General features: G+C 62.2%; 50 protein-coding genes and 1 tRNA gene (2 of these 51 cut by a window edge). 24 read left to right on the top strand and 27 right to left on the bottom strand.

Going from position 1 to position 57,671, the window contains the following annotated elements; genetic code table 11:
• Positions 1-531: the 5' portion of a serine/threonine-protein kinase gene (locus tag AC1DZU_RS03235; protein WP_477281658.1), read on the bottom strand. Its footprint begins 954 nt before the window's first position; the window shows 531 of its 1,485 coding nt (coding positions 1-531); its start codon is at positions 529-531; the stop codon falls past the left edge of the window.
• 634 nt (positions 532-1,165) lie between these two features.
• Here AC1DZU_RS03235 and AC1DZU_RS03230 point away from each other — a divergent pair.
• A complete protein-coding gene (locus AC1DZU_RS03230) occupies positions 1,166-1,513 on the top strand; it encodes a hypothetical protein (RefSeq protein ID WP_477281656.1) in 348 nt (115 codons plus the stop codon).
• A 168-nt stretch (positions 1,514-1,681) separates the two neighbouring features.
• On the opposite strand, the gene AC1DZU_RS03225 is transcribed toward AC1DZU_RS03230, so the two are convergent.
• From AC1DZU_RS03225 to AC1DZU_RS03210, 4 genes are all read right to left on the bottom strand, one after another.
• Positions 1,682-1,804 carry a hypothetical protein gene (locus tag AC1DZU_RS03225; RefSeq protein WP_477281654.1) on the bottom strand — a complete coding sequence of 41 codons (123 nt, stop codon included), beginning with the start codon at positions 1,802-1,804 and terminating at the stop codon, positions 1,682-1,684.
• 449 nt (positions 1,805-2,253) lie between these two features.
• Complete coding sequence (locus AC1DZU_RS03220; RefSeq protein ID WP_477281652.1) at positions 2,254-2,775, bottom strand: hypothetical protein; 522 nt, start codon at positions 2,773-2,775, stop codon at positions 2,254-2,256.
• Entirely contained in the window at positions 2,772-4,454 is a 1,683-nt protein-coding gene (locus AC1DZU_RS03215; protein ID WP_477281650.1) for a DEAD/DEAH box helicase family protein, read from the bottom strand. Before AC1DZU_RS03215 ends, AC1DZU_RS03220 begins: the two co-directional genes overlap by 4 nt.
• Positions 4,451-6,811 carry an ATP-binding protein gene (locus AC1DZU_RS03210; RefSeq protein WP_477281648.1) on the bottom strand — a complete coding sequence of 787 codons (2,361 nt, stop codon included), beginning with the start codon at positions 6,809-6,811 and terminating at the stop codon, positions 4,451-4,453. The genes AC1DZU_RS03215 and AC1DZU_RS03210 overlap by 4 nt, the downstream gene beginning before the upstream one ends.
• A gap of 75 nt (positions 6,812-6,886) precedes the next feature.
• Here AC1DZU_RS03210 and AC1DZU_RS03205 point away from each other — a divergent pair, with 75 nt between their 5' ends.
• Positions 6,887-7,579 (top strand): hypothetical protein, encoded by a 693-nt coding sequence (locus AC1DZU_RS03205; protein WP_477281646.1) that lies wholly within the window; start codon positions 6,887-6,889, stop codon positions 7,577-7,579.
• Between the two features lie 15 nt (positions 7,580-7,594).
• Here AC1DZU_RS03205 and AC1DZU_RS03200 read toward each other — a convergent pair whose 3' ends face one another.
• The 5 genes from AC1DZU_RS03200 to AC1DZU_RS03180 form a co-directional block, all read right to left on the bottom strand.
• Positions 7,595-8,122, bottom strand: a complete 528-nt coding sequence (locus tag AC1DZU_RS03200) for an SAM-dependent methyltransferase (protein ID WP_477281644.1) — start codon at positions 8,120-8,122, stop codon at positions 7,595-7,597.
• A gap of 397 nt (positions 8,123-8,519) precedes the next feature.
• The gene (locus AC1DZU_RS03195; RefSeq protein WP_477281642.1) at positions 8,520-9,704 is read right to left on the bottom strand and encodes a DNA cytosine methyltransferase; all 1,185 of its coding nucleotides are present in this window, start codon (positions 9,702-9,704) and stop codon (positions 8,520-8,522) included.
• The gene (locus tag AC1DZU_RS03190; protein ID WP_436257684.1) at positions 9,691-10,122 is read right to left on the bottom strand and encodes a very short patch repair endonuclease; all 432 of its coding nucleotides are present in this window, start codon (positions 10,120-10,122) and stop codon (positions 9,691-9,693) included. Before AC1DZU_RS03190 ends, AC1DZU_RS03195 begins: the two co-directional genes overlap by 14 nt.
• Positions 10,123-10,420: 298 nt before the next feature.
• A tRNA-Ala gene (locus AC1DZU_RS03185) sits at positions 10,421-10,496 on the bottom strand.
• 172 nt (positions 10,497-10,668) lie between these two features.
• Entirely contained in the window at positions 10,669-11,058 is a 390-nt protein-coding gene (locus tag AC1DZU_RS03180) for a TIGR02300 family protein (protein ID WP_091581070.1), read from the bottom strand.
• 218 nt (positions 11,059-11,276) lie between these two features.
• Here AC1DZU_RS03180 and aroA point away from each other — a divergent pair, with 218 nt between their 5' ends.
• The 5 genes from aroA to AC1DZU_RS03155 all read left to right on the top strand — a co-directional run bounded on the left by aroA (position 11,277) and on the right by AC1DZU_RS03155 (position 17,701).
• Positions 11,277-12,635, top strand: coding sequence for a 3-phosphoshikimate 1-carboxyvinyltransferase (aroA, locus tag AC1DZU_RS03175; protein WP_477281639.1), 1,359 nt, complete (start codon positions 11,277-11,279; stop codon positions 12,633-12,635).
• An 86-nt stretch (positions 12,636-12,721) separates the two neighbouring features.
• Entirely contained in the window at positions 12,722-13,084 is a 363-nt protein-coding gene (locus AC1DZU_RS03170) for a hypothetical protein (RefSeq protein WP_477281637.1), read from the top strand.
• A gap of 65 nt (positions 13,085-13,149) precedes the next feature.
• Positions 13,150-13,800 (top strand): (d)CMP kinase, encoded by a 651-nt coding sequence (gene cmk / locus AC1DZU_RS03165; protein WP_477281635.1) that lies wholly within the window; start codon positions 13,150-13,152, stop codon positions 13,798-13,800.
• A 207-nt stretch (positions 13,801-14,007) separates the two neighbouring features.
• Positions 14,008-15,705 carry a 30S ribosomal protein S1 gene (gene rpsA, locus AC1DZU_RS03160; protein WP_013528183.1) on the top strand — a complete coding sequence of 566 codons (1,698 nt, stop codon included), beginning with the start codon at positions 14,008-14,010 and terminating at the stop codon, positions 15,703-15,705.
• Positions 15,706-15,934: 229 nt separating this feature from the next.
• On the top strand, positions 15,935-17,701 hold the full coding sequence (locus AC1DZU_RS03155) for a hypothetical protein (RefSeq protein WP_477281633.1): 1,767 nt from the start codon (positions 15,935-15,937) through the stop codon (positions 17,699-17,701).
• Here AC1DZU_RS03155 and AC1DZU_RS03150 read toward each other — a convergent pair.
• From AC1DZU_RS03150 to AC1DZU_RS03140, 3 genes are all read right to left on the bottom strand, one after another.
• Complete coding sequence (locus AC1DZU_RS03150) at positions 17,686-18,393, bottom strand: SDR family NAD(P)-dependent oxidoreductase (protein ID WP_477281631.1); 708 nt, start codon at positions 18,391-18,393, stop codon at positions 17,686-17,688. The genes AC1DZU_RS03155 and AC1DZU_RS03150 overlap by 16 nt on opposite strands.
• 191 nt (positions 18,394-18,584) lie before the next feature.
• A complete protein-coding gene (locus tag AC1DZU_RS03145) occupies positions 18,585-20,198 on the bottom strand; it encodes a 5-guanidino-2-oxopentanoate decarboxylase (protein WP_477281629.1) in 1,614 nt (537 codons plus the stop codon).
• Positions 20,195-21,043, bottom strand: a complete 849-nt coding sequence (locus AC1DZU_RS03140; protein ID WP_477282214.1) for a dimethylarginine dimethylaminohydrolase family protein — start codon at positions 21,041-21,043, stop codon at positions 20,195-20,197. The genes AC1DZU_RS03145 and AC1DZU_RS03140 overlap by 4 nt, the downstream gene beginning before the upstream one ends.
• Before the next feature lie 217 nt (positions 21,044-21,260).
• On the opposite strand from AC1DZU_RS03140, the gene AC1DZU_RS03135 reads away from it, so the two are divergent.
• From AC1DZU_RS03135 to AC1DZU_RS03100, 8 genes are all read left to right on the top strand, one after another.
• Positions 21,261-22,076, top strand: a complete 816-nt coding sequence (locus tag AC1DZU_RS03135) for an ABC transporter ATP-binding protein (RefSeq protein ID WP_477281627.1) — start codon at positions 21,261-21,263, stop codon at positions 22,074-22,076.
• 55 nt (positions 22,077-22,131) lie between these two features.
• Complete coding sequence (locus AC1DZU_RS03130) at positions 22,132-22,926, top strand: transporter substrate-binding domain-containing protein (protein WP_477281625.1); 795 nt, start codon at positions 22,132-22,134, stop codon at positions 22,924-22,926.
• Positions 22,927-23,068: 142 nt separating this feature from the next.
• Positions 23,069-23,782 carry an ABC transporter permease gene (locus AC1DZU_RS03125; RefSeq protein ID WP_477282212.1) on the top strand — a complete coding sequence of 238 codons (714 nt, stop codon included), beginning with the start codon at positions 23,069-23,071 and terminating at the stop codon, positions 23,780-23,782.
• Positions 23,782-24,591, top strand: a complete 810-nt coding sequence (locus AC1DZU_RS03120; protein WP_477281623.1) for an ABC transporter permease — start codon at positions 23,782-23,784, stop codon at positions 24,589-24,591. The genes AC1DZU_RS03125 and AC1DZU_RS03120 overlap by 1 nt, the downstream gene beginning before the upstream one ends.
• Before the next feature lie 91 nt (positions 24,592-24,682).
• Positions 24,683-25,684, top strand: a complete 1,002-nt coding sequence (locus AC1DZU_RS03115; RefSeq protein ID WP_477282210.1) for an Ldh family oxidoreductase — start codon at positions 24,683-24,685, stop codon at positions 25,682-25,684.
• A 36-nt stretch (positions 25,685-25,720) separates the two neighbouring features.
• Positions 25,721-26,062 (top strand): Imm45 family immunity protein, encoded by a 342-nt coding sequence (gene imm45 / locus AC1DZU_RS03110; RefSeq protein ID WP_477281621.1) that lies wholly within the window; start codon positions 25,721-25,723, stop codon positions 26,060-26,062.
• Between the two features lie 314 nt (positions 26,063-26,376).
• On the top strand, positions 26,377-26,829 hold the full coding sequence (locus tag AC1DZU_RS03105) for a DoxX family protein (protein WP_477281619.1): 453 nt from the start codon (positions 26,377-26,379) through the stop codon (positions 26,827-26,829).
• Between the two features lie 162 nt (positions 26,830-26,991).
• Positions 26,992-27,969 (top strand): complex I NDUFA9 subunit family protein, encoded by a 978-nt coding sequence (locus tag AC1DZU_RS03100; RefSeq protein WP_477281617.1) that lies wholly within the window; start codon positions 26,992-26,994, stop codon positions 27,967-27,969.
• Between the two features lie 148 nt (positions 27,970-28,117).
• Here AC1DZU_RS03100 and AC1DZU_RS03095 read toward each other — a convergent pair whose 3' ends face one another.
• Positions 28,118-29,485: a cytochrome P450 gene (locus tag AC1DZU_RS03095; protein ID WP_477281614.1), complete on the bottom strand. Its 1,368-nt coding sequence runs from the start codon at positions 29,483-29,485 to the stop codon at positions 28,118-28,120.
• A 197-nt stretch (positions 29,486-29,682) separates the two neighbouring features.
• Here AC1DZU_RS03095 and AC1DZU_RS03090 point away from each other — a divergent pair, with 197 nt between their 5' ends.
• The 4 genes from AC1DZU_RS03090 to AC1DZU_RS03075 all read left to right on the top strand — a co-directional run bounded on the left by AC1DZU_RS03090 (position 29,683) and on the right by AC1DZU_RS03075 (position 36,742).
• Positions 29,683-30,252 (top strand): NADPH-dependent FMN reductase, encoded by a 570-nt coding sequence (locus AC1DZU_RS03090; protein WP_477281612.1) that lies wholly within the window; start codon positions 29,683-29,685, stop codon positions 30,250-30,252.
• A gap of 91 nt (positions 30,253-30,343) precedes the next feature.
• Positions 30,344-32,974 (top strand): caspase family protein, encoded by a 2,631-nt coding sequence (locus AC1DZU_RS03085; RefSeq protein WP_477281610.1) that lies wholly within the window; start codon positions 30,344-30,346, stop codon positions 32,972-32,974.
• A gap of 145 nt (positions 32,975-33,119) precedes the next feature.
• On the top strand, positions 33,120-35,591 hold the full coding sequence (gene gyrB, locus AC1DZU_RS03080; RefSeq protein WP_477281608.1) for a DNA topoisomerase (ATP-hydrolyzing) subunit B: 2,472 nt from the start codon (positions 33,120-33,122) through the stop codon (positions 35,589-35,591).
• 239 nt (positions 35,592-35,830) lie between these two features.
• Positions 35,831-36,742 carry a hypothetical protein gene (locus AC1DZU_RS03075; protein ID WP_477281606.1) on the top strand — a complete coding sequence of 304 codons (912 nt, stop codon included), beginning with the start codon at positions 35,831-35,833 and terminating at the stop codon, positions 36,740-36,742.
• A 94-nt stretch (positions 36,743-36,836) separates the two neighbouring features.
• Here AC1DZU_RS03075 and AC1DZU_RS03070 read toward each other — a convergent pair whose 3' ends face one another.
• From AC1DZU_RS03070 to AC1DZU_RS03020, 11 genes are all read right to left on the bottom strand, one after another.
• Positions 36,837-38,312: a hypothetical protein gene (locus tag AC1DZU_RS03070; RefSeq protein WP_477281604.1), complete on the bottom strand. Its 1,476-nt coding sequence runs from the start codon at positions 38,310-38,312 to the stop codon at positions 36,837-36,839.
• Positions 38,313-38,448: 136 nt separating this feature from the next.
• Positions 38,449-39,846, bottom strand: a complete 1,398-nt coding sequence (locus AC1DZU_RS03065) for an NAD(P)(+) transhydrogenase (Re/Si-specific) subunit beta (RefSeq protein ID WP_477281602.1) — start codon at positions 39,844-39,846, stop codon at positions 38,449-38,451.
• Between the two features lie 6 nt (positions 39,847-39,852).
• Positions 39,853-40,278 carry a proton-translocating transhydrogenase family protein gene (locus AC1DZU_RS03060; RefSeq protein WP_091581083.1) on the bottom strand — a complete coding sequence of 142 codons (426 nt, stop codon included), beginning with the start codon at positions 40,276-40,278 and terminating at the stop codon, positions 39,853-39,855.
• Complete coding sequence (locus tag AC1DZU_RS03055) at positions 40,278-41,558, bottom strand: Re/Si-specific NAD(P)(+) transhydrogenase subunit alpha (RefSeq protein ID WP_457152755.1); 1,281 nt, start codon at positions 41,556-41,558, stop codon at positions 40,278-40,280. The genes AC1DZU_RS03060 and AC1DZU_RS03055 overlap by 1 nt, the downstream gene beginning before the upstream one ends.
• An 85-nt stretch (positions 41,559-41,643) precedes the next feature.
• Positions 41,644-41,868 (bottom strand): aa3-type cytochrome c oxidase subunit IV, encoded by a 225-nt coding sequence (locus AC1DZU_RS03050; protein WP_477281599.1) that lies wholly within the window; start codon positions 41,866-41,868, stop codon positions 41,644-41,646.
• Between the two features lie 276 nt (positions 41,869-42,144).
• Entirely contained in the window at positions 42,145-42,294 is a 150-nt protein-coding gene (locus AC1DZU_RS03045; protein ID WP_019862764.1) for a DUF3096 domain-containing protein, read from the bottom strand.
• A gap of 116 nt (positions 42,295-42,410) precedes the next feature.
• Positions 42,411-43,118 (bottom strand): N-acyl amino acid synthase FeeM domain-containing protein, encoded by a 708-nt coding sequence (locus AC1DZU_RS03040; RefSeq protein WP_477225572.1) that lies wholly within the window; start codon positions 43,116-43,118, stop codon positions 42,411-42,413.
• A gap of 248 nt (positions 43,119-43,366) precedes the next feature.
• Entirely contained in the window at positions 43,367-45,682 is a 2,316-nt protein-coding gene (locus AC1DZU_RS03035; protein WP_477281596.1) for a putative bifunctional diguanylate cyclase/phosphodiesterase, read from the bottom strand.
• Positions 45,683-45,823: 141 nt separating this feature from the next.
• Positions 45,824-49,303, bottom strand: coding sequence for an indolepyruvate ferredoxin oxidoreductase family protein (locus AC1DZU_RS03030; RefSeq protein WP_477281594.1), 3,480 nt, complete (start codon positions 49,301-49,303; stop codon positions 45,824-45,826).
• Positions 49,304-49,503: 200 nt separating this feature from the next.
• Positions 49,504-50,040, bottom strand: a complete 537-nt coding sequence (locus AC1DZU_RS03025) for a hypothetical protein (RefSeq protein WP_095082973.1) — start codon at positions 50,038-50,040, stop codon at positions 49,504-49,506.
• Positions 50,033-50,644: a CGNR zinc finger domain-containing protein gene (locus AC1DZU_RS03020; RefSeq protein WP_477281592.1), complete on the bottom strand. Its 612-nt coding sequence runs from the start codon at positions 50,642-50,644 to the stop codon at positions 50,033-50,035. The genes AC1DZU_RS03025 and AC1DZU_RS03020 overlap by 8 nt, the downstream gene beginning before the upstream one ends.
• Positions 50,645-50,786: 142 nt before the next feature.
• Between AC1DZU_RS03020 and AC1DZU_RS03015 the strand changes: the two genes are divergently transcribed.
• From AC1DZU_RS03015 to AC1DZU_RS03000, 4 genes are all read left to right on the top strand, one after another.
• Complete coding sequence (locus AC1DZU_RS03015; RefSeq protein WP_477281590.1) at positions 50,787-51,692, top strand: branched-chain amino acid ABC transporter permease; 906 nt, start codon at positions 50,787-50,789, stop codon at positions 51,690-51,692.
• A 186-nt stretch (positions 51,693-51,878) separates the two neighbouring features.
• Positions 51,879-52,463 (top strand): TRAP transporter small permease subunit, encoded by a 585-nt coding sequence (locus AC1DZU_RS03010; RefSeq protein WP_477281588.1) that lies wholly within the window; start codon positions 51,879-51,881, stop codon positions 52,461-52,463.
• A complete protein-coding gene (locus AC1DZU_RS03005) occupies positions 52,460-54,235 on the top strand; it encodes a TRAP transporter large permease (RefSeq protein WP_477281586.1) in 1,776 nt (591 codons plus the stop codon). The genes AC1DZU_RS03010 and AC1DZU_RS03005 overlap by 4 nt, the downstream gene beginning before the upstream one ends.
• A gap of 20 nt (positions 54,236-54,255) precedes the next feature.
• Positions 54,256-55,284: a zinc-dependent alcohol dehydrogenase family protein gene (locus AC1DZU_RS03000; RefSeq protein ID WP_477281584.1), complete on the top strand. Its 1,029-nt coding sequence runs from the start codon at positions 54,256-54,258 to the stop codon at positions 55,282-55,284.
• Between the two features lie 102 nt (positions 55,285-55,386).
• Here AC1DZU_RS03000 and AC1DZU_RS02995 read toward each other — a convergent pair whose 3' ends face one another.
• A complete protein-coding gene (locus AC1DZU_RS02995) occupies positions 55,387-56,496 on the bottom strand; it encodes a TRAP transporter substrate-binding protein (protein ID WP_477281582.1) in 1,110 nt (369 codons plus the stop codon).
• 262 nt (positions 56,497-56,758) lie between these two features.
• On the opposite strand from AC1DZU_RS02995, the gene AC1DZU_RS02990 reads away from it, so the two are divergent.
• On the top strand, positions 56,759-57,532 hold the full coding sequence (locus AC1DZU_RS02990) for a gamma-glutamyl-gamma-aminobutyrate hydrolase family protein (RefSeq protein ID WP_477281580.1): 774 nt from the start codon (positions 56,759-56,761) through the stop codon (positions 57,530-57,532).
• On the opposite strand, the gene AC1DZU_RS02985 is transcribed toward AC1DZU_RS02990, so the two are convergent.
• Positions 57,533-57,671, bottom strand: partial view of a hypothetical protein gene (locus tag AC1DZU_RS02985; RefSeq protein WP_477281578.1) — the final stretch only. 260 nt of this gene lie beyond the right edge of the window; the window shows 139 of its 399 coding nt (coding positions 261-399); the start codon falls outside the window, past its right edge — the gene reads right to left on this strand; its stop codon occupies positions 57,533-57,535.

Genomic DNA, 57,671 nt, shown 5'->3' with positions numbered 1-57,671 from the left:
TTGCTCCGGCGCGCCGTACCACGCAGTTAGACTGTCCCGGAGGGTATTGTCGGACGTACTGTCCTCAACGAATTTCGCGATTCCAAAATCGGCAATTCGCCACCTGGCTTCGTACCAGAGCACATTGCCGGGCTTGAGGTCGCGGTGAACGAGGTCTCCGACCTCCATGAGCCCCGCGATTATATCCAGCGTCGCGGTCTTGGCCTCTTGCCAGTCCAACTTACCTTTCTGATTTAGATCGTCTTGCAAGCTGCGGTCGCAAACCGGCATCACCAGGTAGTAGCGGTCTGAATCGGCATCTTTCCCGAAATCTAAGACAGGTACGACATGCTCCAAAGTCCGAGATGCCAACACCTTGCCAATGTTCATCTCGCGATGAGCGGCAGCGCTGGCGTTAATCTTGAGCCGCTTGATGGCAACGTCGCCGTTCTTTCCGCTCCCACGAAAGACCTCGCCAAAGCCACCTGCAGGGCCGAGCGGCTTGCTCTCATCGATCTGCCAAACACCGCGTTCAAGCTTGATTTCCGACATACACCCCGCCTCCCGACTCTGCACCTCCGCAAAGCCTTATTAGAATAGGTGTTGTGGGACTGCGCTTAAAGTTGGTATTGTCTCAATTTAGATCTGAGACCCTAAAATCGCCTCCATTGACGCATAGTCAATTATCCGTGAATGTGTGCGTCTAGGTTCCGCTCCAACGCACGTGCTAAATGACCCAGAATGAAACGCCTGGTCAAGATAAGGCGGAGCCCCCCAAATGGGTAGTAGTTCGAGCCAAATGCAAAACTGGGTGGGCCATTCTAGGGACTGCCTCTACAAAGCTTGGCGTTTGGCTACTCAGCGTGCTCGCACTGATAGGGGCTCCGTGCCTGCCGTTGATAATAGAATTACTCAAGACGGGCTCGATGAGAAGCGATAGCATTTACATAACAGCATCTGTTATGTGCATAGGTTTTGTTTTTATGGCCGAGAATATGCTCATACGTGTTGTTTATATGTCGCTGTTCGCATTGACGCTTATATTTGATATCGTCAGCGGGCCGTTTTCTGAGGAACTTAATTCCTACGCGGGCCTTATATTAATCGGCGTATGTGTGCTCCATGCGTCTGAACGTTTCTACTGGCACATCGGACTGGACCGGCCTTTCCCTGAAAGGATTTCGTGATGGATGCAATGAATGCCGCTGCCGTCATCATATCGCTGCTTGCAGGAGTGATCGCCGGAAGCGCTAGCATCATAACGTGGGTAAAAACCGCGCATGCGCTAAGAGCGAAGCACCGCGTGAAGTACCTTCTTAGAAAAGAGGCCATGCGCGATTCGGACGTCAGTGCTCTCTTGGACGAAATCTCGTCATCGGCCCGCCTCAGTGAGGATGAGAGAGAAAGGATGATCGCAATAATTGAGAAGCAAATCCGCATCCTACCAAAAGAGGATCAAAGCCTCATCGAGGAAGGTCTGAGGCAGGTTAGCCGAGAGGGTGTAAGCCGATACCTGCGGGAAATTGCTGCCTAAATCGCGATTTTCTTGTAGGGGAACGCTTGAATGTCATCCATCACGAGAGTGTCTCCGACACTCGCTTACTAAGTTTGAAACCGCGTTCACATGGTAGCCCTGTGCGCGATTTGGGTTTTTCACAAGACGCTGAAAATGTCGCCGGCAAAGGCCGCTGTCGTACCTTTCCTACCGGCTTCCTTCTGGCTTTGCTATGTCGTCTGCTTCCTCGCCATTGGCAATTCGCATGACGCCGACGGCGTTGCCGATCACGTCGGCGAGGCGCTTCTGGCCTTTAGGTCCGGTTGGCATGGATTACCTGTTTCTCCGTTCCGCAATTGGAGCATTCGCCTAGCTGGCGCGTGAAATCAGATGTCGTACCAAGCGCTCCCGTTCGCAGCGCGGATTGCTGGCGGGCAGGAAGGTGAAGCGCCTCCGCAATGCAATCGTCGCAAAACGCTGCGGGCGCTCTGCCCGTTAGAAAATCGTTGATGTCCTGTGCGATTGACATGGACAGCCTCAGCTCGATGGGTGGTGGAGCAGCCAAAATAGTGGGATAGCTAGGTTATTCTCGGCCAGACCGAGTCGGCTGACAAGCTACTTCATTTCCCTGGCTGCCCCGCCACTCTGTCGATTAGAGCTGCGAGCGTGCTGAGAGAAGTGGATTTCGGTCTGCAACGCAGGCCACCAACCGGCCTCGCCGATTAGGTATACAACTTCCGCCTCGATGAGCCGCCCTAGCCGGATACGGACCGGCCTCCTCAGTCGAACCATATACACGTGGCTACCCCGAGGCGACTCGCAGCGGCCTCGACGAGTTCGCGCGTTGACGGACGAACGTACCTAGGCGAAGCTCGAAATAGAAAGGCCGTTAGTGTCGTGCCGCTGGTTCCGTAAGATCGTTCGAACAGAGCACCAAGTAGCGATTTCCAGTCGTCAGCTCGCCCCCACGCCACAAATGCGCCGTCGGAGAAGCGGAAGCCGTGAGGCTTTATGAAGCTCTCTGTTACGTCCTGGCGGTGTCGCTGTAGGACGCGCAATACCTGGCCTTCATGCAGGTTGAGCTTTTCGCGGCTGAAGCCTTTGAGAAGCGTGTCCTTGATATAGACCCTTACAGATCGAGCATCCATGTGGGCGGCGAGAGTTCGGCCGATATCGCTGTCGGTCCATTGCTGATAATGGCGCGCCTTCTCTGATTGGGTGAGAGAATCCCACTGTAGGTGGTCTGCCGTTTGCCAAAGGCGCGCCCTGATCGCGTCTCGGATCTCCTTCGGGACGGTCAATGCACACCACCGTGCGGAAGCGTGTTTGGATATTCGAAGCTGGGCAAATCTAACGTCGGGTCCCCCTCTCGAAGCAAGAGTGACGCTTGGTCCTTGACCCATTCCATCAGGAGCGAGCCTGCGGACCGATCCGCGAATTCGATGAGATGGCCACCCAATGGCAGCTTCTCGGTCGGGGCGTTGAGTCCTGCGATCCGTTCCAGTTCGGTGACTTCGGCAATGCGGCGCAGGTCCGTTACGAAATCGAGGATAACCACCTTGTCCTTGCCTGGCTTTATTCGAAGGCCGCGGCCCAGCTGCTGCACGAAAATGCGACGGCTGTGGGTGGCGCGCATGAACGCGATCAGATCAACGTCAGGTACATCGACGCCCTCGTTGAATAGATCGACGGTACAGAGGACATCAATGGTACCCCTCTTAAATTGCGACATCAGCTTGTCTCGCTCGCGTGCTGGTGAGGCTCCGAACATCGCTTCAGCCCGGAATCCGAACAGGCGGAGCATCGCAGTGAAGTGCTCCGCGTGATCGACGCTCGGCGAGAAGACTAGCGCGGACTTGCGGTTCTCCTGTTTGAAGACGTTGGCGAAGATGCGCGCCGCTTCTTCGTCCCGTGTGGGAATGATCAGCCGCCGGTTCAATTCAGTCAGCGTGTAGCCATAAGCGGAGGCGTTCTGAATAAATTCCCAGTCAATGTTATCAGCAAGCAGCCGATAATCGACCTCGCTCAAATAACCAAACTTCAAACCCTCAGCGATGCCAACGCGGGAGAGAGGTTGGCCGAGGACGCTATCAATGTCGAATTCGTCGCCGCGCCATGGGGTGGCAGTCACGCCAGCGAGCCGCTTAGGAGCGAGTTTATGCAACACCTCCTGATATGTTCGCGAACCGATGTGATGCGCCTCGTCCACGAAGACAGCGTCAAAATCCGGCAGCTTCTCAACCCGGCTGTGAACCGTCTGAACCGTTGCAAATGTGACTCCCTCCCAGTAGGCAGGTTCCTCTTCCGGCGCGAGAAGATGTGTGGCGACGTTCTTCGGCAGCTGCGCCCAGAACCCGATTTGGAGCTGGCGAACAAGTTCACGCTTGTCGGCGAGAACTAGGATGCGTCTGTTTTCTAGGGTGCCGGCGTCAAAAAGGCGCGATGCGACCTCCGCCATCACGACCGTTTTTCCTAGCCCCGTCGCCAGGACAAGTTGTCCTCGACCTGTCTCCTCCAGCGCAGCAAAAAGACGATCACAAGCGTGGTCCTGATAGGGTCGCAATTCCCTGCGCGTTGGCGGCAGATCGGGTACGCTCGCCATAATCTGCATAAGTTTGTTGGGGCTGAGTAGCTCGACCTTGAACCCAAGTTCCTTTACACGGGCCAATTCGTCGATAAGGGCTTTGCCTGGCGCGCGGCTAGTCGCGAGAGCCATGCGATGGGCTTCGTAAAATCGGCCTGCTGCGAGCACCTCCTCAACCGCCGCTTTCGGGGGTGATGAGGTGCTCGTGAACTTACATTGGACAACCCAAACTTGGCCGGCCTTCACGCCCACGACATCGGCGCCCATGTCGCCGGTCCCTCCGACGATGCGGACATCGTCGAACCCCGCAAACATAAACGCTCTTGCTACGTCGCGCTCAAAGGCCTGCCATGGACCGTCGAGCAGGCGGCGCTCATCAAGAAACGGGTGGCTCACAAGATTTCCCGGTCAGGACGCAGGAGACTGACGGACATCAATCCTCGGACCAGTTCCTCCTTGCGAATGTCGCCTAGAATTGTGCTGTCAGCCTCCGCGAGCCAAGAGGCGTCCGAGACGAGCGACTTCGCTCGGTCGATGACTTGCTGTTTAGCGCGCTCCGTAAGCTGGGCGTCACCATAGTCAAGCGAGGAATAGGGCGTGTCCCAGAACGTTCCGTCGAAGACGAGGTTCGGGAATGCCTCGATAATCTGCCCGAGAATCGTCACAGGTGCAGCGGTGAGAAACGAGCCGTCCGCGATTGGGGCTGCGGGCGCGATACCTTTTCGGGCCAGTGCTCGCATGACATCGGACCGTTGCTCAACAGTGAGGGCGTCGAACAGCTTGCTGGTTTCAGTGCCCGCCATGTTGTGGAGAATCGCTCTGGCCAATGTGGATAGCGCATCGCTCGCGTCCAACGCGATCATTCTTGCGTCCAAGCTTGCCGTCTGGGCGTAGTGCTCACGATAGTAACCTAGCAGCGCGGCATTGGAAGGCGCTACTTTCGCGGTCCGCAGATACTCGCCAGTGAGAAACGAGAGTTCGATGAGAAGCGCGTCTAGGGGTTCGAGCGTGATTGAACGAAATACATCGGCTCGCGGCTTGAACAAGAAATGATAGGTCCGGGTCGCCACGTCGCCCATAACAAGACTCCAGGCGGCGTCAGTGCCGATGTCTGGATCATGCGCGACGCACTCAAACGCCCTAACGGTGAAGGTTTGACCAGCTGGAGCATAGACGTACGTTCTGGACAGGCTCGGAGCCTCGCGCCGTTGTGCGCGATAGTCTGGCAAGGGTGGTGGCTCGACCTGCGGCGCTTCCGCTTCCGCTTGTGGCTGCTCAGGCTCGTCGAGCAAGCCTTCAGGCAGCTCATCGTCATCATTGCTGTCGTCACCCGGGGTGCCGGACGTTGTAAGCAGCCGCCGCTCGGCCTCCTCGATGAGGCGCCACCAATGGGTATCCTCCTGATAATCGGGGTGTCCGTCATAGAACTTTTGAGAGAGTTCCTTGGCGATCCCATTGTCGGGGACCGCCAGAAGGCGCCTCCAACCGCCAGCGACGCTGCTATGCGGCCTTATCCGGCGGAACGCTCGATAAAGCTTGAAGAGAGGACTGCTGTTGTTGGTGTGCCCGAGTTCTCGAGCCTTCTCTGGACGTAGCGGCCCTTCGCCCCGTATGAGCTTCACCATCTCATCCCAAGCCGGGTCAGTCCTGTCGAAGCGCTCTTTGGCGAAATTCACCCGGCAGTGATCAATGTGGATTTCGCCCACAAACCGACCGCGTCGGCTTGGGTCATCGATCGGGTATTCGGGCTCCTCACCGTTGTCGCCGCGCCAGATGAAGAGGTCTTTGCTGCTGAGTTCGATCTTGCGTCCGTTCCGGATGAAATCGAGACCGAAGTCGACGGTATCCGCATAGCGTTGAAGGCCGATCCAACCATGTACACGCCGTGTTCGTCTCTGCAGAGTTCCTTCGCCTCCACACACCGGGCACACCTCGGGCGCGGTAGTCGGGATTGCGACCCAGTTCATGCAGGAAATGCAATGGTGGCGGTCGCCGAGGGGATAGTTGAACGTTTGGACAGCGAGCACCTCGCCAAGGTCGGGCAACTCGGTTGATCGAGTTTCCCCCCAAAGACAAAACGGGCGCGACAGGACCACGCGGTTATTTAGATACAGCTTGAACTCAATTGGGTGGCCATTAGGTCGTAGCATCGCGGCATAAGCTTGCGACAGCCTCTTTCTGAGCTGTGATTGATTGCCGGACTTCGCAAGCCACTGGCGCTGCGCCGGCTTAAGCCGGCGTATGATAATCTTCGTTCCGTGGACAGACGTGTCGGGCTTCGGCGTAGTCAGCAACGGGGTTCGGAAATTTCCCTGACGCTGCAGGCGATCGAAGTCGATCTCAAGACCATGCCACTCCGCATCGCCGGCCTGGGTCGTCCACACTTCAGTGGTCAGGCCTAAGCGTGCGGTTGCAATGTTGAACCCCATTCCGAAAAGACCGAGATTGTCGGTTGGATTGTTGCCCGACCAACCCGCCTTCACGGCCTTTTCGAGGTTCTCGGTCGTCATTCCCGGGCCGTTGTCGACGATCTGAACCACAGCCTCCTCTCGGTCAGCTTCTGGAAGGGTGATCTGCACGACGGGATCACCTACACCCTCGCCACGTCGCTTCGCATGAAGAAAGCCGTCGATCGAGTTATCCACCAACTCACCAATGCACCGCCACTGGTCGAGGTTGATTTCGCCGAGCATCGGGAGAACACGGGGCGAAGGAGCGAGATCAAACTCCCTCGTGCCGGCCGTCTGAGGCATTGGTTGCGCCATTTTCTCCCCTTCGATTCGGTAGTGCGTGTACCACCGTAGATGATACAAGTTCCGGGGGCGATGATGAAAGAGCGACATACAGAAGATCTCGAGGCCTTCTTGGTGCGGATGCAGCCGACGCTAAATGCGGCGTTAACCAAACTGGCCGACACAAGCTTTCGATCCGATCCAATCGGAGGCGCGAAGTATTCACGCGCGACAAGCATCATTAGTTCGGCCTACAAGCGACATGGCCAGATCCTGGGCCGCGCGCTGCTCGAGAGACTGAAGGATTGCAGACGTTTCCAAGTGTGGACCGAGGACGAATTCAAACTCGGCCCAGCTTCCCGACTTGAACTGCAAAAAGCCATGCCGCCCGCCGCCTATAGAGAGATATCAATGTCATATGGCGAGTATGATCAAACCATACCGGTTGATCTTATTGTTTTCGACAGCACTAACGGCAGCATTAGGTCGTACAATGTGAAACGCGGCAACGGCGAATATGATGCTGGGAAAAAGCGCCTAATCCTGAACGAGCTTCTGCGCACCCAGATGCATCTTAGAGATTATGCCCGTTCGATGGGGATCCCGGCGCGAGGCGCCACCGCCTACATCGTGTTCTACTACGGGCTACGGTCGATCCCCGAACCATTCTCGTTGGTTGGAGATGACCTCGATCGGCACTTCGATTTTCCTGTTCAGGCCGCGATTGAGGCGGTTAACGCTCGATTCCGCGATGGGCTCTACGCGTTGATCGAGCATGGAGCTATCTGATTGATGATTTAGCGCCTACAGGTCTGAAAATAGATCTTTGGAAATCTCGCGCGACTCACGTGGTGCGTTCCCGGGCACTGAAGAATGATTGAGAAACCCGGGCTCATAATCCATGCTTCGCTCCAGGACTTTGCGGCACGGCGGTATCCAGACAAGGCGGGTGTCCGGTATCAGTGGCTTCCGCCAGATGATCCAGGCGTATCCGGTTGCGGTAGACGCCTTTGGATCCAACCGCCCTTTGACCATCGGTACTCGCTCCGAGAATTGAGCAACCATTGTTGGAGCGAATTTGGAGAAGACTCGCAGGTGTCGACCAATGCTCTCGAGAAAGACGGTGCGCACGAGAAGGGCGACGCCGACGCGCGCGATCTCGTGAGCGTGGAGAAAGAAGTCCTCAGCCAAGCGAAAGGGCGGGTTGGTGATTACCCAGTCGGTGATCTGGCGCCTTTCAATCGAAAGAAAATCGCGGCGATCACCGTATCCGTAGCCGCCGATGTCGCTCACTTCCAGCGAACGAAAGTAGGGTCTCAGCGCTTCAGCCATGTGGCCGCGTCCGCACGCGGGTTCAAGACAACTCATCGACCCGACGTCACCGACTCCAAGCACATGCTCGATGAGCGCCCGAGTGGCCCATGGTGGAGTCGGAAAATCGTCTAGACTATCTGCGGCCTCGTACCTTTGAGCCATGACAGCATGTGACCTGTTTTGGGTAACATTCATTAGATCGCTCTAGCGCCCGTCTGGTCCACGTATACTGGTGATGCAGGCAAATCGAATTGACGATCTGCCGACATCGCGGTCATTGTTCTCGGGTTGTTCTCGTTAGGGCTAACAGAATGGCATGGCGAACAACATGAGATCGCAATACCGACCGCAGAATAACTCGGCGGCGACGCATTCCCGAAGATCATAGACGGGAGTGAAAGGTAGATAGGGTAACTCATGCTCGGCCGGCATGGGCGTTCGCTCGATCCAAATGTTCGCGAACTGACGAAGCCACTACGTGGGCGAGGTCGACCGGAACAGCGTTGCCCAGTTGACGCATTGTCTCGCTCCAGGAGCCGTGAAACACGTAGTCGTCCGGGAATGTCTGCAGCCGCGCGCTCTCGCGCACCGTGAAATAGCGCACCGAGCCGTCGGGACGGCGCAGCATGTTCTCGCCGCCGGGCACCCCATGAACGCCCGCCTTCAAGGTCTTGGCTGGTTCGTCAAGCGGGCTTCCGGTATGCCCTTGGTACGAGCGAGCACCGACTTGCAAGCGGTGGTCCTTGAACCCGTGCGCCGCCCGCGGCGACAGTTCGGGATCCGGCAGCCCGATCAGCGCGTCGCGGGTGGTTGTCCAGGGAAGCGTGGCGGGTCTAACGGTAATCGCCTCAGCAGCGCGTACTGCAGGCTCGTCGGCTAGGCGATGCGACTTACCTATCTGATGCCGATCCCAATAGTCGCCGCTTCGATACTGATCCCATAGAAGCGCGTCACGCGAATGAGTCTCGCGCGGGAACGACCATTCAACGCCTAGGTCCGAGCGAAACCCAACGAAGAAGACGCGCGCACGCTTTTGCGGCACACCGTAATTGGCCGCATTGAGGACTTTTGGTGGGAGCACGCGGTAGCTCAGCCCCGAGGACCGGCTTGAGGTGTGGTGCTGTTCTAATCGCGCGCGATGATCTAGCCATGTCTCATCGCCGCGAAACATGATTTCGGGATACGTGAGTTGGAGGAAAATGTAGCTGAAATAGATCGCGAAGGTCTCACGAGTGAGTCCCTTCACATTCTCAAAAATAAATGCTGACGGCTGGGTCTCGCGCACGACGCGCACCGCTTCTGGCCACATGTCGCGATGATCATGCTGCGCGCGATGCCTCCCTCCCAGTGAGAAAGGTTGGCAGGGCGGGCCACCCGTCACCAGGTCGATGCCGGCGAGACCCTCAAACGAGAAACTGCGAACATCACCCTCGCGCGGCTCTGGCCAGTGACGTACTCCATCGGAGCCCCGCGCTCGGTTCTCGCGAATGGTGTCGCAGCACCAGCGGTCCCATTCGACAACCTCGATCGGCGTGAACCCCGCGCGGCTAACGCCTAATCCAAGGCCTCCGGCGCCGGCGAAAAGCTCAATCGCCTTCATCAATCCCCTCGACAAACCGATAAAGTCCGTTTCCTAATTGTTCTCTATCCTTCATCCTGCATTCCCAGACAAGCAGGACCTGCCATCCAAGCGTTTTAAGTTGCGAGATATTTTCTGCGTCGCGTGCGCGGTTACCCTCCAGCTTTGGCACCCAGAAGTCCAGCCGGCTCTTCGGCAACCGCGCCAGCCGGCACGCTGGGTCGCTGTGGCGGTGCCAGAAACAGCCGTGTACGAATATCGCGCGTTTGCGGCTTCGAAAGACAATGTCGGGATTGCCGGGTAGGTCACGTGCATGGAGGCGATATCTGTATCCCATGCGCCAGAGTAGGTGCCTGACAATCAGCTCGGGCTTAGTATCCGCGCCGGTGACTCTCGCCATGCGCTGACTTCGTTCGAGAACGGTAAGGGTGTCGGCCACTACACGAACATAGAGAAAGTTGATCTTGCGTGTCTAGGGTTGGCTCGCCGCAGATTGGCTGCAACTGTGAGCAGGAACCGATCAACGGGGCACCTGCATAGCCTTGCGCTCAACAGGGATCGCCGGTTTTGCGATCTCGTCGTCAGGTATTGATGCCAGATCGATCGAGCCTTCCACCAAGGGGTTGAAGACGTTTGCGTCGAGCATCACAGGCGGGCAGTTACCCTGACAGTTACCCTGGAGCGTTTTCGGGGTTACACCTCCGAGCCTACTCTCCTTCTAACTACCTGAGACTGTTTGGTGGAGCCAATCGGAATCGAACCGACGACCTCTTGAATGCCATTCAAGCGCTCTCCCAACTGAGCTATGGCCCCACTTCCGGCAGTCAACCGGCGCCGTTTCCGGCGAAGAGATCCGGCGTGGGTTGGAGACCGCGCCGTTAGTGCAGGCGGCTTCTAACCCCGCCTTTCGTCAATATCAAGCCTTAGAGAGCGGCTTTTTCTTCACAGGCCACGAAAGCTGGCAAGCGCCTGCTTTCAAGGCCGATCAGACCTCGTCGTCGTCGTCGCCGACGCCGATCATGTCGGCAACGTCGTCGTCTTCTTCTTCTTCGTCGGCAAGGAACGTGTCATCCTCGTCGTCGCCGAGGTCGACATCGTCCTCGTCGTCGCCGAGATCCGGCAGATCGTCAGCCTTGACGTCCTCGTCGGCCTCTTCGAGCGAGACGACCTCAACTCCCTCTTCGTCCTCGGCGTCCACTTCCTTCTCGGCCACTTCCTCTTCCTCCTCGAGGGCGGCGATCTTGCCTTCCTCGAAATAGGAACGCGGATAAGTCTTGCCGGTGTAAGGCGAGACGATCGGGTCCTTGTTCAGGTCGTAGAATTTTCGGCCCGTCTCCGGGTCGATACGTTTTGTGCCAAGTTCGGTTTTTGCCACGGCAAGCCTCGTCAATAAAAGAGTGGTCCCCTTAACCACAGTTTGCAGCGCTGTCAAAGCGAAAAGCCGGCGTCACAAAACCATGCAATGAAAGGCCTCGCGTCGATGACGACCATGGGGACGACCATGGGGGATGACCATTTCGGCCCGCCGTGATACGAGACCGCCGCAACAAATGAAAAGCGCCGGCCCGCCGGCATTCCGTCCAGGGAAATTCCATGTCTCACGCCGCCGCCCCAAAGTCGGCCACCGCTCGCAAATCACCAGCCCTTGCCGGCACGGCGCGCGTGCCGGGCGACAAGTCGATCTCGCACCGCTCCTTCATGTTTGGCGGCCTCGCCTCCGGCGAGACACGTATCACCGGCCTGCTCGAAGGCGAGGACGTGATGCGCACCGGTGCGGCCATGAAGGCGATGGGCGCGCATATCGAGAAGCGCGGCGCCGAATGGGTGATCCGCGGCACCGGCAATGGCGCGCTGCTGCAGCCGGAAGGCCCGCTCGACTTCGGCAATGCCGGCACAGGCTCGCGGCTGACCATGGGCCTGGTCGGCACCTATGACATGGAAACGACCTTCATCGGCGACGCCTCGCTGTCCGGCCGGCCAATGGGCCGCGTGCTCGAACCCTTGCGCCAGATGGGCGTGCAGGTGCTGAAGGCGACGCCCGGCGACCGCATGCCGATCACGCTGCATGGACCCAAGCATGCCGCGCCGATCACCTACCGCGTGCCGATGGCCTCGGCGCAGGTGAAGTCGGCGGTGCTGCTGGCCGGGCTGAACACGCCGGGCATCACCACCGTGATCGAGCCCGTGATGACGCGCGACCACACTGAAAAGATGCTGAAAGGCTTTGGCGCCAATCTGTCGGTGGAGACCGACGAGCGCGGCGTGCGCCACATCTTCATCGAAGGCCAGGGCAAGCTGACCGGCCAGACGATCGCGGTACCGGGCGACCCGTCCTCGGCCGGCTTCCCGCTGGTGGCCGCACTGATCGTGCCGGGCTCCGACATCGTGATCGAAAACGTGCTGATGAACCCGACCCGCACCGGCCTATTGCTGACGTTGCAGGAAATGGGCGGCAAGATCGAGATCCTCAACCCGCGCAATGCCGGCGGAGAGGACGTCGCCGACCTGCGCGTGCGTTACTCCGAGTTGAAGGGGGTCACCGTGCCGCCCGAGCGGGCGCCGTCGATGATCGACGAATATCCCGTGCTTGCGGTCGCCGCCAGCTTTGCCGAGGGCGAAACGCTGATGCAGGGGCTGGAAGAGCTGCGGGTGAAGGAATCCGACCGGCTGTCGGCCGTCGCCAACGGGCTGAAGATCAACGGCGTCGACTGCGCCGAGGGCGAAGCCTCGCTCTCCGTGCGCGGCAAACCGGGTGGCAAGGGCCTCGGTCGCCATCCGAACGGCCAGGACACGACCGTGCAGACGCATCTCGACCACCGCATCGCCATGAGCTTTCTGGTCATGGGTCTGGCCACAGAAAAGCCGGTGACCATAGATGATCAAGCGATGATCGCGACCAGTTTTCCGGAATTCATGGGGCTCATGAAGGGACTAGGCGCGGAGATTTCCTAAACCCACGATTGTCGTCAAATTTGGCTATCAACTCAATTGTTCTTTAAGGCCGGTCCTTCGGGGTCGAGCGAACATTGGGGAGAGCCATGAATATCCTAGCCTCGATTCTGATTGCGGTCGTAGCGGGTGTCGTTTTGATCATTGCAAAGGCCATATCCGTGGCCAAGATGATCAAGGAACGGAACTATTCATTGGCGCGCTTCGGTTTGATCTCGGCGTTTTGGGCCGGGCTTACCATTCCAAGCATGCGTTCCTCATGTGGAACGATAGGCTGCACATACGGCCTGCATTTCGGCTGGGTGCTTGAACTCGTCAAAGCCGACATATTCCCAAATGCGATATTTTTCGTAATGGGCGGCTATGCGATCCTTTGCGTATATTTTTTCAGCCATGTGCTGGGATGGGTATTCAATCTGCTTAGCGCATTTGCGCGGCCCGTTTCGCGTTGATGGGGCTTCGTCAAACCGTATAGTGGCATATTGCATTGAAGCCAGTTCTCGGCTTGTTGTCGTCCATGACTTCGACCTTCACCATCGCCATCGACGGCCCGGCCGGCGCCGGAAAAGGCACGCTGGCCCGGCGGCTTGCCGACCACTACCGGCTGAACCTGCTCGACACCGGCCTCACCTATCGCGCGGTGGCCTATGCGCTGATCCAGCACGCGCTGCCGCTCGACAATGTCTCGGCGGCCGAAACCGCTGCGCGCCAGGTCGATCTGGCCAAGCTCGACCGGGCGGTGCTGTCGGCGCATGCGGTCGGCGAGGCGGCCTCGAAGGTCGCGGTGTTCCCGACCGTGCGGCGCATCCTGGTGGAAAAGCAGCGCGCATTCGCCACGACGCCGCCAGGTGCAGTGCTCGACGGCCGTGACATCGGCACCGTCGTCTGCCCCGACGCCGACATAAAGCTCTATGTGACGGCAAGCGCCGAGGTGCGGGCGCGGCGGCGACTGGCCGAGATCGAGAGCATCGGCGGCACCGCCGATTTCACCGAAATTCTCGCCGATATCGTGCGCCGTGACGAGCGCGACATGGGCCGCGCCGACTCGCCCTTGAAGCCGGCGGCAGACGCGCACTTGCTTGATACCAGCGAAATGGCTATAGAAGCCGCGTTTCTTGCGGCCATGGCGATCATCGACGACGTGCTGGCCAAGAGAGACAAGGCCTGAGCGGGTTTTTCCCTCGTGTTTCCGTTGCCGGAGGCGAAGAAAATACCCATATCGGGCACGAACCAGCCTGCCAGCATTCTTCATGCGCCGGAATTGCCGCTTAAAGAGCGGCCCAGGGCTTTTGTAGCCCGGAACGCCGGCAGGCCAACGCAACGCTAACCCACGGCGCCCGTCCCGCGACAGAAGCGGGGCACTCCAGGAGAAACAATGTCAGCTGCAAATCCCACTCGCGACGATTTCGCGAGCCTGCTCGAAGAATCATTCACAACAGGTCATTCCGGCGAAGGCCAGGTCGTCAAGGGCACGATCACGGCGATCGAAAAGGACATGGCCATCATCGACGTCGGCCTCAAGGTCGAAGGCCGCGTGCCGCTGAAGGAATTCGGCGTCAAGGGCAAGGACACCACCCTCAAGGTCGGTGACACCGTCGAAGTCTATGTCGAGCGCATCGAGAACGCGCTTGGCGAAGCGATGCTCAGCCGTGAGAAAGCCCGCCGCGAAGAGAGCTGGGTCCGTCTCGAAGAGAAGTTCACCAAGGGCGAGCGCGTCGAAGGCGTCATCTTCAACCAGGTCAAGGGCGGCTTCACCGTCGACCTCGACGGTGCCGTGGCCTTCCTGCCGCGCAGCCAGGTCGATATCCGCCCGATCCGCGACGTCTCCCCGTTGATGCACAACCCGCAGCCCTTCGAGATCCTCAAGATGGATCGCCGCCGCGGCAACATCGTGGTGTCGCGCCGCACCGTGCTCGAGGAGAGCCGCGCCGAACAGCGTTCGGAAATCGTGCAGAACCTCGAAGAAGGCCAGGTTGTCGAAGGCGTCGTCAAGAACATCACCGACTACGGTGCGTTCGTCGACCTCGGCGGCATCGACGGCCTGCTGCATGTCACCGACATGGCATGGCGCCGCGTCAACCATCCGACCGAAATCCTCAACATCGGTCAGACGGTCAAGGTGCAGATCATCCGCATCAACCAGGAAACCCACCGCATCTCGCTCGGCATGAAGCAGCTCGAGAGCGATCCGTGGTCCGAGATCGGCACCAAGTTCCCGATCGGCAAGAAGATCAAGGGTACCGTCACCAACATCACCGACTACGGCGCGTTCGTCGAGCTGGAGCCGGGCATCGAAGGCCTCATCCACGTTTCGGAAATGTCGTGGACGAAGAAGAACGTGCATCCCGGCAAGATCCTGTCGACGACCCAGGAAGTCGACGTGGTGGTGCTCGAAGTCGATCCGGCCAAGCGCCGCATCTCGCTCGGCCTCAAGCAGACGCTCGAGAATCCGTGGCAGGCTTTCGCCAGCAGCCATCCGGTCGGCAGCCAGGTCGAGGGCGAGGTCAAGAACAAGACCGAGTTCGGCCTGTTCATCGGCCTCGAAGGCGATGTCGACGGCATGGTCCATCTCTCCGATCTCGACTGGACCCGTCCGGGCGAGCAGGTCATCGAAGAGTACAATCGCGGCGACATGGTCAAGGCGCAGGTGCTCGACGTCGACATCGACAAGGAGCGCATCTCGCTCGGCATCAAGCAGCTGGCCAAGGATACGGTTGGCGAAGCAGCGACGAGCGGCGAACTGCGCAAGAACGCGGTCGTCACCTGCGAAGTCATCGGCGTCAAGGATGGCGGTCTGGAAGTGCGGCTGGTCGACAGCGGCATCGAGACCTTCATCAAGCGCTCCGATCTCAGCCGTGACCGCGACGAGCAGCGCCCCGAGCGCTTCACCGTCGGCCAGAAGGTCGACGCGCGCGTCATCGCCTTCGACAAGAAGACCCGCAAGCTGCAGGTCTCGATCAAGGCGCTGGAAATCGCCGAAGAGAAGGAAGCGGTCGCCCAGTACGGCTCGACCGACTCCGGCGCTTCGCTGGGCGACATCCTGGGTGCCGCGCTGAAGAAGCAGGGCAGCTAAGTCATCTGCCCCCACCGCCTTGCGCGGTGGTCAGTTCAAACCCCGCCGGAGCGATCCGGCGGGGTTTTTCTTTACGGTAAGATAAACTTCCTCGCGTATTTGCCAGTAATCCGAGGAGAGGCTTTCCATGCGCAATGACGACGATTGTCCCGCTACGGGCTCTTCGTGGTTGCCGCGTCTCTACATCGGGTCACCGGCCTTGTTCTGCTTTTGCGGAATGGCGATCTTGATGGCTGTGCTCTGGTCCCTGGGCTTCCAGCTCAATGGCGACGTGGACGACCTGGTCAAACTGCACGAAGTCCGCACCTTGCTTGAAACGGGCAACATCTTCGACCGGACGCTGCCCGGCGTTGTCCAGCCGGAGCCCTATGTCTCGCACTGGCCATGGATCGTGGACCTGCCCTATGCCGCCTTCGCGCGCCTGCTGATGCCGTTTGCCGGCTTCGAGCCGGCGCTGACGCTGGCAAGCTTTGCCGTGCCGCTGCTGCTGCTTGCGCCCGCGCTCTATTTCTACAATCGGCTGGTGATCGCCTCGGGCTTTGCCAACCCGGCCGTTGCATTGCCGCTGGCTCTGATCTTTGCCGCGCGCAGCTTTTTCGAATACGCCCCGGGACGGATCGACTACCACAATCTGCAAATTCTGCTTCTGCTCGCGGCCCTGGTCTTGATGTTGTCGCAGAACCGCGTCGCTGCCTTCATCAACGGGCTGCTGGCGGCCTTGGCGCTTGCCATCAGCGCCGAGTTCGCGCCGTTCTATGCGCTGGTGATGGCGGTCTATGCCTTTGACTGGATCTTTGGCCGCGAACGGGGTGCCGACAGGATCGCTGGCTTCGGGCTGGCATTGGCCCTGGGCGGGGTCGGGCTGTTCGCCGCGATCGTGCCGCCTTCAGCCTATTCCGCCATCAGATGCGATACCTATTCCACGCCGCATGTGACGGCACTCGTCGCGGCCGGGCTTTCATTTGCCGTGGTGCCTTTGCTTGTCGGCCGGCGCGGCGGATGGGCGACGCGGACAGCAATCTTGCTGGTGTTCGCGGCCGCCAGCGCGGCGGCGCTGGTGATGTTGTTCCCACAATGCCTGGCCGGCCCTTATGCTTCGCTCGACGCCTATGTACGCGACAACATGCTCAACAGGATCCCTCAGGAACTGAGCCTGTTCCGGCGCCCTGATTTCGTTTTGTCGGAGAGCTTTCCCAGCATGGCGTTGCTGTTCGTCGGCGCGCTCGCCCCGGCAGTCATCTGCCTCAATCCGCAGAGCCGAAGCCGGCCGCTGGTCATCCTGTCGCTGTTCTCGCTGCTCTCGCTGGGGCTGGCGATCGGCTACTTCCGTTACTTTCGCTATCTTCCGGTCTTTTCCGGCATCGGTCTGACCTTCGTGCTGGCGAGTTTCCTGCCACCAGATGCGGGACTGGGGCGCTATTTGAAATCACGCGTGCCGGTGGCATCGCGAAGATACGCGTTAATCCTGCCCGGTTTGGTTTTGTCCGCGGCAATGGCGCTGTACCAGCTGTCGGCAAGACCATCGCAGGCAGCCATTCCCGCCGCCGAGTTCGCCGACAGTTGCGATCTCAGGCATGTTGAACCGCGGCAGGGTTGGCCTGCTGGCGCCGTCGTCCTGACGCCACCGTTGATCGGAGCGCATCTTCTGGCTCTTGCCGAAGGTCCCAAGGTGGTGACAATCCCCAACCACCCGTCGGCTCAAGGGATCGAACGGAGCTATCGCTTCCTTGATCCCTCGACCGCCGACCCGCGCACGTTTCTCGATGCGTCCAAGGCGACGCATGTCGCCCTTTGCGGGTGGAGAGGCCCACCGTCGCTAGAACTCGAAAACACCTATCCATTCGCGGCAGCGCTGATGGAGGGCCACCCGCCGTCATGGCTCAAGGAGTGTCCGACGGATGCTACCTCCCCGCTGCGGCTCTACAGCTACCGCAACGCGGATGGATCGGACGCCACCTGCCCTGTTTCGACGGTTTCTGCTCAGGCCCTGCCGTAGAGCGGCACCAGCGTTCCGCTCATCGCCTGATTGGCTGGCGAGGCGAGATAGGCGATGGCTTCGGCCGCCGCTTCGAGACTGACCCATCTGGTGACATCGGCATCGGGCATATCGGCACGGTTTGCCGGCGTGTCGAGCGTCGACGGCGCCACGGCATTGACCAGGATGCCCTTGCCTTTCAACTCCTCGGCCATCGCCACCGTCATCGCCGCTACCGCGGCCTTGCTGGCGGCGTAGGCGACCATGCCGCTGCCGCGCCGCGGGTCGAGCCCAGCGCGCGCCGTGACATTGACGATGCGGCCCGCGATGTCCGACGCCAGCATCGAGCGCACCGCCGCGCGGCAGCACAGGAAGGCGGTGCGTGCGTTGGTGTCCATCATCTCGGCAAAGGATGCCGACTCGATCTTTTCCACCGGCGCCGCGGTGAAGCCGCCGGCCAGGTGGATCGAGCCCCACAGACCTGGAACCTGGCCATAGAACGCCTCGACCTTGGCGGAGTCCGAGAGATCGACATTGTGCACCAGCTTGACGCGGTCATGCTCGGTAAAGGGGAAATGCCCTGGCGCCGCGGCATGGGCATTGGGCACATGGCAGATCGCGCCCTCACTCAGCAGTTTGCCGACGACCGCACCACCGAGCGCCCCGGTGCCTCCGGTCACGACAATGTGCCTGCCTTCAAGTGTTTCCGTCATCCTGGACCGCTCCTGTTATTTTTTTGATTGTGTCGCTTGTTACGCCGCCCGACGCAGAGCGTCGCGCCTTTCGCGGCATCACTCAACTGATATCTCGACATGGCAGTTGTTGCGTCTTTGCATGCATCGGTCCGTCGGCCAGCCGGGTCCATGCCGGCTGAGGCACATGAAGCCCGTTGCGCCGCCACTCTTCAGTCGACTGTGATTTCGATGACGCGCGGCAGTCCGGTTGCCCGGGCGCGTTTCAACGCGTCCGCCAAGGCGTCGATATCGGCAAGCCGTTCCGCACCAAGGCCATAGGCTTCGGCCAGCTTGCAGAAATCCGGCGGCGCCGGCGACACGCCGACAGGCTCGACGCCGACATCGAGCATCGAGGTTTCGATCTCGCGATAGCCGCGATTGTTCCAGACGACGAAGATGACCGGTGCATGCGCATCAAGTGCGGCGCCCAGTTCCGGCAGCGTGAACTGGAAGCCGCCATCCCCCGTGAGACAGACGACCGGCGCATCGGGCACGGCAAGGGCGGCGCCGATCGCCGCCGGCGGGCCGTAGCCGAGCGCGCCGAAGCCGGTGGCGGCATTGAACCAGCCGCCGGGGCGGTCATGGTCATAGTAGAGGTTGGCGGCATAGATCGGCTGCGTCGAATCGCCGACGATGAGCGCGCCCGGCAGCGTGTCGCGGATCACTTCCACGGCGCGCACCTGCGACTGCATCGTCGGACTGATCTCGGCAAAGGCCGCCTCTCGTGCTGCGGCGGCGCGCGACGGGCCGTCCTCGCTTGCCGGGACATGGCTGATTTCCAGGAGCAGCGCTTCGAGCGCCTCGGCGCAATCGGCCTGAATCGAAACCGTCGCTGGGCGGCGGGCCAGCTGGTCTGCGCCGATATCGATGCGGATCAGGTTGGCAGGCAGGACGAAACCGCCATCGCTGTAGCCGTCATAGTCGGTGGGGCCGAACTCGGTGCCGGCGGCAATGACCAGGTCCGCTTGCGCCATCAACGTCCGCACCGCCTTCAGGCTGGGACTGGCCGGCACGCAAAGCGGATGTGCATGCAGCAGGCCGCGCGCATTGGCGGTCTCGACGACCGGCGCGCCCAGCCGTTCGGCCAGACGCCGCAATGGCGCTTCGGCGCGTTTGGCGCCGCCGCCGGCCAGGATCAACGGAGCGCGCGCGGCGGCGATGAGTTTGGCCGCGCTGGCAATTGCCGCGCCGGAAGGCGCTGGCGGTGCCGCATTGCTCAGCATGGCAGCGAGGCCATCCGCCGGCTTGACCATGACGTCGGTCGGGATTTCGATATGCACCGGACCGGGCCGGGCCGATGAAAACAGCGCGAAGGCCTGCGCCAGCGCGCCGGGCAATTCACTGGCGTCGGTGACCCGCTGCGAAGACAGCGCCACCTTCTCCATCATGCCGCGCTGGTCGGGCAGTTCATGCAGATGGCCCAGGCCCTTGCCGAGCGTCGGCGTGGCGTTGACGCCTGAGACCACCAGCATCGGCACCGAATCGGCGCGCGCCTGTCCCATGGCGGTGATGGTGTTGGTCAGCCCCGGTCCGGTGATGACGAAGGCGACGCCCGGCCTGCCGCTGGCGCGTGCATAGCCGTCGGCCATGAAGCCGGCGCCCTGCTCGTGGCGCGGCGTGACATGGCGGATATTCGAGCGCGCCAGCCCCCGATAGAGTTCGACCGTGTGCACGCCGGGAATGCCGAAGACCGTGTCGACGCCATGGGCTTCGAGCAGCGAAATGAGCGCCTCTCCGACGGTCGTCCCAACGGTGTTCCCAGAGGTGGTCCCAACGGTGGTCATTGGCGCAGCACCGGGCGCGTCAGGCAGGTCGGGCCACCCTCGCAAGCAATGCACAGCGCATCCGCCTCGAAGGTGGAAACCGTGCAGCCGGCCGCCTGCATGGCAGCCGCCGTCCTGGGAAAGCCGGCGACGGCGATCACCCGGCGCGGCGCCGTCGGCAGCACGTTGAGGCTGAGCCCGTTGGAAGCATGGAACTCATCGGCATCGCCCCCGACCAGCGTGATGCCGCGCGCCCTCAGCATCTGGTAGAAGGCGGCCGGCAGCAACGGCGCGTAGACCAGCGCCAGATTGTCGGCAAGCGGACTGATCACCGACATCAGATGCAGGCAGGCTTCCTCGCCGTGCCAGAGCGGCAGATCGAAGCCAAAAACCGAAATGCCTTTGGGCGAAAGCAGATTTGAAAGTTGCTGGATACCATCCTGGTTGGTACGCACGCCACGGCCGACGGCCAGCGTGTTTGCATCCACCCAGACGCAGTCGCCGCCTTCCACCTGGCCCGGATCATCGATGCGGCCGAGGATGGGAATGCCCATGCGTTTGTAAGCTGCTTCATGCAGGCCAGGCTCAGTCCGGCGCAGCGCCTTGCCCATGGCAAGAATGATCGCGCCGTGATCGGTCATCAGCGAAGGATCATGGGTGAAGACCGAATCGGCCAGCCCGTCGTCGGCATCCGTCAGCCATTCGACCTCGGCGCCGGAGGCAGAAACCAGCTGCGTCAATCGCTCATGCTGGGCGGCGGCCTTTCCCGGCTCGAAGCCCGGGCCGTAGTGCCATTCCTGCGCCCTGGCAGCGCGCATGGCGCTGGCGGCGGACCGCATAAGCACGCGTTTCAGCGGTCCGGCCATGGACTGCGACCCGTATGATTTGCCCACTCAATTCTCCCGAGACGTCCGTTGCCGCCACTAACCACTACGGCAAGCTGTGATCAATAGTCCAAAAACCGTGGTTGACGGAGGCAAGCGGAACGGTCCATCTTGAGAACGGGAACTCTGTCCAGTGACGGGTAATGGGTAAAAGAATCCAGCAGCGACGGGCTCGACCACTCCGCGGAGCGTCGAAGGGATGATGGCGCAAAGCGCCGCGCCCGTACTGAAACACACGGCGCAAGACGGCGCCGCCGAAGCCATCCATGTCGAGAACCTGCACAAGAGGTTCGGTGAGCTGCATGTGCTGAAGGGCGTCTCGCTGTCGGCACGCGACGGCGAGGTCATCGCCATCATCGGCGGCTCAGGCTCGGGCAAATCGACATTGCTGCGCTGCATCAACTGCCTGGAGAATCCGACCAGCGGCATCATCCGCGTCAACGGCGAGGAGATCAAGCTGAAGGCGGACAGCCACGGCCATACGGTCCCGGCCGACCGCAAGCAGATCGAGCGCATCCGCTCCAAGCTCGGCATGGTGTTCCAGAACTTCAACCTGTGGAGCCACATGACGCTGATCGAGAACGTCATCGAGGTTCCCGTGCACGTGCTTGGCGTCAAGCGCGATGTGGCGATCCGCGAGGCCGAAAAGCTGCTCGCCCGCGTCGGCCTGGCCGAGAAGCGCGACGTCTATCCGGCCTATCTGTCGGGCGGCCAGCAGCAGCGCGCCGCGATCGCCCGGGCGCTGGCCATCAATCCGCGCGTCATGCTGTTCGACGAGCCGACCTCGGCGCTCGACCCCGAACTGGTCGGCGAAGTGCTGAAGGTGATCGGCGACCTGGCGCGCGAAGGCCGCACCATGGTGCTGGTCACCCACGAGATGAAGTTCGCCCGCGAGGTCGCGACGCATGTCGTCTATCTCTACAATGGATTGGTCGAGGAAGAAGGACCGCCGGAGCAGATCTTCGGCGCGCCCAGATCCGAAAGGCTCAAGCAGTTCATCCGCAACATCGGCTAGGACAGGCCGGGACGGAAGAAAACCGGGAACCAACAACACACTGGGAGTCGTGAAAATGAAGACTGTTCTGAAGACATTTGCCGTAGCGCTGCTGCTGGGCGTCGCCGCCATGGGCGTGGCCAAGGCCGATCCGGTCAAGATCGGCGTCGCCGCCGAGCCCTATCCGCCCTTCACCTCGCCGGATGCTTCGGGCAAGTGGGTCGGCTGGGAGATCGATTTCATCGGCGCCGTCTGCGCCGAAGAGAAGCTCGACTGCGTCATCACGCCTGTTGCCTGGGACGGCATCATCCCGGCGCTGACGACCAAGAAGATCGACCTCATCGTCTCCTCGATGTCGATCACCGACGAACGCAAGAAGACGATCGACTTCTCGAACAAGTACTACAACACGCTGCCGGCGATCATCGGGCCCAAGGACCAGAAGTTCGGCGCCACGCCCGACGACCTCAAGGGCAAGGTCATCGGCGTCCAGGTGTCGACCACACACGCCGTGTACGCCAAGAAGCATTTCACTGGGGCGCAGGAAATCAAGGAATACCAGACTCAGGACGAAGCCAACCAGGATCTCGCCGCCGGTCGCCTCGATGCGGTGCAGGCCGATTCCATCGCGCTTGTCGAATACCTCAAGTCGGACCAGGGCAAAGCCTGCTGCGATCTCAAGGGCATGGTGGCTCCGGACGATGAGGTGCTGGGACCGGGCATCGGCGCCGGCGTGCGCAAGGAGGACACCGACCTGAAGGACAAGATCAACACCGGCATCAAGGCCATCCGCGCCAACGGCAAGTATGACGAGATCACGAAGAAGTACTTCGATTTCGATATTTACGGCGGCCCGACGCAGTCGAACTGACGTCGTCCACGCATGAGCCAAAACCGCACGGCATCTCGTCGTGCGGTTTAGCCGAAACCGCTGACGAGAATTGACAGCGGCTGACGCCAGCAATCCGGGGGCGACGCTGATCGACGCACTTCTTTCGGCCTCCGCGGCCGGCATCATCGAGCTTCTCTCGCCCTACCCGCCGGGCTGGGGCGGAGCTCTCTTGGTTGGACTGCTCCATTCGATCGAGATCGCGCTGGGCGCCACGTGCCTAGGTCTTCTGATCGGCACCGGCGGCGCCTATGGCAAGCTCTATGGCGGACCGGTGGTGCGCGATCTCTTGGCCGTCTACACCACCATCGTGCGCGCCGTGCCCGAACTGGTGCTGATCCTGCTGCTGTATTATGCCGGAACCGACCTGATCAACCAGGCGCTGACGGCAATGGGATATCAGCGCGTCGACATCAGCGGCCTTGCCGCCGGCATCGCCGTGCTCGGCTTTGTCCAGGGCGCCTATTCGACCGAAGTGATACGCGGCGCGATCCTGGCCATTCCTCAGGGGCAAATTGAAGCTGCCCGCGCGTATGGCATGTCTCCCGGCCTGCTGTTGCGACGCATCACCTTGCCGGCCATGCTGCCCTTCGCCATACCGGGCCTCGCCAATCTCTGGCTGATCGCCACCAAGGACACCGCGCTGCTGGCAGTCGTCGGCTTCTATGAACTGGCGCTGGCGACGCGGCAGGCCGCGGGCGTCACCAAGGCCTATTTCACCTTCTTTTTCGCAGCCGCCATGCTCTATCTGCTGCTGTCGCTGTTTTCCAATCTGATCATCGGCCGTATCGAGGCCTGGTCGCGGCGCGGCATGCCTTCGCTCAAGGAGGCGCGCTGATGGCTGGTGACGCGGCCATCATCAATGTCGTCGCGCGGACGTCGCTGTGGCTGCAGCCGCACCGCATCGTGCTGATCCTGATCGCACTCGGCTTGGTCCTGGGGGCCACCTTTTTCATGCGCTGGGACTGGCTGCCGCAATATTATGAAATGGGGTTGCTCGGCATCTGGCGCTCGCTGTGGATCCTGGCCGTCACCTGCGTGCTGGGCTTCCTGCTCGCCGTGCCGCTGGGGCTGGCGCAAGCGACCGGCTCGTTCTGGTTCGCCGCACCCGCCAAGGTCTTCTGCACGGTGATCCGGGGCACGCCGCTGCTGATCCAGCTGTGGCTGCTTTATTACGGCCTCGGCTCGCTGTTTCCGCAATATCCGTGGATCCGCGAATCCTGGATGTGGCCGTATCTGCGGCAGGCTTGGCCCTATGGCGTGCTGGCGCTGACCCTCTCTTTCGCCGGTTATGAGGGCGAGGTGATGCGCGGCGCCTTCGCCGGCGTTCCCAAGGGCCAGCTCGAGGCCGCTCGCGCCTTTGGCATGACCCGCTGGAAGACATTTCGGCGCATCTGGCTGCCACAGGCGTTCTATCGTGCGCTGCCGACGCTGACCGGCGAAACCGTGCTGCAATTGAAGTCGACGCCGCTGGTGGCGACAATCAGCGTCATCGATATCTTCGCCGTTTCGTCCAAGGTGCGGCAGGACACCTACCTGACCTACGAACCCTTGCTGCTGCTGGCGCTGATCTACATGACGATCACCGGCATTCTGGTCTTCGCCTTCAGCAGGATCGAGGCGCGGATCCCCAACAAGATCGGCTAGTGAGGTGCGTGGAGCGAATTGCGGGTAGAAGCGGCGCACCGCATCCTCTATTCACTAGCCACCACTCCCTACCCACTTAGAGGCAGCCATGATGCAACTCAGTCTCGACCAGGCGAAAGGACTTTGCCGGATGGCGGCGCTCGGCGCCGGCGCCAATGAGGAAGCGGCGCAATCGCTCACCGCCTCGATCATCGCCGCCGAGTCGGAAGGGCTTTCGACCGTCGGGCTGTCGCATTTCATCGATTATCTCGAGGCGCTTGAAGCCGGACGCATCGACGGCAATGCCGACCCGGTGATCACCCGGCCGGCGCTGGCGGTCTATCTCTCCGACGCACGCGGCGGGCTGGCGCATACCGGCTTCGACCGCACCATCGACGACCTCGCCAAGGCGGCAAAGCTGTTCGGCGTTGCCATCTTCTCGCAAAAGAACGCGTATACATGCGGCGCGCTCGGCTACTTCACCGGCAGGCTGGCAGAACTTGGGCTGGTGTCGTTCGCCGCTACCAATGGCCCGGCCGTTCTTGCCGGCTCGGGCTCGGTCAAGCCGGTCTACTGCACCAACCCGATGTCGTTTGCAGCACCTGCCGCCGACGGCGCGCCGCTGGTCATCGACCAGTCGTCGAGTGCTACCGCCTTCGTCAACATCCGCAAGGCGGCGGAAGACGGCAAAAAAATTCCCGAAGGCTGGGCGCTGGATGCCAGCGGCAACCCGACCACCGATCCGGCCGCCGCCATGAAAGGCGCCATGCTTGCCTTCGGCGGCCAGCGCGGCGCCAACATCGCGCTGATGGTCGAAGTGCTGGCGGCTGGCCTGTCGGGCGCCAACTGGTCGCTCGACGCGCCATGGTTCACCGGCGGACCGGACAGTCCAGGAACCGGGCTGTTCGTGCTTGCCGTCGAGCCCAAGCTGCTCGATCCCGACTTTGAGCAGCGCATGAAGGACCAACTCGACCGGCTGCGGCGGCGCTTCGGCGTGCATGTGCCCGGGCGTGCCCGGGCCGAAGCCGCCGAGAAGGCGCAGGCGCGGGGCATCACCGCGCCGAAGGCGGTGGTGCAGCGCATTTCCGAATTCGCCGAGCGCTATTCTTCCTGAAGCAGATGTTAGTAAGCTCGACCTGGATATCAAGAAATGATCTGGACCAAGCTGCTGGATATGCGAGACGATCAGCCTCTTTTTCGCGGATCGCTATTTCGGTACCGGAGGATGACGCCCAAAGAAGAAATCCTCGACTACATGCTTTTTGCAACGCATGAGGGGTCGGGCTTGGGTCTCGTTCGCGATTGTGGCTACGATGCAGGCAATGTTCTCGTGATTCTCCCAGAGGAAGCGAAAATGCAAGACAAGGGAGCCATTTCGCCTGAGTGGCTAAGTCGCCATTGGCAAAAATGGGTCGACCGCAGCTCCGCATCTGGCGAAGTCTGGGTTTGCACGGGTGGTCGCTCGGAGCCAGAGAAACTACCCGAAGAATAGCTGTTCGCAGCACGCCTGTTGAACCTTTTCCGGCGCGGCAACGACCAATGGGTGTCCGGGTCGGGTTTGCCCGGGCGGTGTCTTCAGTCGGATGCGTTTAGGGTCGGGGCGAGCGTATGCCGTCTCAGGTCAGCCGCCTCGTTGGACCCTGTCTCGACCGTTGCGTCACCCGGAAAACCCCGCTTCGGCGGGGTTTTCTGCGTTTCATCCTCCGCATGGGCCAAAACATGATGGTGAAAGTTAACTTTTGTTAACTTGACTTGATGGGAGCCATCGGGCGTTTGCAAGGAAATATCACAAAAACAGGAGCTACGATGTCCGTGACCACCGACGCCTCCCGCGGCAAGCTGATCGTTCCAGTGCTTGGCCGCCTGTATTCGTCGCTGCATGACGCCGGTGAAACCGTTCTTCGCGTCGTCGCCGGTGCGTTTCTCACCGTGCATGGCTCGCAGAAGATCACCAACCCTTTCGGCGCCGCCGAGATGGTCGAGGGCCTCGGCTTCTATCCCGGCGCCTTGTGGTCGTTGCTTCTGGCCTGCACGGAATTTTTCGGCGGCATCTTGATTGCCATCGGCCTTTTGACGCGGCCGGCCGCCTTTGCTGGCCTGTTCGTGCTGCTGGTCACGGTCTGGTTCCACTGGGTCACTATGGGCCAAGGCTTTTCGGGTGCCGAGAAGTCGCTTTTGTGGGCTGCGATCCTGCTCTTCTTCGTTATTCGCGGCGGCAACCGTCACTCGGTCGACACCCGCATCGGCAAGGCGTTCTGAAGCACTTTTGTTCTGACGCAATTCCGGACGGAAAACCGCTTCGCACTTTTCCTGGAATTGCTTGGAAACAAGGGCGGCAGCGACCACGCGTCGCCCTTTGCCTTTGGCGCGAAACGGATTATGAAACGGCTTCAGCCAAGCTTGCGAGCGCCGGAGCCAGCCATGACCGAAATCCTGCAGACCCCAAAGCTCGTCGTCGTCTTTGGCGGCTCAGGCTTTGTCGGCCGCCATGTCGTGCGCGCGCTGGCCAAGCGCGGCTATCGCATCCGGGTCGCCTGCCGGCGGCCCGATCTCGCCGGTCACCTGCAGCCGCTCGGCAATGTCGGCCAGATCCAGCCGGTACAGGCCAATGTGCGCGTCCGCTGGTCGGTCGACCGCGCCGTGCAGGGTGCCGACCATGTCGTCAATCTGGTCGCCATCCTGCATCAGAGCGGCCGGCAGAAGTTCTCTACCGTGCATGAGTTTGGTGCCCGCGCGGTGGCCGAAGCGGCGCGCGCCGTCGGCGCCGGCCTCACCCATATCTCGGCGCTTGGCGCCGATCTGGAGTCCGAATCGGACTACGCACGCACCAAGGCGCTTGGTGAAAAGGCCGTCCTGGAGACGATCAAGGACGCCGTGATCTTCCGGCCGTCGATCATTTTCGGGCCCGAGGACAGCTTCTTCAACCGCTTCGCCGGCATGGCGCGCTATTCGCCGGTGCTGCCGCTGATCGGCGGCGGCCAGACCAAGTTCCAGCCGGTCTATGTCGGCGACGTCGCCGAAGCGGTGGCGCGCTCGGTCGACGGCAAGGTCGATGGCGGCCAGATCTACGAGCTTGGCGGCCCCAAGGTGCTGACCTTCAAGGAGTGCATGGAAGAACTGCTTGACGTGATCGAACGCAAGCGCCTACTGGTGCCGGTGCCGTGGTGGGTGGCGAATATCCAGGCCTCGATCCTCGGCCTCTTGCCCAATCCGCTGCTGACCAAGGACCAGGTGATGCAGCTGCGCGAGCACAACATCGTTTCGGACGCGGCGGCCAAGGCCAACCGGACATTGGCCGGGCTCGGCATCCAGCCGCAATCGATCGCCACGATCCTGCCCAGCTACCTCTGGCGCTTCCGTGCCGCCGGCCAGTTCCAGCAGCGCAAGCCCGCGGCTTAATTCGGCATTCCTAAGGTGTGTTGAGATTCAGGTCAGGTTGAGGTCGGTGGGTTCCGAGAACCGGAGCGGGGCGTACTTGAAGGACGTGAGCACCGGAAGCGCAGAAAGCCATCGTTCGCAGGCCAGCATCACCTGAATATCGGCGCACCTAACGCGGCGTTACCTGCATCGGTAAGCCGCCTTGCGGCTGCGTGGTCAGCTTCTGCACCGGCCAGGGTTTCGTTTCGGCCGTGGTGTCGAAGCGGAAGCGCGACAGCATGATGGCGAGCGCGATGATCGCCTCCTGCATGGCGAAGCTGGCGCCGATACAGACGCGCGGGCCCGCGCCAAACGGCAGATACTGGAAGCGGTCGATCTTCTCGCGATTTCCCGGATGGAAGCGCTCAGGCAGGAAGGCGTTGGGCCGGTCCCACAGTTTCCTGTGGCGATGGACGACCCACGGCATGACCAGCACCGCGGCGTGTTTCGGGATATAAAGATCGTTCCACATTTCCGGTTCGATCGGCTCGCGATTGATCGACGGCGCCGGCGGGTAGAGCCTGAGCGCCTCGTCGAAAGCCGCACGCGTGAACGGCATGGCGTCGAGCCATTTCGTCGGATCGGGCTCGCGCGCCAGCAACTGGTCAATCTCCTGCTCGACCCTGTCGCGCTCCCATGGCGATTCCGCGAGACAGTAAAGCGTCCAGCCGAGTGCGCGCGCCGTGGTCTCGTGGCCGGCGCCGATGAAGGTGATGATGTTGTCCTCGACCTCGGCCCGCGTCAGCCCTTCGGGGCCTTCGGCCTTGAGCAGCAGCGTCAGGAAATCCTGCGGTACGGCATCGGGATCGCGCTTGAATTTCTCTTCACGCATCTTGACCGTGTCGGTGACGATCTTGCGGAAATAGGCCATGGTCTTGCGACCACGGATGCGGGTGAGACGCGGCAACCAGTCTGGTGCGCGCAACAGGTCGAGCGGATCGACGCGGCCCATGGTCTCGAACAGGCGGTCGATTTCGTTACCGAAACTGCCCGGCTCGCCTGATATCTCGCCGGAGAACAGCGTTTCGGCCAGGATGTCGTAGGTGAGCAGCGTCATGTCGTGGGCGATGTCGGACGTGCCGCCACCCTCATAGCGGGTGACGAATTCTTGCGTGCGCCTGAGCATCGGCTGGGCGAAGCCGAAGATGTGGCGTGGCGTGAACACCGGCGCCATCGCCTTGCGAGACCGCTTCCAGACCTCGCCCTCGGCGGTCAGCAGGCCATCGCGCAGGATCGGCCGCAGGATCTTCTGGCGCACCGTCGCCATCTTGTAGTTCTTGGCATTGTCGACCAGCACATGGCGGATGAGGCCGGGATCGTTGGCGACGACCAGATGTCCACCAATGCCATTCACCGAAATCCAGGGCTCGTTGTAGGTATGCTCACCCCACAGTTCGAGCGGGTTGCGGTAGACGATGCGGATCATCTCCAGCGTCGAGGGCGGCGTCGTGCGCGGCTTCGGCGCCGGGGGAACGAAGGGGGCGGGCTGGACGTCCATGGAGTGCTCCGCTGATACCTCAATGTAGTGGCTGGCAATCCAGGCGTCCATGTGGCCGAACGGCATCCTGAAATATGACGGCAGACAAGCTGTTCAGCCAATTGTGACTGCTCCCCTGGAAGTGCTGCCTTGTCCGCAGCCGCGCTCTGCCGTAGGTGACAGTCACCAACAGATACTGCCCATCGAAGGAGCCCGTATTGAAGCACCAGCTGAACATCATCATCGGCAGCACGCGGCCCGGCCGTGCCGGACCGGTTTTTGCCGAATGGCTGGAGGCATTCGCGCGCGAACACGGGAAATTCGAACCGGTGCTGACCGACATCGCCGCGTTCAATCTGCCGGTTCTGGACGAGCCGCATCACCCGAAGCTTGGCAACTATCAGAACGACCACACCAAGGCCTGGTCGAAGGCGATCGATGCTGCCGACGCCTTCGTCTTCGTGGCGCCGGAATACAATTATTTCGCCGCCCCGGCGATCATCAACGCGGTCGACCATCTCGCCCGCGAGTGGAAATACAAACCCGCCGCCATCTTCAGCTACGGCGGCGCCTCCGGCGGCCTGCGCGCGGCGCAAGCGCTCAAGCCGCTGCTGACTGCGGTGGGTGTAATGCCGATCTCCGAAGGTGTTTCCTTGCCGCTCTATCAGAAACTGCTCGAGCACGACGGCTCTTTCCGGGCCAGCGAGCAGGTGCAGGGCGGAGCCAAGACCATGCTGGACGAGCTGTTGCGCTGGAGCGAGGCCCTGAAGCCGATGCGGGCGGCCTGAAGGAGCCGGTTTTCGGCCAAAGACCCGGCTTGCTCGCGCGATAAAGTGGTGGAATGGTTGGCGAACGACTGAGCCGGGGGGGCGGTTCGACTTGCGCTTGCTGTTTGCCTTGCTGCTGATGCTTACGACCACCGCCATCGCGGTGGCGGAGCGGCGCGTGGCGCTGGTCATCGCGGACGACGACTACCGCATGGTCCGGCCGCTCGCCAATCCGATCAATGACGGCGAGGCGATGAAAGCGTCGCTGAAGAAGCTCGGCTTCGAGGTCGTTCTCGAAACCAACCGCGATCTCCGACGCATGCGCCGCGCGCTCGACGATTTTCGCCAGGATGGGAAAGGCGCCGACGTGGCGCTGGTCTACTTCTCCGGTCATGGCGTTGAAATCTCAGGCGACAACCGGCTGCTGCCGATCGATGCCGATGCCTCTTCGCTCGATGCGCTGGAGCAGACCAGCCTGCCTCTCGAAGAGGTGCGCGACGCGGTCGCCGCCACCGCCAAGGTCGGGCTGATCGTGCTCGACGCCTGCCGCAGCGATCCTTTCTCGGGAAGCAGAGGCGAAGGGCGCGGCGCGACGGCCCTGGCAAAGGATATCACTGAGAAGGTCAAGCCCGGGCTTGGCCGGATCGGCCGCGCCGAAAACATCCTGTTCGCCTTCTCGGCCGCCCCCGGCGAGACGGCGGCCGACGGCACCGGCCAGAATTCGCCGTTCACGACAGCGCTGATCAAATATCTCGGCACCGACGGTCTCGAGATCCGCTCGGTGCTGACTTTGGTTCAGCAGGAGGTCTATGACCTGTCGCGTGGAAAGCAGTTACCCTATGTCGAGAGCGGCCTGCCGAAACTGTTCTTTGCCGCAGCGGCCAAGGAGCATTTGCCGGAGCGCGAACGCCTGCTGCTCGCAATGGCCGATGTGACGCCGGAGATGCGCGGCGAAGTAGAGCAGATCGCCAGTGACGCCGACATGCCGCTGGCGCCGCTCTATGGCGCGCTGATCGGTTCCGACACCAGCAATTTGTCGGCGGACAGCCTGAATGCCCGGCTGCGTGAAGCGGCCGACGCCTTCGTCAAGGTGCGCAGCGAGATGAAGTCGCTCGCGGCCGATGATCCGCGAGTGACGGAATTGCGTCGGCAGGCCGAAGAGCAGCTGTCGCTCGGCGCCTTCGACGCAGCGCAGGCAAAGCTGGCGGAAGCGGCTAATATAGACGGGGTGTCGCGCAACGCGCTGAAGGTGAATTTCGTCGACCGCACGCTGTCGCAGGCCGCAACGGTATTCCTGTCGGCAGGCGCGGCGCGCGCCGACCTGAACTATGCGGCAGCCATCAACGGCTACGAATTCGTGCTGGCACTCTATGGCGAGGCCGGGCAGACCTCACTCAGCCTGGAACAGGCCGACCGACAGAGCCGCACGCTGGAGGAACTCGGTATCCTCTATACGACGGTCGGCAATATCGAGGCGGCCGGCCGCGCCTTTTCCGCGCTGTTGGCCAACCTCGAGCAGCGGTCGCTTCAGGAAACCGATCCCAGCGTCAAGCGCGATCTCGCCATCAGCCATATCAAGCTCGCCAACATAAGGATGGCGCAAGGCGACCTGCCAACCTCCCTGGAAAACTATGAGGCGGCCAGGGACATGCTGCAGAACCTGACCACAAATGTGCCAGACAAGAAAGGCTGGCTCGGCGATCTTGCCATGGCCAATGACAAGATCGGCAACGTGCTGGCGACGCAAGGCGATGTGGGCGCCGCCGCCCAAGCCTATCAACAAAGCCTCTCGATCAAGCAGCAGTTGGTCGATGCGGAGCCGGGCCGCGCCGATCTGCTCAATGATCTGACAATCACCTATGACGAAATCGGCGACCTTGCCCGTACCGCAGGCCAGTTGGACGGCGCCCAGACAGCGTTTGAAGAGAGCCTGAGAATTCGGTTGGCGCTGGCTGAGAACAAGCCCGATGACGCGCGGCTCCAACGCGCTGTCTCAGTCAGCCAAACCAGGATCGGCGATCTGCTGCGGGAGCGCGGCGACGCCGCCGGTGCGCTCGCGGCCTTCAACAAGAGCCAGGCGATCGCCGAAGAGCTGGTGCGCCGCGACCCCAACGATACCGACTTGAAGCGGGACCTGTCGATCGGTTACTCCAAAATCGGCAATGCTTACAGCGACCAGAAGGATTGGCCGCTCGCGCTGGAGGCCCACCAGCAGGCGCTGGCCACTGCGCGCGACCTTGCCGCCATCGATGTCGGCAACACGGAATGGCAGCGCGACCTGTCGGTGTGCCTCGAGCGGGTCGCCGAGGTGCTTAGAGTGCAGGGCGATGCCAGCGGTGCTCTGCAAAATTATCAGGACAGTCTTGCTATAGCCGACCGGCTGGCCAAGCTGGATCCTGCCAATTTGAACTGGCAACGCGATATTTCGATCACCCTGCAGAAGATCGGGTATCTGGAAATCGACCGACGTCACTTTGAGGGTTCCAAGGCGGCCTTCGAGGCCAGCCTCGCTATTGCCCGGAAATTGGCCCAGTCCGATCCGAACAATGCGATCTGGCAAATCGATCTGGCGCGCGCCTACGTCGCCTATGCCTATGTGGCGAGGGATCCGAAGGCCGCGCTGACCAAGGCGCTCAACCTGACGCTGGAGCTTGACCGGACGGGGCGGCTGGCGCCCGGAGACAAATTCATGATCAAATATTTGCGCAGCCTTCTCGCCAAATCCGGCGCCCGAAAAAAATAGCCGGCTGCCGGCTCGGGATTCACCCCGGAAATGCCTGCAAACCTTGGAAAAACCGCCTTTAGCGCCTATATCTAGGCAATATCAGAGGCGCGATTCGGTGCCGATTTTTAGCACCGTGCAAGCGGCATCCAGACAACAGGTTTTCATGAGCGATCAGATCGACAACAACAACGGCGCTGAAGCCGAATACGGCGCCGATTCCATCAAGGTTTTGAAGGGGTTGGATGCCGTCCGCAAACGCCCCGGCATGTATATCGGCGACACCGACGACGGTTCCGGCCTGCATCACATGGTCTATGAGGTGGTCGACAACGCCATCGACGAGGCCCTGGCCGGTCATGCCGACCTCGTCACCGTGACGCTCAACCCCGATGGTTCGGTCACCGTGATCGACAATGGCCGCGGCATTCCGACCGATATCCACACCGGCGAAGGCATTTCCGCTGCCGAAGTGATCATGACGCAGCTGCACGCCGGCGGCAAGTTCGACCAGAATTCCTACAAGGTGTCGGGCGGCCTGCACGGCGTCGGCGTCTCGGTGGTCAACGCGCTTTCGGCATGGCTGAAGCTCAAGATCCGCCGCAACGGCCAGATCTTCGAGATGAGCTTCACGCACGGCAATGCCGACGCGCCGCTGAAGGCGACGGGCAGCTATGAGCAAAACAAGGTTGCCGGCACCTATGAAGGACGCAGCGGCAGCGAGATCACCTTCTTCCCGTCGGCCGAAACCTTCACCATGGTCGAGTTCGACTTCGGCACGCTGGAACATCGGCTGCGCGAGCTTGCCTTCCTCAATTCCGGCGTGCGCATCGTTTTGACCGATGCCCGCCATGCCGACGTCGTGCGCCACGAGCTGCACTATGATGGCGGGCTGGAAGAGTTCGTCAAATATCTCGACCGGGTCAAGAAACCGCTGATCGACAAACCGATCGCCATCAAGGCCGAGCGCGACGGCATCACTGTCGAGGTGGCGATGTGGTGGAACGACAGCTACCACGAGAACGTGCTGGCCTTCACCAACAACATCCCGCAGCGCGACGGCGGCACCCATCTCGCCGGTTTCCGCGGTGCGCTGACCCGTCAGGTCACAGGCTATGGCGACTCCTCGGGCCTGACTAAGAAGGAAAAGGTCTCGCTGATCGGCGACGATTGCCGCGAGGGCCTGACGGCGGTGCTGTCGGTCAAGGTTCCCGACCCAAAATTCTCCTCGCAGACCAAGGACAAATTGGTCTCGTCGGAGGTCCGTCCGGTGGTCGAAGGGCTGGTCAACGAAGCGCTCGGCACCTGGCTGGAAGAACATCCGAGCGAGGGCAAGGTGGTCATTGAGAAGGTGATCCAGGCCGCGGCGGCGCGTGAAGCCGCGCGCAAGGCGCGCGACATCACCCGCAAGAGCTCGCTCGGCGTCACCTCGCTGCCCGGCAAGCTGGCCGACTGCCAGGAGCGCGATCCGGCAAAATCCGAAATCTTCATTGTCGAGGGCGATTCCGCCGGCGGCTCGGCCAAGGGCGGCCGTTCGCGCCAGAACCAGGCGATCCTGCCGTTGCGCGGCAAGATCCTCAATGTCGAACGGGCACGCTTCGACCGCATGCTCGGTTCCGACATGATCGGCACGCTCATCACCGCGCTCGGTACCTCGATCGGCAAGGACGAGTTCAACGCCGACAAGCTGCGCTACCACAAGATCATCCTGATGACCGACGCCGACGTCGACGGCGCCCACATCCGCACGTTGCTACTCACCTTCTTCTTCCGGCAGATGCCGGAACTGATCGAGCGCGGCCATCTCTACATCGCCCAGCCGCCGCTCTACAAAGTGACCCGCGGCAAGAGCTCGCAATACATCAAGGACGAGAGCGCCTTCGAGGAGTTCCTGATCGGCTCGGGACTCGAGGAAGCATCGCTTTCGCTGGGCTCCGGCGAGGTTCGCACCGGACAGGACCTGCGCAGCGCCATCGACGATGCGCTGGCGGTGCGCCAGCTGATCAACGGGCTGCACACGCGCTACAACAGAGGCGTGGTCGAACAGGCGGCGATCGCCGGCGGGCTCAACCCCGACGTCTTCGCAGATCTCGGTCGCGCCAATGTCATGGCGGAGCGGATTGCAAAACGCCTCGACATCATCGCCGAGGACACCGAGCGCGGCTGGACCGGCCGCATGTCGACTTCGAACGAAGGCGTCGGCGGCTATGTGTTCGAGCGTACGGTGCGCAGTGTCAAGGAATACGCGCATCTCGACCTGGCGCTGATCAATTCAGCCGATGCACGGCAGCTCGACCGCTACGCACCGCGCCTCAGCGAGGTCTACGGGACGCCACCGGTGCTGCGCCGCAAGGATGTCGCCGAAACCATCTCGGGGCCGCTGGCGCTGCTGAACGCGGTCTTTGCGACCGGCCGCAAGGGCCTGACCATGCAGCGCTACAAGGGTCTCGGCGAGATGAACGCCGAGCAGCTCTGGGAAACCACGCTCGACCCGAATGTGCGCTCGCTGCTGCAGGTCAAGGTCAACGACGCCACCGACGCCGACAGCCTGTTCTCGCGGCTGATGGGCGACGAGGTGGAGCCGAGGCGGGAGTTCATCCAGGACAACGCCTTGTCGGTCGCCAACCTGGACATTTGATCTACCTGGATATCTTCTCTCCGGCATTGGCGCGCTGCGGCGCGCCAATTGTTCCATCCGAGGCAAACAGAATCATTTCATAACCCGCCGGAACGGAAGCACCCGAGGGACATTGTGACAGTATCGATCACAATTTCTCACAGGAGGCCTTCATGGGACGCGGTATCTTGCTCTGGCTACTTGGAATCCCGATTCCAATCATCATTCTGATCATGCTTTTCGTACGGTAGGGGGAATTCATGCAGTCCACCCTATCGGCTGTCGACGTTTCCGCTTCCACTGAATCCTCCACTCCCGCCGTCAGTTGGGGGCCGATCATCGCCGGTGCCTTCGCGGCCTCCACGTTGACCTTGATCCTGATGTTGCTCGGCTCAGGGTTGGGGCTGACCATGGTGTCACCCTGGTCGGGCTCAGGCGCATCGGTCACCACATTCGCGGTGTCCACCGCTATCTGGCTCATCATCGTGCAATGGCTGTCCTCCGGTGTCGGCGGCTACCTTGCAGGGCGCCTGCGCACCAAATGGGTCGGCATCCACACCGACGAGGTCTATTTCCGTGACACCGCCCACGGCTTCCTCGCCTGGGCATTGGCCACCTTGCTCGTCGTCGGGGTGCTTGGCTCGGCCCTGTCCGCCGCGCTGGGGTCAGGCGTGCAGGCGGTCTCGACCGTCGCTTCGGGTGCCGCCAAGGGCACATCGGCGGGTGCTTCCGCCAACGGCGTTTCGAGCGACAATGCGACGTCTTATCTGGTGGATTCGCTGTTCCGCCCGGCCGATGCAGGCAAGCTCGCGGCGACCAATCCGGAGAGCGATGCCGCCGCAGTTGGGCAAGCCTCGCGCATCCTGATCGCCGGCGCTGCTGCCGGCGAGATTTCGGGCGACGACAAGACCTACCTGTCGCAACTGGTTGTTGCCCGCACCGGTCTGTCCGAGGCCGACGCCAAGGCGCGGGTCGACGCTCTTGTTGCGAAGGTCGAGGATGCCAAGGTCAAGGCCAAGCAAGCCGCAGACACAGCAAGGAAGGGCAGCGCGACCTTTGCGCTGCTTGGTGCTCTGTCGCTGGCCATCGGCGCCTTCATCGCAAGTGCCGCGGCTGCCCTCGGCGGCAGGCAGCGTGACGATGAGGAGTCGGTGTTCCTGACCGGCCGCTGATTCTGTAGCCGACGCAATCAATCCACTCCGGGCCAAACCCGGGGTGGATTTTTGTTTGAATTGCCAGGTAGCGCGGTGGGTTTCTCTGTTCTTATCATTCGGCAGTCGCCGGCGCTTGGCTCGGCTCCAGCTTGCGGCCAAGGTCGACAGCGTCGCGCAACACGGCAAGATGCGTGCGCGGCACAACGCCGGCCAACGCGGCGACCTCGACGCCGGTTGCCGCCAGCGACCAATAGAGCGTATGCGTGAAGATGCGGCCGAGGGAGCCGTGCAGCTCGACCCGGACGTTCTCCACGCCGGGGCCGAAATTCTCCGTCATCGGTCCGGAAATCGGGTCGCCGGTCAGCCAGCCATTGCCCCTGTCGAAGATGTTGGTCCATCGCGTTGCGGCAAACACCGCGCCATGATGCACCCCCCGTTGCGGTTTGCCTGAAGGACTGCGCCCTTGCTGATAGAGGATAGTGCCGCCGGCGGCCGCCCCTTGGGCGATTGGCGGACAGGCCGAGAACAACCGCTCCGCGATGCCGCGCCGGAACTCGGCGAGATCATATGTCACCAGAAACTCGCTGTGGGTCAGCGGACTGCCGAGTGTTACGAAATCGCTGATCTTCCATGGCAGCGGATGGTCGGCGTCTTTCGTACGCAGCTGTCGGTAGAGCTCCCACTGATCACGCCGGAAACCGGCGAGGTCGTCCAGCCTATCCGGCCACGCGGAACCGTCGGAACTGAGTGTCGCCTTGTCGATGGCGCGGATCGCCTTCAGTTTCGCCTTGGCGCGGATGGCCTCCAGTTTTCGGGGCCTGAAATCGGCCCACAATATCTGCAAGAGATCATAGGCGATCATCGATCCCAGACTGTGCGAGACGAGCACGATCCGGTCGTAGGTATCGTCCATCATCAGGCGCTTCAGCAGCTTCAGGCCGCGGTCACGGATCAGCGCGCGCTTCTCGACCGTCGCCGCTTCCGCACGCACATAGGCGGCGACATCGCCGAAATAGGGAAGGCCGAACCGGTCGACCGACCAGATAACGAATGAGGCCAGGATCGTGACGAGCACGCCGGCGGCCCAGGACATGTAGCCTTGCCAAACCGACGTCGCCAGCGCCAGCGTCGCGCACAGGACGACGATGACGGCAAACAGGGTGACGAGATAGAGCTTGCGGGCGTCGCGCGGAATGTCGGCGGGCTTGCGCCACAGCAGGTTCGTCACCCAGGCCGCGAGCCGGCCCCGTGTCGTGCCTTGCGTGATGTCGGCCCAGTAAAGCTCGTAGAAATCGGTGCGACGGCCATCGACATCGTAAGGCGTCGTGATGCGGCGAAGTTCGTACGAATTTGTCCGGCTGTCGGGTGTGATCCAGCTCTGGTTGATCTTCGCGCCAGCGGGGTCGGCCGGATCGGCGACATGGGCATAAAACGGCGCACGGGCGGGGTCATGGCTCCAGACCGCCTGGACAAAGCCCCGCAGCGTATCCATGGGCCGCTGTTCGCCCATGCCATGCACGATCACCACCGCCTGGCTGAGCTTGCGCGGCGCTTTTGGGGTGGCCTGCGATGCGATGGGGTCGGGCACCAACGTCTCCGTTGACGACAATCCCGTCGACGAGGACGGGCATTCGTCATCGTAGCCCCGAAACCGCCGTCAAGCCAAGAAAAAGCCCGGCGCGAGGCCGGGCGTTTCTTGGCGTGGCTCTGCGCTGATCCGCTGATCAGTGATCCATGGCCTTGACGATCTCCTCGGTCATCTTCTTGGCGTCGCCGAGCAGCATCATGGTGCCGTCCTTGTAGAACAGCGTGTTGTCGATGCCGGCATAGCCGGAGCCGAGCGAGCGCTTGACGAACAGGCAGGTGCGGGCCTTGTCGACGTCGAGGATCGGCATGCCGTAGATCGGCGACGACTTGTCGTCGCGTGCGGACGGGTTGGTGACGTCGTTGGCGCCGATGACATAGGCGACATCGGCCTGCGCGAATTCGGAGTTGATGTCCTCGAGCTCGAACACCTCGTCGTACGGCACGTTGGCCTCGGCCAAGAGCACGTTCATGTGGCCAGGCATGCGGCCGGCGACAGGATGAATGGCGTATTTGACGTCGACGCCGTTGGCCTTGAGCTTGTCAGCCATCTCGCGCAGCGCGTGCTGAGCCTGGGCGACCGCCATGCCGTAGCCCGGCACGATGATGACCTTCTGCGCGTTCATCATCAGATAGGCCGCATCGTCGGCCGAACCCTGCTTGACCGTGCGCTCGATGCCGTCATCCGCCGCTGCCGCCGTCTCGCCGCCGAAGCCGCCGAGGATGACCGAGATGAAGGAGCGGTTCATGCCCTTGCACATGATGTAGGACAGGATCGCGCCGGACGAGCCGACCAGCGCACCGGTGATGATGAGCGCCAGATTGCCGAGCGTGAAGCCAAGGGCGGCCGCTGCCCAGCCGGAATAGGAGTTGAGCATCGAGACGACGACCGGCATGTCGGCGCCGCCGATCGGAATGATGAGCAGGATACCCAGCACCAGCGATGCCGCGACGATCAGCCAGAACACCAGCTTCGATTCCGTGCCGACCAGAAGCACGATCAGCACGATCAGAGCGATGCCAAGCGCGGCGTTGATGAAGTGCCGGCCGCCGATCATGATCGGCTTGCCCGACATGCGTCCGTCGAGCTTCAGGAAGGCGATGACCGAGCCCGTGAAGGTGATGGCGCCAATGGCGACGCCAAGGCTCATCTCGATCAGCGCCTGGGCGTGGATATCGGCGACGGTGCCGATGCCAAAACTTTCAGGCGCATAGATGGCGGCAGCTGCCACCATGACGGCGGCAAGGCCGACCAGCGAGTGGAAGGCGGCAACCAGCTGCGGCATCGAGGTCATGGCGATGCGCCGCGCGGTGACCGCGCCGACCGAGCCGCCGATCAGCAGACCAAGAATGATGAGACCGAAGCGCGGGGCGGATGGCGTCGCCAGCGCTAGCGTGGTGGCAATGGCAATGCCCATGCCGATCATGCCGTAGAGGTTGCCCTGGCGGCTGGTGGTCGGATGCGACAGGCCGCGCAGCGCCATGATGAACAGGACGCCGGAAACCAGATAGAGGAAGGACGCGAAGTTGGCGTTCATGGCGCTCTACTTGTCCTTCTTCTTGTACATGGCCAGCATGCGCTGGGTGACGAGGAAGCCGCCGAAGATGTTGACCGACACCAGCATCAGCGCGACGAAGCCGAAGCCGGCGGCAATGCCGGAGGCGGCGATGCCGACGGCAAGCAGGGCTCCGACGACAATGACCGACGAGATGGCGTTGGTGACGGCCATCAGCGGTGTGTGCAGCGCCGGCGTGACGGACCAGACGACATAGTAGCCGACGAAGATCGCCAGCACGAAGATGGCGAAACGGAAGACGAAGGGATCGATGGCGCCGCCGGACAGCGCATGCGCGGCATCACCCGCCGCTTCGGCACCGCCGGGCGCCGTTGCCATGTTCTGTACCGCCAGCCGAACGGCGGCGGAGGCCTGGTCGAGCTGATCGAGGGCTTTCTGCAGGGTCTGATCCATCACGCAATGCCTTTCGACTTCGACGAGGGCGACTTGGGTGCGGCCGGTTTCTTGGGCGCGGCCTTCTTTGCAGCGGGTTTGGCCGAAGCGTCGGCGACCATGGTGGTGGCTGGGATCGCGGCGGGTTCGACATGAGGCTGCTGGTCGGCCTTGGCGAAGGCCGGATGAACGACCTTGCCGCCATCGGTCAGCATCGTTGCCTTGACCAGATCGTCATCGCGGTTGATCGCAAGCGTCTTGGTGGTCTTGTCGACCAGCGTCTCGAGGAAAGCGAACAGGTTCTTGGCGTAAAGCAGCGAGGCGGATGCGGCGACGCGGCCCGGCACATTGAGATGGCCGACGATCTTGACGTTGTTGGCCGTGGTGACGACCTTGCCGGCTTCAGCGCCCTCGACATTGCCGCCGCGCTCGACCGCCAGATCGACGAGCACCGAGCCCGGCTTCATCGAGGCGACCATGGCCGCCGACACCAGCTTCGGCGCCGGCCGACCGGGAATCAACGCCGTGGTGATGACGATGTCCTGCTTGGCGATGTGCTCGGCGGTGAGCGCCGCCTGCTTGGCCTGATATTCCTTCGACATTTCCTTGGCGTAGCCGCCAGCCGTCTCGGCCGCCTTGAATTCGTCATCCTCGACCGCGAGGAATTTTGCGCCGAGCGAGGCGACCTGTTCCTTGGCGGCGGGGCGCACGTCGGTGGCGGTGACGACCGCACCGAGGCGACGCGCGGTGGCGATCGCCTGCAGGCCGGCGACGCCGACGCCCATGATGAAGACCTTCGCCGCCGGCACCGTGCCCGCCGCCGTCATCATCATCGGCAAGGCGCGATCATATTCCGAAGCGCCGTCGATGACCGCCTGATAGCCGGCGAGATTGGCCTGCGAGGACAGCACATCCATCGACTGGGCGCGGGTGATGCGCGGCATGAACTCCATCGAGAAGGCGGTGACACCGGCTTTGGCCAGGGCCGCGACTGCGGCGTCATTGCCATAGGGATCCATGATGGCGATGACAGCCGTACCGGGCTTGTAGCCCTTCAGCTCGGTATCCGTCGGCCGGCGGACCTTCAGCACCACATTGGCCTTGGCGACATCGCCAGCCTTGCCGATGGCGGCACCTGCCTTGGCGAATTCCTCGTCGGGGATACGCGACCTCGTGCCGGCACCGGTCTCGACGACGACATCGAAGCCAAGCCCCGCCAGCCGTTTAACCGTGTCGGGCGAAGCCGCCACGCGCGGCTCGTTGGCATCGAGTTCACGAGGGATGAAAACCGTCTGTCCCACCGCATGATCCTTTCGGCCGGAAGCTGTTTCCCGCAAGACGCCGACCGGCCTCGCGGCGGCGCCGTGGACAAGGTATCGGAAAAATCTATCGGAGGATAAAGGCGCCGGCGGCCAGAATCAGAATGAACAGGATGGTCGCCGAAAAGAAGCCGCCCGCAAAGAAGCCGAAAGCCATCGCCACCAGTATGGCGCCGCAAAAGAGCGATCCGTATTTGGCCAGCATGAGAAAGCCCGCATAGGTGCGGTCATGCTCGGCATAGTCCATCTTCGCGCCCAGTTCGACAGGACCGGTCGGCGTGTGATCAGCCATAGCAATACCCCTTCGAAGACATCTTTCAGGCACATAGCGAAAAGCCGGGCCGAGAGCAATGGCGCTATTGCCGCATCGCAGCCGACAACTGCCTCAAAGGAAAATTGAAGCCGGCTCCCCGAACCCGACCACAGGCGGCACCGGCGACCCTGTCAGCGGAACTCAACGCGCTGTGATAATTTCACATTTTCGGCGACATCAGCCATCGCATGCAGGAAGATGCACCCGAAGCGATCGTCGCCGCGACGCTGCGTTCTTCGCCGGCTGACGGACGCTTCAGCCGGCAAGATGGGGGAAAAGCCCGAGCAGACCGACGACGATCAGATAGAGCGCGACAATGTAGTTCAACAGCCGAGGCATGATGAGAATCAGCACGCCGGCGATCAGCGAGATGAGCGGCGTGAGCGCGAGCTGCGAGATGTGCATGTCGGGTTCCTTCAAAGACTGCGCGGCGATGCCCGGGGCGCGGCAGCGCCCTTGACGTCATCCAGAACGCGGAAGTGGCCGGAAAGCTCCAGGCGCTTCGCGAAAATCGCGCGGCCTCAGGCGGCTTCGCGATAATATTTCGCTGTCGGCACGATGGACAAGGGTGTCAGTCGGTTGATGGCCGGATTGGCAAACATCAGCCGCTGTTCGGTCGGCGTCGACCTGAAGAATGGGAACCGTTCGAGTGTCAGGCGCATGTTTTCGCCGGCAGGGATTTCGAACAATGCGATCGGAGTAAGAACGCCCGGAAACTCTTTGCCCTCGGTCCTCTGCACGGCATTGAAGTAACGGGCATAAAAATTGGAATGCTCGATCTTGACCGGCGTAAGCACCGAATCCTGGCCAAAGTAGCGCGATGCCACCATGGCAAGCCGGAGTGTCAGAAAAGGCAGCACTCCGGGCGCCGGCGCGCTGTCGGGATCGGTTGCGAACCGGGTTCCGTCGATGAAGGTTTCTCCGCGGGCAAGTCGCTCGATCAGTATTTCCGGATAGGCATCGACGGAGGGCGAATACGGGTGCTCGCTGGAAATGTAATGGAAGCGGATCGTGCTGACCAATTCGCCATAGCAATAGACACCGAACCGGTAGGAATTGGGCAGATTGTCCCAGCGATCCTCGAACATACCGCTGGCGATCGGACCGCACATGCCTGAGCGCAGGTAGGATTTATAGCGAAGTCGGTAGATCGCCTCCAGATCCTCGCCTCCTGTAATAAGGCGATAATCGACATGCTCCAGCAGTTGCATGATCGATCGGTTCAACACCGAATCCCCAGCCGTGCTGACCCCGCCAGACGCACTCCCTACAGCCCGTGCAGCATCCATTGTCTGTCCTCGAAAATTCCGCCTGCGGATAGGCTATTCGAGCTGAAATGAGACACAAGCTGAAATTCCGATATTGTTGATTTACCTTCTGTTAACGTTAACGGCCGGGCGTCCGTTTGGAAATGTCTACTGATGATTACCTCGCGTGAGGAGGAGGCCGCCAAGAGCCAACTTCGAAAAGCAGGATACTAACTGGCTGTCCGCTTGCCGGTGAGGCGCAGGTCAGCGACGAATGGCCAGGTGGCACTCGACATCGTCTCGATACCCGACGCACTAAGCGCGGCGCCGAAGAGGAAGCCTTGCACGAGATCCGGTTTGACCTGCAAGGCCAGGATCTTGAGCTGCTCGAAGGTCTCTACACCTTCGACGGTCACGGAAAGTCCGAGCGGCCGTGACAAATTGACAATGCCCTTGAGCAGTTCGAGCGAGCGGCTGTTCTGAGTGACGTCTATCAGGAACGAACGGTCGATCTTGATCTTGTCGAGCGGCAGCTTGTGCAGGTAGCTCAGGCTCGAATAGCCGGTGCCGAAGTCGTCGAGCGCAATGCGCACGCCAAGCTGCTTCAGCTCCTCGATGTACTGGCGCGTCAGCGACTTGTCGTCGAGCAGCGCCGTTTCGGTGACCTCGATCTCCAGCCGACCGGCGGCGAGGCTGGAGCTGATCAACGCGTCACGAACCTTCTGGACGACGTCGCGGCTGCGGAAATCCTTGGCGGAGAGATTGACCGAGACGCTCGTCTGGTCCGGCCATTTGGCGCATTCGGTGCAGGCCGCCTGCAGCACGAAGGTGCTGATCTCGGAAATGATGCCCATTTCCTCGGCCAGCGGGATGAAGATGCTGGGCGAGATCGGCCCGAGATCTGGATGATCCCAGCGGCACAGCGCCTCGCAGCTGGCGATACGCATGGTGTTCATCGCCACGATCGGCTGATAGACCACCCGCAGGGCCTTGCTTTCTACGGCGGTGCGCAGATCCGCCTTCATCAGCTGACGGTTGCGGAAGGCGGCATCCATCGAGGCCTCGAACAGCCGCCAGCTGTTCTTGCCGAGTTCCTTGGCCTTGTAGAGCGCCAGGTCCGCCTTGACGATCATGGCGTCGACATCGGTATCCTTGACCCGCGACAGCACCGCGCCGCCGCTGGCCTGGATACGCAGCCCGTGACCGGCGACGTCGACCTCCCCCTGCAGGCCGGCGAAAATCTCGTCGAGCTGGCCGGTCAGATGGCTCTCGTCCTCGACGCGGTCGAAGAAGATCATGAATTCGTCGCCGCCGAAACGGCTGACCGTGATGCCTTGCCCGGCAATGGCGGCAAGCCGCTCGGCGACGGCGTAGATCAACCCGTCGCCGATCGGGTGCCCAAGCGTGTCGTTGACGCTCTTGAAATCGTCGAGGTCGAGCACTGCCAGCCCGCAGAGACGGTCGCCGTCGCCGGACGCCATGGCCTCGCCGACCAGTTCGTGGAAATAGGCCCGGTTGGGCAGGCCGGTGAGGTTGTCGTAGCGGGCCATGAAGCGGATCTTGTCTTCCGCCTCGACACGGGCGGTGACGTCCTCGAAGGTAATGACGCCCAACTCCTGGCTGCCCTCGCGAGCCGAGAATTCATAGTGCTGGCCGTTGGCGAGCGAAACCAGCACCTTGCGGTCGCGGCCTTCGCGCAGGGCGCGCGTCAGCTGGGCCTCGATATAGCGGCAATCCTTCGGCGCCAGCATGCCGCCGGCGACACCGCGCATCAACAGACCGTGGATCGACCGCCCGAGCAGCGCATCCGGTGACTTGAGCGACATCAGATGCGCGGCCTCGGCATTCGCCACCGCCACGCGGCCGTTCGGGCCGAGCATGACAAGGCCGTGCGACATGGTGTTGAGGGCGCGATCGAACCTGAGGGCGAGCTTCCTCGCTTCCTTGTGGCCAATGACGGCCGAGAAAAGCACGTTGCGGACGTGATCGGCGCTGTTGATGGTGATGAAAGTCAACGGGATGATCATCAACCCGAGAACGACCGAAGGGATATCCATGCGCAGCAAGAGTGCAAGTGCCGCCGGACCAATGAAGGTCACGGAAAAAATCCGCACCATGCGCGGAGATCCGTAGTTCCGGCCAACAACCGTGACCAGGGTAGCAATGGCCAGCGACGTCGCGGCCAGTTCGGCAAAGGGATCTGGATACACATAGATCGAAATGAAGCATAGCGCGCCCAACCCGAGGCCCTGCAGGCTGCCCTTCAGGATGTAGTTGCGCTCCCACCGCTGCGCCTCGTCGACATTGGCTATGACACCGCCCGCCTTGCGGAAGGCGCGAATGCCGAAGTAGCGGAAGAGGCTGATGGACAGTAGAGTAAAAGAGAAAGCCAGGAACAACGGATTATGCGTGCGAAAGTAGATCATGAATCCGAGGATCCAGTAGCACACGCCGCCAATCACCAGCATGTGGGCGTTGTCGAACAACGACCGCACAAACTGGATATAAACATCCGGTGGGATGTTTTCGGTCTTTGTCCTGCCCATATCGTCGGCCCAACGCTAAGCCCTGTCATGCCACGTCCGCCTTAAGAAAGGCTTAGAACAGTGGTTTCGGCTCGGTTGCCGAGGGCGCGCAGATGCAGGATCGGCTGGGAAACTGGGCTTCAGGTAAACAAGGCGTATCGATCATTCGGCAGCCTGAAGTTTCGGCCGTGCCGGCGTGTTCGACAGACGTTCGAGCAGCCTTTGGCGTTCGCCGGCGGCCCTTTCTGCGCTGGCCTGGCGGACGTGGCCATAGCCGCGAATGAGAGCCGGCACCGAGGCAAGGGCAATTGCCGCATCGACCCCGGCCGGCGCCAGCGATCTGGCGACGAGGTCCAGATCCGCCTCGTACTGCGCAAGAAGCTGCCGCTCCCTGCGCCGCTCGGCGGTGTAGCCGAACAGGTCGAAGGCGGTGCCGCGCACGCCTTTCATCGCCGCCAGCAGGCGAAAACCCTTCATCATCCAGGGGCCGAAGCTCGATTTCCTCGGTGTGCCGTCATTGCCGCGGCGGCCCATGATCGGCGGGGCGAGATGGAATTCGAGTTTCTCGTAACTCTGGAACTGCTTGCCCAATTCGGCGGCAAAGGAGCCATCGGTGTAGAGCCGCGCCACCTCGTACTCGTCCTTGATGGCCATCAGCTTGAACAGGTTCCTGGCGGCAGCCTCCGACACCGCGGTCGAACCGGGCACGGCCTTGGCTTCGGCCGCGCGCAGGACGGCGATCCTTTCGGCATAACGCCTGCCGTAGGCGGCATTCTGGTAGGCGGTCAGGAAAGCGACGCGGCGGGCAATGATGTCATCCAGCGTCTCGGCGATCGCGGCGGCCTGTCCGGTCTTGCCCGGCTGGGCGACGAGGTCTCGCACGAAATCCGGCTGATGGGCGGCACGGCGGCCCCAGCGGAAGGCGGCGATGTTCATCGCCACGGCTTCGCCATTGAGCTCGATCGCCTTCTCGACAGCCTCGGCCGACAGCGGCAAGCCGCCGTGCTGGAAGGCAAAGCCGAGCATGAACATGTTGGCGCCGAGCGAATTGCCGAACAGCGCGGTGGCGGTGCGCGTTGCGTCGAAGAAATGCGCCTTGCCGTCGCCGGCGGCGGCGCGGATCGCCTTCTTCAGGCGCTCGACCGGCAATGAGAAATCGGCCGACCGGGCGAATTCGCCGGGCATGATCTCGGCTGTGTTGGCGAGAAAGATGGTGTGGCCCTCGCGCACCGCCGTCAGCACCTTCTTGGCGCCAGACACAACGAGATCGCAGCCAAGCACGAGATCGGCCTTGCCGGCCGAGACGCGGATGGCGTGGATATCGTCAGGGGTGCGGGCGATGCGGACATGGGTGAACACCGAGCCGCCCTTCTGGGCGAGGCCGGCCATGTCGATCATGCCGCAGCCCTTGTCCTCGAGATGGGCCGCCATGCCGAGCACCGCACCGACGGTGACGACGCCGGTGCCGCCGACGCCGTCGATGATCGCCGCCCAGCCCTGCTCGCCAAGCGGAAATTCGGCGGGCGTCGGCACGCCGTCGAGCGGGTCGGCCTTGCCAGCCGTACCCTCGGCCTTGCGGATCTTGGCGCCGTGCACGGTGACGAAGGACGGGCAGAAGCCGTTGACGCAGGAGAAATCCTTGTTGCAGCTCGACTGGTCGATCCTGCGCTTGCGGCCGAATTCGGTCTCGACCGGCTGGATCGAAACGCAGTTCGATTGCACGCCGCAATCGCCGCAGCCTTCACAGACCAGTTCGTTGATGAAGACCCGCTTGTCGGGATCGGGAAAGGTGCCGCGCTTGCGGCGGCGGCGCTTTTCGGCCGCGCAGGTCTGGTCGTAGAGCAGCACCGACACGCCTTTGACGCCGCGCAGCTCGCGCTGGACGAGATCGAGGTCGTCGCGGTGATGGATGGTGGCGCCGGCTGGGAATTCGACCTTGCCAGCATATTTGTCCGGCTCGTCGGTGACGATGGCGATGCGGTCGATCCCTTCGGCTCGCACTTGCCTGGCGATCATGTCGACGGTCAGGCCGCCTTCGTGCGGCTGGCCGCCGGTCATGGCGACGGCGTCGTTGTAGAGGATCTTGTAGGTGATGTTGGCGTCGGTCGATAGTGCGAAGCGGATCGCCAGCGTCCCGGAATGGTTGTAGGTGCCGTCGCCGAGATTCTGGAAGATGTGGTCGCGCTTCGAGAACGGCGCCTGGCCGACCCATTGCGCACCCTCGCCGCCCATCGCGGTGAAGCCGAGGGTGTTGCGGTCCATCCACAGCGCCATGAAGTGGCAACCGATGCCGGCAGCGGCGATCGACCCGTCCGGCACCTTGGTCGAGGAATTGTGCGGGCAGCCGGAACAGAAGAACGGCATGCGCGAGCCGATGTCGGTGGCATCCGCAAGCATCGCCTGGAACTGGCGCAGCTTTGCCACCCGCGCCGAAATCTCTTCCGACGGACCGATCGTCCGCACGATCCTCTCGCCAAGCGCGATGGCGATCTCGTTGGGGTCGAGCGCGCCCTTGGCCGGAAACAACCAGTCGCCACGCTCGTCCTTCTTGCCGACAATGACCGGCTGCGAGGCGGTGCCGTAAAGACTTTCGCGCAATTGCACCTCGATCAGCGAGCGCTTCTCCTCGACGACGACGATGGTGTCGAGGCCGCGGGCGAAGTCGGCGATATGCTGCAGGTCGAGCGGCCAGGGGCAGCCGACCTTGAACAGCCGCACGCCGATGCGGTTGGCGGCCGCCTCGTCGATGCCGATGTCCTCCAGTGCCTGGCGGACATCGAGATAGCTCTTGCCCAGCGTGATGATGCCGAGCTTCGGGTTGCGGCCGCCCGAATAGACGATGCGGTTCAGCCCGTTGGCATGGATAAAGGCGGAGGCAGCGGCGCGCTTGTATTCATGCAGCCGCTCCTCCTGGCCGAGCATGTCGATCTCGTGGCGGATGTTGAGACCGCCGGGCGGCATGTCGAAATCGGGCACGACGATGTTCAGCCGTTCGAGCGAGGCATCGACCGAGGCCGTCGATTCGATGTTGTCCTTGACGCATTTGATCGCCGCCCAGGTGCCAGCAAAGCGCGACATGGCAAAGCCGTAGAGGCCGTAATCGATGATCTCCTGGACGCCGGCCGGGTTGAGGATCGGCACCATGGTGTCGACGAACAGGAATTCGGTGGCGTGCGCGTTGGTCGATGATTCGGCCATGTGGTCGTCGCCCATCAGGGCGAGCACACCGCCATGTTTGGACGAGCCGGCGAGATTGGCGTGGCGGAACACATCTCCCGAACGATCCACGCCCGGCCCCTTGCCGTACCAGACCGAAAAGACGCCATCATGGGTGCCCTCGCCCAGCAGTTCCGCCTGCTGCGATCCCCAGCAAGCGGTGGCGGCAAGCTCCTCGTTAAGGCCGGGCTGGAAGACAATATCGGCCTGGGCGAGCTGCTTCTTGGCCTTCCACAACTGCATATCGAGGCCGCCGAGCGGCGAGCCGCGATAGCCGGAAACGAAGCCCGCCGTGTTGAGGCCGGCGCGGCGGTCGCGCTCGCGCTGCATCAGAAGCATGCGGATGACCGCCTGCGCACCGGACAGGAAGATGCGCTCCTTTGCGAGGTCGAACTTGTCGTCGAGCGCGACATCATGCAGCGTCATCAGGCATTTCCTCTGCGGAGGCCGCGTGGGAGCAGGCAGCCAACGTTCGGAGTCGGATGACGCATCCTTTCTCCCCTTGCAAGGCAGGTCAAACAAAATCGAAGGTACCAGGCGACGCGCAACGAACGGTCCGCGGCGATCCCGAATCGGGTGCAAAACCGATCCACGGACGCTGGCTAGCGCACTAAAATTTCTGCGCGTCAGATGCCTTTCGAGCAATCCGGCTTCGGTTCGCCCGGCAACTTGCCGTCGGGATGGCCGACGAGATCGGGATTGGCCGTGTAGAGCTGATCGATGACCAGCGGCCGGTCGGGCAGCACCGACTGGTCCTCCGTCGACATCAAGGTGGTGTCGATCTTTTGCAGGATCGCGCCATCGGCGCCCTTGATGCTGATGGCAATCGCATAGGGCTTGTTTTTGACGACGCAGGTCAGGGCCGGGCTCTCAAGGGTCACCTTGTCGAGCTTCGGCCAGACCTTCTGCTCGACCACCAAAGGCGCGCCGCCGGCGGGATCCTGGAAGCTGGCGACCGCCACCTGGCCGTCTCCCATCGGCTGCAGCGGCCGCAGCGTGACGACATAGGTCGCCCTGGCGAGACGGTAGTTGAAAACGAATATCTTGCCCGAAATCTCGAACAGCTTGCCTTCGTCGTTGCCGGTATCGCGGCAGGCACCGAGCGCAACGGCGGCAATCAGCGCAGCGCCGACAACGATCGAGCGGGAAAGACTTCTAAGCATCCTTAACCTCATTGGCCGCCATGCGGCGGCGACGATAATGACGACTTGCCTTCTGACGGTTGCCGCATACCGCCATATCGCACCAAAGACGGCTGGAATTGCGGCTTCTGTCGACGAACAGCCAGGTGCAGTTGGGACAGATCCTCAGCCTTGCGACGGTGTCGTCGCGCAGCAGCGACAGAGCGGAAACCGCCAGCGCCGCCTCGAAGGCGATCGGCGTCACGGGGTCGCCGAACGGCCTTCCCGGCGCCCCGATTTCGGTCTGGCTGCCAGCCAACCCCTCGGCGCAGGCGCTCAAAAACCCCGGCAGATCGGCGGTGGCCACCGTGCCTTTCGACACCGCGCCACGAAACAGCCGGTCCGTCGCCTCGCGGATCGACAGCACGACGGGCGCGATTGCCACGGGCGACGATACGGCCAGTTGTCGGTCGCCTAGCTCGGCGGCGCGAAAGCGGCTCGCCGCATCGGCAAAGCGGGCGATCTCGGCCGGATCATCGAAGCGGTCGAACGTTCTCTCCGGATCGCCGCGCAGCACGACGGTGTTCGTCGTGTCGAGCGCAAGCAGGCCGCCGGTGAAGCGGTGCGGGGTCCAGGATACTGTCATGCTCGAAATCTAACCGATAAATCGCATTTGACAAGTTAGATTCAGAGATGCAACCTCTGTAGGGATGCGGTTCCCCGCAGCCTTTTTGAACATGTCGTCGTCACGTCAGTTGCTTCTGGACGGCATGATCCGAGGGTTTTGCATGCTCTATTTCTTCCAGCAGGTGCTGAACGGGCTGCATTCGGGAGCGCTCTACGCGCTGCTGGCCTTCGGCTACGTGCTGACCAACGGCATCCTGCACCGCACCAATCTTGCCTATGGCGCGCTGTTTGCCTTTTGCGGCCAGACGATGATCCTCACCGCGGCCTTCGGCTATCAGGTGCTGTGGCTGACGCTGCTGGCTGCTGTGGCCCTCGGCGTCTTCGCGGCTTTCCTCTATGCCGCGCTGGTCAGCTACGTGCTGTCGCGCAGCGTCTTCGAACCGTTGGCCGACCGCTCGCCCAATGCAATCGTGGTGACGACGCTCGGCATCCTGCTTTTGTTGTCCGAGGCAAGCCGCATCGCCGCCGACACCCATGATCTGTGGCTGCCGCCGATGCTGGCGCAGCCCGTCATTTTCGCGCAGGACGCAACCTTCAAGGCAACGCTGACGCTCATCCAGCTCATCGACTGCACGGTGGTGCTTGTGGCAATCGTGCTGGCTGCGTGGGCATTCGCCCGCTCGAGCTTCGGCCGGCGCTGGCGCGCCGTCTCCGACGACCCAAAGGCGGCCGCCATGTGCGGTGTCGACGTGCGCGCGGTGTTCCGGCATGCCGTGCTGTTCGGCGGTTTCTGCGCCGCGCTGGCCGGCGTCATGGCCGGCCTCTATTACGGCAATGTCAGTTTCGGCTCGGGTCTCGTCTACGGCTTGAAGATCCTGTTCGTGACCGCGGTCGGCGGCTATCTCTCGCCGCCGCGCGCAGCGCTCGGAGCGGCCGCGTTCGGCATGGCCGAATCGCTGTGGGCCGGCTATTTCCCGGTCGAATGGCGCGACGCCTGGATGTATCTGTTCCTGGTCGCCATGCTGGTGCTGATCGGCGCCGGCCGCGACACCAGCAAGATCGCCTGAAACCATCAGACTTTGGTTGCATGACGCCGGGGCAAATCGCCAATATCCGGACCTGCCCTCCGATGCGATGACGTTTGCTGCCTCCATCCTTGTTGACCGGTCCGGCCACGCGCGGCATACCGTTGGACCACGCGGCGTGACGGACCTTAGGGGAAGCCGGCACGCCTCCGGCACAGGGAGGAATGCATGGCAGGGCTTCTCGCTCTATCCAGGACCATTGATCGCGTGAACGAATTCATCGGCAAATGGGTGTCGTGGCTGATCCTGCTGGCGATCCTGGTCAGCGCCGCCAACGCCATCATCCGCAAGATCTTCGACATATCCTCGAACGCCTGGCTCGAGCTGCAGTGGTATCTGTTCGGCGCCGCCTTCATGCTGGCTGCCGCCTATACGCTGAAGCAGAACGAACATATCCGCATCGACATCGTCTACGGCATGTTTTCGCGCCGCGTGCAGCACTGGATAGACCTGCTCGGCCACATCCTCTTCCTGATGCCGTTCGTGACGCTGATGGTGATCTATTTCGTTCCCTATGTGTCGCTGTCGTTTCGAAGCGGCGAGATGTCCAACAACTCCGGCGGACTGATCATCTGGCCGGCCAAGGCCATCCTGCTGGTCGGCTTTTTCCTGCTCGCTCTGCAGGGCATCTCCGAGATCATCAAGAAGATCGCCATCATGCGCGGCGACATGGACGACCCAAATCCGTTCATATCGGCACATGAGCAGGCCGAACTCGAGGCCAAGGCGCTGGCCGACGAGGTGCGCTCATGATGGAGTTGATCGCCCAGAACATGGCGCCGATCATGTTCGCTTCGCTGATCATCTTCCTGCTGATCGGCTACCCCGTCGCCTTTTCGCTGGCCGCCAACGGCTTGATGTTCTTCTTCATCGGCGTGCTTCTCTCGCCCTATTCCGGTGGATCGATCAATCTGGCCTGGCCGCTTCTGCACGCACTGCCGGATAATTTCTACGGCAGCCGGGTGATGTCGAACGACACGCTGCTTGCCATTCCGTTCTTCACCTTCATGGGCATCGTGCTTGAACGATCCGGCATGGCCGAAGATCTGCTCGACACGATCGGCCAGCTGTTCGGGCCGATCCGTGGCGGCCTTGCGTACGCGGTGATCTTCGTCGGCGCGCTGCTGGCGGCAACCACCGGTGTGGTGGCGGCATCCGTCATCGCCATGGGCCTGATCTCGCTGCCCATCATGCTGCGCTACGGCTATGACCGCCGGCTGGCATCCGGTGTCATCGCGGCATCCGGCACGCTCGCCCAGATCATCCCGCCGTCGCTGGTGCTGATCGTGCTGGCCGACCAACTCGGCCGCTCGGTCGGCGACATGTATGCGGGCGCGCTGATCCCGGGCCTGGTGCTGACCGGCCTCTACGCGCTCTACATCCTGATCATGTCGATCGTCCGGCCGGCGTCGGTGCCGGCACTGCCGCTGGAGGCCCGCACGCTCGGCCACGGCGTCGTGTCGCTGCTGGTGGCATTGTTGGTCACGTTTGCGGTTTCCTACGCAGCGTATCGGTATCTCGCGCCGGCGCATGGCGACAATGCCGACATTCTCGGCGCCACTGCAGGTGTGCTCTTCATCTACGTCGTGGCAATTGCGGACAAACGCCTGAACTTCAACATGATGTCCAGGCTGGCGCAGCAGGTGATCATCGTGCTGATCCCGCCACTGGCGCTGATCTTCCTGGTGCTCGGCACCATCTTCCTCGGCATCGCCACCCCGACGGAGGGCGGCGCCATGGGTTCTGTCGGTGCCTTGATCATGGCGGCGGCAAAGGGGCGGCTGTCGCTGGACGTGGTCAAGCAGGCCCTGACCTCGACGACGCGGCTGTCGTCCTTCGTCCTGTTCATCCTGATCGGTGCGCGGGTGTTCTCGCTCACCTTCTACGGCGTCAACGGCCATATCTGGGTCGAGCACCTGCTGACCTCGCTGCCGGGCGGCGAAGTCGGCTTCCTGATCGGCGTCAACATGCTGGTCTTCTTCCTGGCGTTCTTCCTCGACTTCTTCGAACTCGCCTTCATCATCGTGCCGCTGCTGGCGCCGGCCGCGGACAAGCTCGGTATCGACCTGATCTGGTTCGGCGTGCTTCTGGGCGTCAACATGCAGACCAGCTTCATGCACCCGCCCTTCGGCTTCGCGCTGTTCTACCTGCGCTCGGTCGCGGCGCGCGTGCCCTATCTCGATCGCATCACCGGCAAACAGATCGCACCCGTCACCACCGGGCAGATCTATTGGGGCGCGGTGCCCTTCGTCTGCATCCAGGTGATCATGATCGGGCTGACCATCGCCTTCCCGCAGATGGTGATGCATTACAAGGGCACGGTGGTCGATCCCGGCACGATCGACTACAAGGTGCCGGAAATACCCGGCCTGTCGCCGCTTGGCACACCGCCGGCCGGCGGCGGCACGGCGCCGGCGGCCCCTGCAGCCCCCGATCTGTCGCAACCACCGAGTTTCGGCGACACGCCGCCGGCCAAACCGGCGCCCCCGCAGCCGGACCTGTCGCAACCGCCAAGCTTCAACTGAACCCGGCAATGGCCAGGATCATGAAAGCTGTGCGACTGGAAGCGGTGGGCAGCATCGCCCTGCGCGAGGTCGACAAGCCCGACATCGGGCCGGATGAGCTTCTGGTGCGCGTTGAAGCCTGCGGCGTCTGCGGCACCGACCGGCATCTGTTCCATGGCGAATTCCCGTGCACGCCGCCGGTGACGCCCGGGCATGAATTCTCCGGCATCGTCGAGGCGGTCGGAGAATCCGTCTCCGGCTTTGCCGTTGGCGACCGCGTCACCGGCGACCCCAACATCGCCTGCGGGCGTTGCGCGCACTGTCATGCCGGGCGGGTCAACCTCTGCAGCAACCTGCGCGCCATCGGCATTCATCGCGATGGCGGCTTTGCCGAATATCTTGCCTTGCCGCACAAGCAGGCCTTCATCGTGCCTGCCGGCCTGAAGCCGACGCATGGTGCCTTCTGCGAACCGCTCGGCTGTTGCCTGCATGGCGTGGACCTGGCCGAAATCAGGCCAGGCAGTTCGGTGGCCGTGCTCGGCGGCGGCGTGATCGGCCTGCTCACCGTGCAGTTGGCGCGTCTGGCCGGTGCCACGACCATCATCTTGTCGACCAGGCAAGCCTCGCGGCGCGCGCTCGCCGAGGATCTCGGGGCCACGGCGACGGTCGATCCGACCGCCGCCGACGTCATCGACGCCGTCGCCGGGGCAACGGGCCTGGCGCCAGGCGGTGTCGACGTCGTCTTCGAATGCGCGGGCGTGCGGGAGACCGTCGAGCAGTCGATGCGGCTGGCCCGCGCCGGCGGCACGGTCGTCATCGTCGGCGTGACGCCGCAAGGCATGAAAGCGGAATTCGAGCCCTTCGACCTGCTGTTCCGGGAACTGAAAGTGCTCGGCTCCTTCCTCAATCCCTACACGCATCGCCGCGCCGCCGAACTCATTGCATCGGGCACAATCGAGATCGACCGGCTGATCTCCAGACAAGTGGACCTCGAAGACGCGGCAGCGGTGATCGCCAATCCGCCGGCGCCCGGCGAGGTCAAGGTGCTGGTGGTGCCGCACCCGGGCTGAGCGGCTGCGGCGTTTGCGCTGCCGCCATCGCCCTGCCGAAGCCTGAAATGAAAAACCCCGGGCGTTCGAGCCCGGGGTCTTTCGAGTGATGCAAAGAGCGGTCTACAGCTTGCCGTTGCGCTGCTGGACCATCATGAAGGTGTCGTAATTGTATTCGGCCACCTGCGCCCAGAGATAGTGCTCCTTGCGGAAGCCCTTGATCGATTCCCAAATCTTCTTGAACGGCGCGTTGGAGGCTTCCATTTCGGCATAGACCTCGTTGGCCTTCTCGAAGCAGGCGGCCATGATGTCCTGGCTGAATGGGCGCAGCTTCGCACCACCGGCCACCAGCCGCTTCACCGCTGCCGGGTTCAGATAATCGTACTTCTGCAGCATGTTGGCATCGGCAGCCTGGGCGGCGGTGCGCAGCAGTGACTTGTAAGCCGGCGAAAGCTCGTCGTATTTCGCCTTGTTGAACATCAGGTGGACGGTCGGACCGCCTTCCCACCAGCCGGGATAGTAGTAGTAGGGTGCGACCTTGTAGAAGCCGAGCTTCTCGTCGTCATACGGGCCGACCCATTCGGCGGCGTCGATGGTGCCTTTTTCCAGCGCCGGATAGATGTCGCCGCCGGCGATCTGCTGCGGCACGACGCCGAGCTTCTGCACCACCTTGCCGGCAAAGCCGCCGATGCGCATTTTGAGGCCGGACAGGTCGGCAACCGTGTTGATCTCTTTGCGGAACCAGCCACCCATCTGCACGCCGGTATTGCCGCCCGGCAGGCCGAAAAGGCCCTGCGTGGCGAGAAACTCGTTGAACAGGTCGATGCCGCCGCCATGGTAGTGCCAGGCGTTCATGCCGCGCGCGTTGAGCGAAAAGGGAACCGCCGCACCGAGCGCCCATGTCGGGTCCTTGCCCCAGTAATAATATGCCACCGTGTGGCAGGCCTCGACCGTGCCGGCCGTGGTGGCGTCGGCAGCCTGCAGACCGGGCACAAGCTCGCCGGCGGCAAAGACCTGGACCTGGAAGTTGCCATCAGTGGCTTCCGACAGCATCTTGGAGAACACCTCGGCGCCGCCATAGATGGTGTCGAGCGACTTCGGGAAGGAAGACGCCAGCCGCCACGTCACCTTGGGATTGGACTGGGCTATTGCCGGCGCCGCGAGCGTGGCCGCCGCCGCTGCAGCACTGACGCCGGTAACACCAGCCTTGCGAATGAATGAACGACGATCCATGAAGTTCCTCCCTTTTGGACCAGACAGACCGACGTTCGGAAATCCTCGATTCCCGTGCCGGTTGGCGCAAAACAATACACAGGCAAGAAGTCGAGTCCAGCGCGGCGGCCCGATTTGACGTCGAAGCCCAGCTGCCTTGCAACTATAGTCTAACAGGCCGTTTCGTGGCCCATGCGACACGTGAAACTTGCCATGGAAAAATATCGGCGGATCGCCTATTTTGGAGGCAGGATACCCTTTGCAGATGGAACACAGAGCCAAAATGCATCAGCCGCTCGTCGCCATATCGACCGACGTACGTCAGTTCGACAACTACACCTGGCATGCCGCCCCGCAGCAATATCTGGAGGCGGCGATTGCCGGTGCCGGCGTGTTCCCGGTGCTGGTGCCATCGTTCGGCGACAGGCTCGACTTCGATGAACTTCTGTCGTCGGTCGACGGGGTCATGGTCACCGGGTCGAAATCCAATGTGCACCCCTCGCTCTATGGCGGCGACGCCAGCGAAGCCAATGGTCCCTACGACACGGCGCGCGACGCCACCACGCTGCCGCTGATTCGCAGGGCGATAGAGCGCGGCGTACCGCTGCTCGCCATCTGCCGCGGTATCCAGGAGATGAACGTGGCGCTCGGTGGCACGCTAGGCACCGAGATCCAGGAGCGCGAGGGTTCGTTCGACCACCGCGCGCCGGTGAGCGACAATCAGGACGAGCGCTTCGCCATCCACCAGACCATTTCGATCAAGCCGGGCAGCTGCCTGGCCGGCGTGTTCGGTGCCGGCGACATCAAGGTCAACTCGTTGCACCGCCAGGCGATCGACCGGCTCGGCCCGAAACTGCAGATCGAGGCGGTCGCCGGCGACGGCACGGTCGAGGCGGTTTCGGTGCGTGACTCACGCGCCTTCGCCGTCGGCGTGCAATGGCATCCGGAATATTGGGTCAACTCGGACAGCAACTCGGTCAAGATTTTCCGTGCCTTCGGCGATGCCGTGCGGCTGCACGCCACGGCGAAAGCCGGTGCGCGCGCCGCTGCGGAATAATCAGTCCCTCAAACCACCGGTGGCTGCCAGCGATAGCAATGGCGCGGCCGGGGCGTAGGATTCGTAGCCGCCACCGTCAGCAACCGCGAAGGTGACGATCGGATCGACGCCATTGGCGCTGAAGGCGACCGTGCCGTCC

The sequence above is a fragment of the Mesorhizobium sp. P2_A12 genome (assembly GCF_056405075.1).
This window is presented reverse-complemented; position numbering and strand designations above follow the sequence as displayed.

Coding starts and splice junctions, on each gene's coding strand:
- AC1DZU_RS03225 (WP_477281654.1), bottom strand. CDS start 1,804: ATGCCAACCGGACCTAAAGGCCAGAAGCGCCTCGCCGACGTGATCGGC.
- AC1DZU_RS03205 (WP_477281646.1), top strand. CDS start 6,887: ATGAAAGAGCGACATACAGAAGATCTCGAGGCCTTCTTGGTGCGGATG.
- AC1DZU_RS03105 (WP_477281619.1), top strand. CDS start 26,377: ATGTCCGTGACCACCGACGCCTCCCGCGGCAAGCTGATCGTTCCAGTG.
- AC1DZU_RS03130 (WP_477281625.1), top strand. CDS start 22,132: ATGAAGACTGTTCTGAAGACATTTGCCGTAGCGCTGCTGCTGGGCGTC.
- aroA (WP_477281639.1), top strand. CDS start 11,277: ATGTCTCACGCCGCCGCCCCAAAGTCGGCCACCGCTCGCAAATCACCA.
- AC1DZU_RS03000 (WP_477281584.1), top strand. CDS start 54,256: ATGAAAGCTGTGCGACTGGAAGCGGTGGGCAGCATCGCCCTGCGCGAG.
- AC1DZU_RS02990 (WP_477281580.1), top strand. CDS start 56,759: ATGCATCAGCCGCTCGTCGCCATATCGACCGACGTACGTCAGTTCGAC.
- AC1DZU_RS03170 (WP_477281637.1), top strand. CDS start 12,722: ATGAATATCCTAGCCTCGATTCTGATTGCGGTCGTAGCGGGTGTCGTT.
- AC1DZU_RS03120 (WP_477281623.1), top strand. CDS start 23,782: ATGGCTGGTGACGCGGCCATCATCAATGTCGTCGCGCGGACGTCGCTG.
- AC1DZU_RS03035 (WP_477281596.1), bottom strand. CDS start 45,682: ATGGGCAGGACAAAGACCGAAAACATCCCACCGGATGTTTATATCCAG.
- AC1DZU_RS03095 (WP_477281614.1), bottom strand. CDS start 29,485: ATGGACGTCCAGCCCGCCCCCTTCGTTCCCCCGGCGCCGAAGCCGCGC.
- imm45 (WP_477281621.1), top strand. CDS start 25,721: ATGATCTGGACCAAGCTGCTGGATATGCGAGACGATCAGCCTCTTTTT.
- AC1DZU_RS03150 (WP_477281631.1), bottom strand. CDS start 18,393: ATGACGGAAACACTTGAAGGCAGGCACATTGTCGTGACCGGAGGCACC.
- gyrB (WP_477281608.1), top strand. CDS start 33,120: ATGAGCGATCAGATCGACAACAACAACGGCGCTGAAGCCGAATACGGC.
- AC1DZU_RS03010 (WP_477281588.1), top strand. CDS start 51,879: ATGGCAGGGCTTCTCGCTCTATCCAGGACCATTGATCGCGTGAACGAA.
- AC1DZU_RS03020 (WP_477281592.1), bottom strand. CDS start 50,644: ATGACAGTATCCTGGACCCCGCACCGCTTCACCGGCGGCCTGCTTGCG.
- AC1DZU_RS03100 (WP_477281617.1), top strand. CDS start 26,992: ATGACCGAAATCCTGCAGACCCCAAAGCTCGTCGTCGTCTTTGGCGGC.
- cmk (WP_477281635.1), top strand. CDS start 13,150: ATGACTTCGACCTTCACCATCGCCATCGACGGCCCGGCCGGCGCCGGA.
- AC1DZU_RS03050 (WP_477281599.1), bottom strand. CDS start 41,868: ATGGCTGATCACACGCCGACCGGTCCTGTCGAACTGGGCGCGAAGATG.
- AC1DZU_RS03005 (WP_477281586.1), top strand. CDS start 52,460: ATGATGGAGTTGATCGCCCAGAACATGGCGCCGATCATGTTCGCTTCG.
- AC1DZU_RS03135 (WP_477281627.1), top strand. CDS start 21,261: ATGATGGCGCAAAGCGCCGCGCCCGTACTGAAACACACGGCGCAAGAC.
- AC1DZU_RS03230 (WP_477281656.1), top strand. CDS start 1,166: ATGGATGCAATGAATGCCGCTGCCGTCATCATATCGCTGCTTGCAGGA.
- AC1DZU_RS03210 (WP_477281648.1), bottom strand. CDS start 6,811: ATGCCTCAGACGGCCGGCACGAGGGAGTTTGATCTCGCTCCTTCGCCC.
- AC1DZU_RS03045 (WP_019862764.1), bottom strand. CDS start 42,294: ATGCACATCTCGCAGCTCGCGCTCACGCCGCTCATCTCGCTGATCGCC.
- AC1DZU_RS02995 (WP_477281582.1), bottom strand. CDS start 56,496: ATGGATCGTCGTTCATTCATTCGCAAGGCTGGTGTTACCGGCGTCAGT.
- AC1DZU_RS03065 (WP_477281602.1), bottom strand. CDS start 39,846: ATGAACGCCAACTTCGCGTCCTTCCTCTATCTGGTTTCCGGCGTCCTG.
- AC1DZU_RS03075 (WP_477281606.1), top strand. CDS start 35,831: ATGCAGTCCACCCTATCGGCTGTCGACGTTTCCGCTTCCACTGAATCC.
- AC1DZU_RS03060 (WP_091581083.1), bottom strand. CDS start 40,278: ATGGATCAGACCCTGCAGAAAGCCCTCGATCAGCTCGACCAGGCCTCC.
- AC1DZU_RS03200 (WP_477281644.1), bottom strand. CDS start 8,122: ATGGCTGAAGCGCTGAGACCCTACTTTCGTTCGCTGGAAGTGAGCGAC.
- AC1DZU_RS03025 (WP_095082973.1), bottom strand. CDS start 50,040: ATGCTTAGAAGTCTTTCCCGCTCGATCGTTGTCGGCGCTGCGCTGATT.
- AC1DZU_RS03140 (WP_477282214.1), bottom strand. CDS start 21,043: ATGGCCGGACCGCTGAAACGCGTGCTTATGCGGTCCGCCGCCAGCGCC.
- AC1DZU_RS03195 (WP_477281642.1), bottom strand. CDS start 9,704: ATGAAGGCGATTGAGCTTTTCGCCGGCGCCGGAGGCCTTGGATTAGGC.
- AC1DZU_RS03030 (WP_477281594.1), bottom strand. CDS start 49,303: ATGACGCTGCATGATGTCGCGCTCGACGACAAGTTCGACCTCGCAAAG.
- AC1DZU_RS03155 (WP_477281633.1), top strand. CDS start 15,935: ATGGCTGTGCTCTGGTCCCTGGGCTTCCAGCTCAATGGCGACGTGGAC.
- rpsA (WP_013528183.1), top strand. CDS start 14,008: ATGTCAGCTGCAAATCCCACTCGCGACGATTTCGCGAGCCTGCTCGAA.
- AC1DZU_RS03115 (WP_477282210.1), top strand. CDS start 24,683: ATGCAACTCAGTCTCGACCAGGCGAAAGGACTTTGCCGGATGGCGGCG.
- AC1DZU_RS03015 (WP_477281590.1), top strand. CDS start 50,787: ATGCTCTATTTCTTCCAGCAGGTGCTGAACGGGCTGCATTCGGGAGCG.
- AC1DZU_RS03145 (WP_477281629.1), bottom strand. CDS start 20,198: ATGACCACCGTTGGGACCACCTCTGGGAACACCGTTGGGACGACCGTC.